Origin of the sequence: Nocardioides zeae, from assembly GCF_030818655.1 — a bacterium.
GTDB classification, from domain to species: domain Bacteria; phylum Actinomycetota; class Actinomycetes; order Propionibacteriales; family Nocardioidaceae; genus Nocardioides; species Nocardioides zeae_A.
The window spans coordinates 737782-795165 of sequence record NZ_JAUTAN010000001.1 but is presented as its reverse complement, the minus strand read 5'-3'; the positions used below and the strand labels follow the sequence as shown (position 1 = coordinate 795165).

At 72.8% G+C, this 57384-nt stretch carries 53 protein-coding genes and 1 pseudogene (1 of these 54 only partly in view); 22 read left to right on the top strand and 32 right to left on the bottom strand.

Annotation, left to right across the window (positions count from 1 at the left end; translation table 11 throughout):
* Positions 1 to 39: 39 nt before the first annotated feature.
* The 6 genes from QE405_RS03770 to QE405_RS03745 all read left to right on the top strand — a co-directional run bounded on the left by QE405_RS03770 (position 40) and on the right by QE405_RS03745 (position 5007).
* Entirely contained in the window at positions 40 to 504 is a 465-nt protein-coding gene (locus QE405_RS03770) for a hypothetical protein (RefSeq protein WP_307198879.1), read from the top strand.
* Complete coding sequence (locus QE405_RS03765) at positions 501 to 962, top strand: hypothetical protein (protein WP_307198878.1); 462 nt, start codon at positions 501 to 503, stop codon at positions 960 to 962. Before QE405_RS03770 ends, QE405_RS03765 begins: the two co-directional genes overlap by 4 nt.
* A gap of 248 nt (positions 963 to 1210) precedes the next feature.
* Complete coding sequence (locus QE405_RS03760; RefSeq protein ID WP_307198877.1) at positions 1211 to 2740, top strand: HNH endonuclease signature motif containing protein; 1530 nt, start codon at positions 1211 to 1213, stop codon at positions 2738 to 2740.
* A 13-nt stretch (positions 2741 to 2753) separates the two neighbouring features.
* On the top strand, positions 2754 to 3257 hold the full coding sequence (locus QE405_RS03755; protein ID WP_307198876.1) for a flavodoxin family protein: 504 nt from the start codon (positions 2754 to 2756) through the stop codon (positions 3255 to 3257).
* An 86-nt stretch (positions 3258 to 3343) separates the two neighbouring features.
* A complete protein-coding gene (locus QE405_RS03750; protein WP_307198875.1) occupies positions 3344 to 4159 on the top strand; it encodes a septum formation family protein in 816 nt (271 codons plus the stop codon).
* The gene (locus QE405_RS03745; protein ID WP_307198874.1) at positions 4156 to 5007 is read left to right on the top strand and encodes a septum formation family protein; all 852 of its coding nucleotides are present in this window, start codon (positions 4156 to 4158) and stop codon (positions 5005 to 5007) included. The genes QE405_RS03750 and QE405_RS03745 overlap by 4 nt, the downstream gene beginning before the upstream one ends.
* Before the next feature lie 33 nt (positions 5008 to 5040).
* On the opposite strand, the gene era is transcribed toward QE405_RS03745, so the two are convergent.
* From era to QE405_RS03700, 9 genes are all read right to left on the bottom strand, one after another.
* The gene (era, locus tag QE405_RS03740; protein ID WP_307198873.1) at positions 5041 to 5976 is read right to left on the bottom strand and encodes a GTPase Era; all 936 of its coding nucleotides are present in this window, start codon (positions 5974 to 5976) and stop codon (positions 5041 to 5043) included.
* The gene (locus tag QE405_RS03735) at positions 5973 to 6800 is read right to left on the bottom strand and encodes a siderophore-interacting protein (RefSeq protein WP_307198872.1); all 828 of its coding nucleotides are present in this window, start codon (positions 6798 to 6800) and stop codon (positions 5973 to 5975) included. Before QE405_RS03735 ends, era begins: the two co-directional genes overlap by 4 nt.
* Before the next feature lie 14 nt (positions 6801 to 6814).
* Positions 6815 to 8104, bottom strand: a complete 1290-nt coding sequence (locus tag QE405_RS03730) for an SAM-dependent methyltransferase (protein WP_307198871.1) — start codon at positions 8102 to 8104, stop codon at positions 6815 to 6817.
* The gene (locus QE405_RS03725; protein WP_307198870.1) at positions 8101 to 9504 is read right to left on the bottom strand and encodes an FAD-binding oxidoreductase; all 1404 of its coding nucleotides are present in this window, start codon (positions 9502 to 9504) and stop codon (positions 8101 to 8103) included. Before QE405_RS03725 ends, QE405_RS03730 begins: the two co-directional genes overlap by 4 nt.
* 116 nt (positions 9505 to 9620) lie before the next feature.
* A complete protein-coding gene (locus QE405_RS03720) occupies positions 9621 to 9977 on the bottom strand; it encodes a cytidine deaminase (protein ID WP_307198869.1) in 357 nt (118 codons plus the stop codon).
* Positions 9974 to 11269, bottom strand: a complete 1296-nt coding sequence (locus tag QE405_RS03715; protein ID WP_307198868.1) for a hemolysin family protein — start codon at positions 11267 to 11269, stop codon at positions 9974 to 9976. The genes QE405_RS03720 and QE405_RS03715 overlap by 4 nt, the downstream gene beginning before the upstream one ends.
* A gap of 14 nt (positions 11270 to 11283) precedes the next feature.
* Positions 11284 to 11739, bottom strand: coding sequence for an rRNA maturation RNase YbeY (gene ybeY / locus QE405_RS03710; protein ID WP_307198867.1), 456 nt, complete (start codon positions 11737 to 11739; stop codon positions 11284 to 11286).
* Positions 11736 to 12803, bottom strand: a complete 1068-nt coding sequence (locus QE405_RS03705) for a PhoH family protein (protein WP_307198866.1) — start codon at positions 12801 to 12803, stop codon at positions 11736 to 11738. The genes ybeY and QE405_RS03705 overlap by 4 nt, the downstream gene beginning before the upstream one ends.
* A gap of 101 nt (positions 12804 to 12904) precedes the next feature.
* A complete protein-coding gene (locus QE405_RS03700) occupies positions 12905 to 13243 on the bottom strand; it encodes a histidine triad nucleotide-binding protein (RefSeq protein ID WP_307198865.1) in 339 nt (112 codons plus the stop codon).
* A gap of 140 nt (positions 13244 to 13383) precedes the next feature.
* Between QE405_RS03700 and QE405_RS03695 the strand changes: the two genes are divergently transcribed.
* Complete coding sequence (locus QE405_RS03695; RefSeq protein ID WP_307198864.1) at positions 13384 to 14286, top strand: Gmad2 immunoglobulin-like domain-containing protein; 903 nt, start codon at positions 13384 to 13386, stop codon at positions 14284 to 14286.
* A 113-nt stretch (positions 14287 to 14399) separates the two neighbouring features.
* Here QE405_RS03695 and QE405_RS03690 read toward each other — a convergent pair whose 3' ends face one another.
* The 3 genes from QE405_RS03690 to hrcA form a co-directional block, all read right to left on the bottom strand.
* The gene (locus tag QE405_RS03690; protein ID WP_307198863.1) at positions 14400 to 15146 is read right to left on the bottom strand and encodes a 16S rRNA (uracil(1498)-N(3))-methyltransferase; all 747 of its coding nucleotides are present in this window, start codon (positions 15144 to 15146) and stop codon (positions 14400 to 14402) included.
* Between the two features lie 10 nt (positions 15147 to 15156).
* The gene (gene dnaJ, locus QE405_RS03685; protein WP_307198862.1) at positions 15157 to 16338 is read right to left on the bottom strand and encodes a molecular chaperone DnaJ; all 1182 of its coding nucleotides are present in this window, start codon (positions 16336 to 16338) and stop codon (positions 15157 to 15159) included.
* Positions 16339 to 16414: 76 nt separating this feature from the next.
* On the bottom strand, positions 16415 to 17461 hold the full coding sequence (hrcA, locus tag QE405_RS03680) for a heat-inducible transcriptional repressor HrcA (RefSeq protein ID WP_307198861.1): 1047 nt from the start codon (positions 17459 to 17461) through the stop codon (positions 16415 to 16417).
* Between the two features lie 147 nt (positions 17462 to 17608).
* On the opposite strand from hrcA, the gene QE405_RS03675 reads away from it, so the two are divergent.
* The 3 genes from QE405_RS03675 to QE405_RS03665 all read left to right on the top strand — a co-directional run bounded on the left by QE405_RS03675 (position 17609) and on the right by QE405_RS03665 (position 20124).
* Complete coding sequence (locus tag QE405_RS03675) at positions 17609 to 18310, top strand: hypothetical protein (protein ID WP_307198860.1); 702 nt, start codon at positions 17609 to 17611, stop codon at positions 18308 to 18310.
* Between the two features lie 36 nt (positions 18311 to 18346).
* Positions 18347 to 19207 carry an MBL fold metallo-hydrolase gene (locus QE405_RS03670; protein ID WP_307198859.1) on the top strand — a complete coding sequence of 287 codons (861 nt, stop codon included), beginning with the start codon at positions 18347 to 18349 and terminating at the stop codon, positions 19205 to 19207.
* 62 nt (positions 19208 to 19269) lie between these two features.
* Complete coding sequence (locus QE405_RS03665; RefSeq protein ID WP_307198858.1) at positions 19270 to 20124, top strand: DUF3097 domain-containing protein; 855 nt, start codon at positions 19270 to 19272, stop codon at positions 20122 to 20124.
* Between the two features lie 21 nt (positions 20125 to 20145).
* Here QE405_RS03665 and hemW read toward each other — a convergent pair whose 3' ends face one another.
* Together hemW and QE405_RS03655 are read right to left on the bottom strand one after the other, a co-directional pair.
* A complete protein-coding gene (hemW, locus tag QE405_RS03660; protein ID WP_307198857.1) occupies positions 20146 to 21381 on the bottom strand; it encodes a radical SAM family heme chaperone HemW in 1236 nt (411 codons plus the stop codon).
* Positions 21382 to 21460: 79 nt separating this feature from the next.
* Positions 21461 to 23281, bottom strand: a complete 1821-nt coding sequence (locus QE405_RS03655; protein WP_307198856.1) for an AMP-dependent synthetase/ligase — start codon at positions 23279 to 23281, stop codon at positions 21461 to 21463.
* A 192-nt stretch (positions 23282 to 23473) separates the two neighbouring features.
* Here QE405_RS03655 and QE405_RS03650 point away from each other — a divergent pair, with 192 nt between their 5' ends.
* Positions 23474 to 23956, top strand: a complete 483-nt coding sequence (locus QE405_RS03650) for a hypothetical protein (protein WP_307198855.1) — start codon at positions 23474 to 23476, stop codon at positions 23954 to 23956.
* Positions 23953 to 24270, top strand: a complete 318-nt coding sequence (locus QE405_RS03645) for a transcriptional regulator (RefSeq protein ID WP_307198854.1) — start codon at positions 23953 to 23955, stop codon at positions 24268 to 24270. Before QE405_RS03650 ends, QE405_RS03645 begins: the two co-directional genes overlap by 4 nt.
* A gap of 18 nt (positions 24271 to 24288) precedes the next feature.
* Here QE405_RS03645 and QE405_RS03640 read toward each other — a convergent pair whose 3' ends face one another.
* Entirely contained in the window at positions 24289 to 25194 is a 906-nt protein-coding gene (locus QE405_RS03640) for an aminoglycoside phosphotransferase family protein (RefSeq protein WP_307198853.1), read from the bottom strand.
* Positions 25191 to 25562, bottom strand: coding sequence for a helix-turn-helix domain-containing protein (locus tag QE405_RS03635; protein ID WP_307198852.1), 372 nt, complete (start codon positions 25560 to 25562; stop codon positions 25191 to 25193). Before QE405_RS03635 ends, QE405_RS03640 begins: the two co-directional genes overlap by 4 nt.
* 233 nt (positions 25563 to 25795) lie before the next feature.
* Between QE405_RS03635 and QE405_RS03630 the strand changes: the two genes are divergently transcribed.
* Complete coding sequence (locus tag QE405_RS03630; protein ID WP_307198851.1) at positions 25796 to 26140, top strand: hypothetical protein; 345 nt, start codon at positions 25796 to 25798, stop codon at positions 26138 to 26140.
* Positions 26141 to 26156: 16 nt separating this feature from the next.
* Here the strand turns inward: QE405_RS03630 and lepA are convergent, their stop codons facing one another.
* Positions 26157 to 28046: a translation elongation factor 4 gene (gene lepA, locus QE405_RS03625; protein ID WP_307198850.1), complete on the bottom strand. Its 1890-nt coding sequence runs from the start codon at positions 28044 to 28046 to the stop codon at positions 26157 to 26159.
* Positions 28047 to 28106: 60 nt separating this feature from the next.
* Here lepA and QE405_RS03620 point away from each other — a divergent pair, with 60 nt between their 5' ends.
* Both QE405_RS03620 and rpsT read left to right on the top strand, forming a co-directional pair.
* A complete protein-coding gene (locus QE405_RS03620; protein WP_307198849.1) occupies positions 28107 to 28547 on the top strand; it encodes a hypothetical protein in 441 nt (146 codons plus the stop codon).
* A 106-nt stretch (positions 28548 to 28653) separates the two neighbouring features.
* Positions 28654 to 28914, top strand: a complete 261-nt coding sequence (rpsT, locus tag QE405_RS03615; RefSeq protein ID WP_307198848.1) for a 30S ribosomal protein S20 — start codon at positions 28654 to 28656, stop codon at positions 28912 to 28914.
* 100 nt (positions 28915 to 29014) lie between these two features.
* On the opposite strand, the gene holA is transcribed toward rpsT, so the two are convergent.
* The 10 genes from holA to leuS all read right to left on the bottom strand — a co-directional run bounded on the left by holA (position 29015) and on the right by leuS (position 44274).
* A complete protein-coding gene (gene holA, locus QE405_RS03610) occupies positions 29015 to 30031 on the bottom strand; it encodes a DNA polymerase III subunit delta (protein ID WP_307198847.1) in 1017 nt (338 codons plus the stop codon).
* A 43-nt stretch (positions 30032 to 30074) separates the two neighbouring features.
* Positions 30075 to 32570: a ComEC/Rec2 family competence protein gene (locus QE405_RS03605; RefSeq protein WP_307198846.1), complete on the bottom strand. Its 2496-nt coding sequence runs from the start codon at positions 32568 to 32570 to the stop codon at positions 30075 to 30077.
* A 1-nt stretch (position 32571) separates the two neighbouring features.
* Entirely contained in the window at positions 32572 to 33672 is a 1101-nt protein-coding gene (locus QE405_RS03600; RefSeq protein ID WP_307198845.1) for a ComEA family DNA-binding protein, read from the bottom strand.
* Positions 33673 to 33949: 277 nt separating this feature from the next.
* On the bottom strand, positions 33950 to 37024 hold the full coding sequence (locus QE405_RS03595; protein ID WP_307198844.1) for a type I restriction endonuclease subunit R: 3075 nt from the start codon (positions 37022 to 37024) through the stop codon (positions 33950 to 33952).
* Between the two features lies 1 nt (position 37025).
* Positions 37026 to 38231 (bottom strand): hypothetical protein, encoded by a 1206-nt coding sequence (locus tag QE405_RS03590; RefSeq protein WP_307198843.1) that lies wholly within the window; start codon positions 38229 to 38231, stop codon positions 37026 to 37028.
* On the bottom strand, positions 38224 to 39159 hold the full coding sequence (locus tag QE405_RS03585; RefSeq protein ID WP_307198842.1) for an N-6 DNA methylase: 936 nt from the start codon (positions 39157 to 39159) through the stop codon (positions 38224 to 38226). Before QE405_RS03585 ends, QE405_RS03590 begins: the two co-directional genes overlap by 8 nt.
* On the bottom strand, positions 39152 to 39739 hold the full coding sequence (locus QE405_RS03580; protein ID WP_307198841.1) for a type I restriction-modification system subunit M N-terminal domain-containing protein: 588 nt from the start codon (positions 39737 to 39739) through the stop codon (positions 39152 to 39154). Before QE405_RS03580 ends, QE405_RS03585 begins: the two co-directional genes overlap by 8 nt.
* 146 nt (positions 39740 to 39885) lie before the next feature.
* Complete coding sequence (locus QE405_RS03575; protein ID WP_307198840.1) at positions 39886 to 40593, bottom strand: AbiV family abortive infection protein; 708 nt, start codon at positions 40591 to 40593, stop codon at positions 39886 to 39888.
* Positions 40594 to 40907: 314 nt separating this feature from the next.
* A complete protein-coding gene (locus QE405_RS03570; RefSeq protein WP_307198839.1) occupies positions 40908 to 41774 on the bottom strand; it encodes a DegV family protein in 867 nt (288 codons plus the stop codon).
* A 1-nt stretch (position 41775) separates the two neighbouring features.
* Positions 41776 to 44274, bottom strand: a complete 2499-nt coding sequence (gene leuS / locus QE405_RS03565; RefSeq protein WP_307198838.1) for a leucine--tRNA ligase — start codon at positions 44272 to 44274, stop codon at positions 41776 to 41778.
* Positions 44275 to 44616: 342 nt separating this feature from the next.
* On the opposite strand from leuS, the gene QE405_RS03560 reads away from it, so the two are divergent.
* The 3 genes and pseudogenes from QE405_RS03560 to QE405_RS03550 form a co-directional block, all read left to right on the top strand.
* Positions 44617 to 45966: an MFS transporter gene (locus tag QE405_RS03560; protein ID WP_307198837.1), complete on the top strand. Its 1350-nt coding sequence runs from the start codon at positions 44617 to 44619 to the stop codon at positions 45964 to 45966.
* Positions 45967 to 46076: 110 nt separating this feature from the next.
* Entirely contained in the window at positions 46077 to 46790 is a 714-nt protein-coding gene (locus QE405_RS03555; RefSeq protein ID WP_307198836.1) for a response regulator transcription factor, read from the top strand.
* Between the two features lie 383 nt (positions 46791 to 47173).
* Positions 47174 to 48073: pseudogene (locus tag QE405_RS03550) on the top strand (HAMP domain-containing sensor histidine kinase); the annotation flags it as partial.
* Here the strand turns inward: QE405_RS03550 and QE405_RS03545 are convergent.
* The 3 genes from QE405_RS03545 to QE405_RS03535 all read right to left on the bottom strand — a co-directional run bounded on the left by QE405_RS03545 (position 48061) and on the right by QE405_RS03535 (position 51148).
* Positions 48061 to 49035 carry a TAXI family TRAP transporter solute-binding subunit gene (locus tag QE405_RS03545; RefSeq protein WP_307205530.1) on the bottom strand — a complete coding sequence of 325 codons (975 nt, stop codon included), beginning with the start codon at positions 49033 to 49035 and terminating at the stop codon, positions 48061 to 48063. The pseudogene QE405_RS03550 and the gene QE405_RS03545 sit on opposite strands and share 13 nt — an antisense overlap.
* A gap of 104 nt (positions 49036 to 49139) precedes the next feature.
* Positions 49140 to 50156: an aldo/keto reductase family protein gene (locus QE405_RS03540; protein ID WP_307198835.1), complete on the bottom strand. Its 1017-nt coding sequence runs from the start codon at positions 50154 to 50156 to the stop codon at positions 49140 to 49142.
* Positions 50157 to 50161: 5 nt separating this feature from the next.
* A complete protein-coding gene (locus QE405_RS03535) occupies positions 50162 to 51148 on the bottom strand; it encodes an AraC family transcriptional regulator (protein WP_307198834.1) in 987 nt (328 codons plus the stop codon).
* Between the two features lie 70 nt (positions 51149 to 51218).
* Between QE405_RS03535 and QE405_RS03530 the strand changes: the two genes are divergently transcribed.
* The 4 genes from QE405_RS03530 (at position 51219) to fdhD (ending at position 56396) form a co-directional block, all read left to right on the top strand.
* A complete protein-coding gene (locus QE405_RS03530; RefSeq protein ID WP_307198833.1) occupies positions 51219 to 52733 on the top strand; it encodes a flavin-containing monooxygenase in 1515 nt (504 codons plus the stop codon).
* Positions 52730 to 54481, top strand: coding sequence for an FAD-dependent oxidoreductase (locus tag QE405_RS03525; RefSeq protein ID WP_307198832.1), 1752 nt, complete (start codon positions 52730 to 52732; stop codon positions 54479 to 54481). Before QE405_RS03530 ends, QE405_RS03525 begins: the two co-directional genes overlap by 4 nt.
* Positions 54478 to 55119: an acetoacetate decarboxylase family protein gene (locus tag QE405_RS03520; RefSeq protein WP_307198831.1), complete on the top strand. Its 642-nt coding sequence runs from the start codon at positions 54478 to 54480 to the stop codon at positions 55117 to 55119. The genes QE405_RS03525 and QE405_RS03520 overlap by 4 nt, the downstream gene beginning before the upstream one ends.
* 440 nt (positions 55120 to 55559) lie before the next feature.
* Entirely contained in the window at positions 55560 to 56396 is an 837-nt protein-coding gene (gene fdhD, locus QE405_RS03515; RefSeq protein ID WP_307198830.1) for a formate dehydrogenase accessory sulfurtransferase FdhD, read from the top strand.
* A 15-nt stretch (positions 56397 to 56411) separates the two neighbouring features.
* Here the strand turns inward: fdhD and QE405_RS03510 are convergent, their stop codons facing one another.
* Both QE405_RS03510 and QE405_RS03505 read right to left on the bottom strand, forming a co-directional pair.
* A complete protein-coding gene (locus tag QE405_RS03510; protein WP_307198829.1) occupies positions 56412 to 57107 on the bottom strand; it encodes a response regulator in 696 nt (231 codons plus the stop codon).
* Positions 57104 to 57384, bottom strand: partial view of a sensor histidine kinase gene (locus QE405_RS03505; RefSeq protein WP_307198828.1) — the end only. Its footprint extends 2248 nt past the window's final position; the window shows 281 of its 2529 coding nt (coding positions 2249-2529); its start codon lies off the right edge, out of view; it ends in the stop codon at positions 57104 to 57106. The genes QE405_RS03510 and QE405_RS03505 overlap by 4 nt, the downstream gene beginning before the upstream one ends.

Below are 57384 nucleotides of genomic sequence, written 5' to 3'. Positions count from 1 at the left end.
CGGCCGTTTGCGCGGGGGTGGTCGGGGTAGGGCGGGTCCATGTCCGACGCCCAGGTCGAGCCGCTGATCAGGATCATCCGGTGGCCTTTCGCGGTCCTCTTCCCGTTCGTCGTCCTAGGGCTCTGGTTCAACAACTGGCTGACGCGGGCGGACCAGGTGGTCGCCAGCGTGGGCTTCCTGCTGCTCTGGATCTTCTCGGTCGTCGTCTACTTCACCGCGCGCGGGCAGGCATGGCTCGCGGGTCCCCACCGCAAGCGCTGGGCAGATCGCCGGACGGGCTGGCTGCTGGCCGGCTGGGCGGTCGGGCTGGCGGTCGTCATCGTCGGCGTCCTGCTGTGGGTCGGGGCGCCGCTGTCGTCGTACCTCTTCATCGGCGGGTTGTCGTGGACCCTCCCGATGATGATCGGTGAGCGGCTGATCCCCCTGACCGACTCGACGCGCGGCCGCGGTGTGCCGTTCCCGTGGGAGGACCCCGCGCAGCTGCCCGAGAGCTGGCGTTCGTGAGCAAGCCGCGGTGGAAGCAGCGGCGGGACCGGTGGCGGCTCCTGTTCGTGGCGGTCTGGCCGGCGCTCATGGCGCTGGGGTTCGTGCTGGACGTTCCGACCGCGGAGCTCGTCGTCGGCCTGGTCGTGTCGGGCCTCGCGGGGTGCTGCTCCGCGTTCCTGGTGTTCAGCGAGTGGGGGCGCCGGCGGCTCGGGAGGGAGCGCTACGTCCCCGAGATCATGACGGTGCGCAACTGGTTGGTGCCCACCTGCGTGCTGGCGTTCGGCATCGCCGCTCTGCAGGCCGCGCCCGACGTGCTGGGCATCTCGCGGTGGACGACGTTGGCGGCCGGCGGGCCGATCGTGGCGCTCTGCTACGGCCTCATCGCGGCTCGCCTCGCCCGCGGCGAGCGCGAGCGGCAGGAGGCCATCGTCTCCAACAGCGAGTTCCGCACGCCGCCCCGCGACGAGCGCACCTGAAGCGCGTCGAGCTGGGTCGTACGGCGCGGCGTGGGCGTCGAGTTGGGTCGTACGGCGCGGCAGGCGCGTCGAGTTGGGTCGGACGGCGCGGCAGGCGCGTCGAGTTGGGTCGTACGCCGCGGCAGGAGCGCCGAGTTGGGTCGTACGGCGCGGCGAGTTGTCATGTACGCCGCGGTTGTCCACAGCCGGCACGGCGCTGTGGGCCGCGCTGGTCAGAACTGTCGGTGGTCACGGGTTGAGTGGACGCCATGACGGGGGTCAGCTCTTCTGGGGACGCCGGCGGCTTCGGGCCACCGGTGCCGGAACCCCCTGCCGACTTCCTGGTCGACCCGCCGGAGCCGGACTGGTTGGAACACGCGTTCACCACAGGTGAGTGGCCGGTCGAGGCGACGCTGGGGTGCCGGGTCGTCGCCCGCGGCGAGGGCCGGTACGACGCGGCTGAGCCCACCGCGGACATCGAGCCGACCTGGGCGGTGCCCGGCGTAGGTCCCGGCGTGGGTCCCGGTGCGGGCTCGGATCCGGTCGACCGGGGGCACCCGGTCCTCGAAGCAATCCGGATCGCCACGGACGTGCTCGCGACCGACGGCCGCACCGGGCTCGGCTGGTTGAGCGACCAGCAGACCGGCATCGCGCTGATCGAGGCGCATCGGCTGGTCGCGCGGGCCTCCGCGCTGGTCGCGGTACTGGTACAGCACGCCGACGAGGTCGAGCTCCACCGGAGCAACGGCGCCTCGACCTCAGCGGTGTGGCTGGCCAACGCTGCGGCGATACCCCGGCGTGACGCCTACCGGCTCGAGCGCATCGGTGACGCGATCACCGGCGACACGAGCCGCTACCGGACCCACCTCGCACCCGCGTGTGAGACCGGCACGGTGGACACCGAGCAGGCCGACGTCATCGTCAAGGCCCTCGACGCGCTACCCGACGACCTCGACCCCGACCTGCGACTCCAGGCCGAACAGGCGATGGTGGGCCTTGCGGCCGATCACGACGCCCGCGCCCTGCGCGCGATCGGGAAGAAGATCCTCACCGTCATCGCCCCCGAGGTCGGCGAGGCCCACGACGCCGCGATCCTGGAACGCGAGGAACGTGAGGCACGGGCCGCGTCACGCCTGAGCATGGTCTCCGACGGACTCGGCCGCGTCTGGGGACGATTCGTGATCCCCGAGCTCCACGGCGCCATGCTCCGCAAAGCCCTCGACGCCTACGCCGCACCGCAGCACCTCAACACCGCCGACGACCCCGACCAACGCTTCCAACGGGACCGGACGACCCCCGAACGCTACGGACAGGCCTTCCAACAGCTCCTCGAGATGCTCGACCACAAAGACCTCCCCAACACGGGCGGCACCGGAGCGACCGTCGTGGTCACGATGACCCTCGAGTCACTCCTCGGCGGCCTCACCTCGGCCTCCCTCGACACCGGCGGCCAGATCAGCGCCAGCGAAGCGAGACGCTTGGCCTGCGAGGCCGGCCTCATCCCCGCCGTCCTCGGCACCAAGTCAGAGGTCCTCGACCTCGGCCGCACCGCGCGCTTCCACACCAGAGCCATGCGACTGGCCATGGCGACGAGAGACCGGGGCTGCGTCGCGGAGGGCTGCGACCGTCCGCCCCACCAGTGCCACGCCCACCACCTCCACGCGTGGTCAGCAGGCGGCCACACCAACACGAGAGACGGCTGCCTCCTCTGCGACCAACACCACCACCAGATCCACGACCCGCTCTACCTCGTCGAACGCCTCGGCACCGGCAAGCTCCGCTTCACCCGACGCGAGTGACTACGTTCGACGCATGTCCACGCTGCTCGTCGTCCACCACTCGCCCACACGCTCCGTGCGTGCGCTCACCGACGCGGTCCTCGCGGGCGCGGGTGACGACGCGCTCGAGGGCGTCGCAGTGCGGGAGGTCCTTGCGCTGGAGGCCTCCGCCACCGACGTGCTGGCGGCGGACGGCATCGTCCTCGGCACGAGTGCGAACTTCGGGTACATGAGCGGAGCGCTCAAGCACTTCTTCGACAGCACCTTCCTCGAGATCGGAGGTTCCCTCGACGCGGGCGGCGCCGCCGGCACCAGCACGAGCACCGGCGGCGAGAGCGCGCGACGCATCCCCTTCGGCCTCTACGTCCACGGCCGCTACGACACCGAGGGCGCCGTGCGCTCGGTGCTCGCGATCGCCGGCGCGCTCCCGTGGCGGCAGTCCGCGGACGTGCTCAGCGTGCTCGGCGACGTGGGCGAGCGTGACGAGGCGGCGGCCTACGAGCTGGGCGGTACGATCGCGGCGCTGACCACCGCCTGACCTGTTCCACCTGCGTCCGCCGAGCACCCGCAGGCGATCCGACCGACGTTCCGACCGACGTTCCGACACACCGAGGAGTCCCGCACGTGCCCCTGACCCACCGCCGGGCAGCGAGCGTCGTCGGGATCGCCCTGGGCCTCGTGCTGACGGCCTGCTCGGGCAACGGCGACCAGGGCTCCGACGCGGACCCCGACCAGGTCGACGCGGTCGAGACGCCCGAGCTGGGGGCCTGCCGCGACCTCACCCCCGACGATGTCGCCCTGCCCAGCAACGCGACCCGCACGGTCGACTGCAGCGAGCCGCACACCGCCCAGACCTACAAGATCGGGAACCTCCCCGACGAGTTCGACGATGCCGCCTGGGACAGTCGCGACCTCGGCGCCTGGGCCTACCGCACCTGCAGCGACGCGTTCGCGCAGTTCCTCGGTGCCGACGAGAGCACGGTCATGCGTGCTCGCGTCACCTGGGCCTGGTTCCGCCCCTCGGAGCAGGCGTGGGAGGAGGGCGCGCGGTGGTACCGCTGCGACATCGTCGGCGGCGGCGAGGCCTCGGAGTCGTACGACGACCTTCCCGAGACCGCGGAGGGTCTGCTGACCGGCCTGCCCGCCAACGACGACTGGATGACCTGCGCGAACGGCGCGGACGTCGACACCGCGCCGCGGGTCGCCTGCTCCGAGGAGCACACCTGGCGGGCGGTCACGACCGTCCAGGTCGGCACCGCGGAGGACGAGTACCCCGGCGACGAGGTCGTCGCCGCCCGCAGCCGCGACTACTGCTCGGAGTCGGTGAGCGCGTGGCTGGGCTACCCGCTCGACTACGACTACGGCTACACGTGGTTCGGCGAGGGCCAGTGGGACGCCGGCAACCGCCGCACCATCTGCTGGGCCAGGACCGACCGGTGACGCGCTCCCGCCTGCGCCACCCCGCCGCGACCACCGCGGCCACGGCGGTGGTCCTCGCGCTCACGACCGCGCTCGCCGGCTGCTCCGGCGGGAGCGACGACGACGCCACCGCGACACCGTCCACCAGTGCCACCCCGACCGCGACGCCGACCACGGCAGCGCCTGCGGAGCGCCCCGCGGCGGGCGCCTGCTACGACCTCGGCTTCGAGGAGGCGCTCGCCCCCACGACCACGAGCGAGGCCGTGGACTGCGCCGCCGACCACACGGCACAGACGTACGCCGTGGGTCAGCTCGCGACGTACGCCGACGGCCACCTCCTCGCCGTCGACGACCCGGCCGTCCAGGCGGGCCTGGGGGCCACCTGTCGGTCGTCGCTGGCGGAGTACGTCGGCGGTGACACCGACGCCTTGCGTCTCTCGGTGCTGCGCGCCGTGTGGTTCTCGCCGTCGATCGAGGCGTCGGACGCGGGCGAGGACTGGTACCGCTGCGACGTCATCGCCGTGGTCGACGACGCCACCCTCGGCACGCTGCCGCCGACGATGGAGGGTGCGCTGGGCGGGGACGGCCTCGACAGCCTCGGCCTGTGCGGCACGGCCGCGCCCGGCGCCGACGGCTTCCGCCGCATCGCCTGCGGCCTGGAGCACACGTGGCGCGCGATCGACGTGGTGGACCTGGGCTCGTCGTACCCCGGCGAGGACGCCGCGGCGGCCGCGGGCTCGGCGCAGTGCCAGTCCGCCGCGGGCGAGCTGGCGGCGGACGTGCTCGACTACGAGTGGGGCTACGAGTGGCCCACGCAGGAGCAGTGGGACGCGGGCCAGACCTACGGCCTCTGCTGGGCACCCGCCTGACGCCCGCCCAAGCCCCCCGGCGCGACGACCGGCTCAGAACCCCAGGCGGCGCAGCTGGCGTGGGTCGCGCTGCCAGTCCTTGGCGACCTTGACGCGCAGGTCGAGGTAGACCGGCGTGCCCAGCATCGCCTCGATCTGGCCGCGGGCGGCGCTGCCGATCTCCCGGAGCCGCGAGCCCTTGTGGCCGATGATGATGCCCTTCTGGGACTCACGCTCGACGAAGACGTTCGCGTGCACGTCGAGGAGCGGCTTGTCCTCCGGACGGTCGGGGCGCAGCCGCATCTCCTCCACGACGACCGCGATCGAGTGCGGCAGCTCGTCGCGCACGCCCTCGAGCGCGGCCTCGCGCACCAGGTCGGCGACGATCGCCTCCTCGGGGGTGTCGGTCAGCTCGCCGTCCGGGTAGAGCGCCGGGCCCTCGGGCAGCAGGGCGAGCAGGAGGTCCGCGAGCAGGCCGACCTGCTCGCCGCCCGTGGCCGACACCGGCACGATCTCGGCCCACTCCGTGTCCGTCGCCCGGCCGAGCTCGGCGATGGCGAGGAGGTGCTCGGCGAGCCGCTCGGGCGTCACGAGGTCGGTCTTCGTCGCGACGGCGACCTTGACGGTGCGGCGCACCTTCGTCAGCTCGTTGACGATGAACCGGTCACCGGGACCGATCTTCTCGTCGGCCGGGAAGCAGACGGCGACGACGTCGACCTCGGACCAGGTGGACAGCACGAGGTCGTTGAGGCGCTCGCCGAGGAGCGTGCGCGGCCGGTGGAGCCCCGGCGTGTCGACGAGCACGAGCTGGCCGTCGGGCCGGTGGACGATCCCGCGCACGACGGTCCGCGTGGTCTGCGGGCGCGAGCTGGTGATCGCGACCTTGGTGCCGACGAGCGCGTTCGTCAGCGTCGACTTGCCCGCGTTGGGTCGGCCGACGAAGCAGGCGAAGCCCGAACGGAAGCTCCCGTCGCCATCCGGTGCGCTCATCGGCTCTCCTCCTGCTCCCGGGCGGCGTCGTAGTCCGCCCAGATCTGGTCGTCGGTCTTGCCCGCGGCCTTGCCGGCCCGGTAGATCGGGCCGGGATCGACCGCACGGGGCTGCCGCTTCTGGCCGCCGCCCCGCCAGTAGCCCATCACGTCGTACGCCGTGCTCGGCAGTTTCACGACGCGCATCAGGTGCTTGCGGATGGCGCGCATCTGCGCCGACTCGCCCGCCATCCAGAAGTACCCGTCGCCCGCGGGCCAGGTGATGCCCTCCACGATGTCCGCGAGGGCGCTCTCTCCCTCACCGGGCGGGGCGGACCAGGTGACGTCCGTGCCGGCGGGCAGGTAGGACGCGAGCAGCGCCGGGTCGTCCGGCACCTCCGCCCAGACGCGCACGGGCAGACCGGGCCGCGTGCGGCGTACCTCCTCGACGGAGCGCGCCATGGCGGGCAACGCCGTGAGGTCGCCGACCAGCAGCAACCACGCCGCGTCGGGGGCCGGCAGGAACGACGCCTTCGGGTCGGTGACGGTCACCGTCTCGCCGACGCAGTCGCGCCGCGCCCACTCGGTGACGAGGCCGACCTCGTGGACGACGATGTCGAGCACCAGCTCACCGCGACCCTCGCGCGCGGCGGGGTCCCACGAGCGCACCGTGTAGTAGCGGCTCTGGAACTGGCCCGGGACGACCAGCCCGACCCACTCGTCGGGCATGCCGGTCGAGCGGAAACGCTCCAGACCGGGGCCGGTGAGCACGAGGCGCACCAGGTGCGGGGTGAGCTGCTCCCGCGACGCGACGACGGCGGTGTGCTGCTCGGCCCGGGTGCTCACCGGCCAACGGTAGGTCAGACGCCGAAGGTGTGGCGCAGCGGGTAGCCGCTGTTCCCCCGCTCGTCGGTGCGCGTCGCGAGCACCTGGTGGAGCTGGATCTCGTTGCGCTCGAACGCGATCCGCGAGCCCGTCATGTAGATGCCCCACACCTTGGCGGTGCCCTCGCCGACCTCGGCAACGGCCTCGTCCCAGTTGCGCTCCAGGTTCTCCGACCAGCCCCGCAGCGTCCGCGCGTAGTGGGTGCGGAAGTTCTCCGTGTGCTGGACCTCGAGGCCGGCGTCCTGCGCGTCCATGACCATGCGCCCCGACCCGGTCAGCTCGCCGTCGGGGAAGACGTAGCGGTCGATGAACGCCCCCGTGCGCGTCGGGAGGTTGTTCGCCCGCGTGATCGAGTGGTTGAGCAGGCGTCCCTCCGGCTTGAGCCGGTCGCGCAGCGTGGCGAAGTACGCCGGGTAGTTGCGCACGCCGATGTGCTCGCTCAGGCCGATCGAGCTGACCGCGTCGAAGTCGCTCTCCACGACCTCGCGGTAGTCGAGGTGGCGCACCTCGGCGAGGTTGGACAGGCCGGCGGCGTCGATGGCCTCCTTCGCCCACTGCGCCTGCTGGAGGCTCAGGGTCACGCCGAGCGCCTTGACGCCGTACTCCTTCGCGGCGTGCATGACCATGCCGCCCCAGCCGCAGCCCACGTCGAGCAGGCGCTGGCCGGGCTTCAGGTCCAGCTTGCGGGCGACGAGGTCGAACTTCGCGGTCTGCGCCTCCTCGAGCGTCGCGTCCTCGGTCTCGAACACGGCACAGGTGTAGGCCATCGACGGGCCGAGGACGAGCTCGTAGAACCGGTTCGACACGTCGTAGTGGTGGTGGATGACCTCGGCGTCGCGGGTCAGCGAGTGCCGCAGGCCCTCGACGGCACGACGCCAGCGCGGCAGGTGCTCCTGCGGCGGCACCGGCGGCGGCTTCAGGTGCTGCAGGCCCAGCCCGCGGAGCAGCCGGATGGCCTCGGTCGCGCTCGGCCGGCGGAACGACAGGTTGCTGAGGAGGAGGGTGAGCCCGTCGTACGGGTTGCCGGGGTGGATGCCCGAGATCTGCAGGTCACCCATCACGTAGGCCCGCGCCATGCCGAGGTCGCCGGGGGCCGTCAGCAGGTAGGACAACCCGCGCTCGTTCGCCAGGTGGAGGTGGACGTCGGAGTCCTCGGGACCGGCCGCGGACCCGTCGTACGCCGTGAAGCGCACCGGCATCCCGTGCTTCATCAGCGTGCTGATCGCCTCACCGATGGTGATCGAGCCGTTGCTGGTCGTGCTCACTTCCTGCGCACCGCCTTCTCGTAGAGCGTCGACAACCGGTCGTCGGGGTCGTAGGTCTTCTTCACGCGGGCGAGGTTCGCGCCCTCGTAGAGCGCGTCGAAGGTGGCCTCGTCGTAGAACGCCTCGGAGTAGAGGGACTTGTGGCCCTCCAGCTCGTGCACCCGCTGCTCGATGGCCCGGTTCACCGGCGCGTCGGGCGCCTCCGGCCCGACCGCCACGGTGCCCCAGAAGCCGACGTTGACGTAGGTGCGGCCGGGCTCCAGCGGGTAGGTGGCCCACGTGCGGGCCGACCCCGGCCCGTCGGGCTCGCGGAGCCGCAGCGGGCACAGCCACACCGGCCGCATCCCGACCTCGCGGTCGAACCACTCCAGGAACGCGGGCAGCCGCTCGACGGGCACCTCGATGTCCTGCACGACGCGCTCGCGCTCGGGGAGCTTCTTCAGGCGGTCGAGCCTCGCGATGATGCCGAGCCGCGTGTCCAGGCCCACGAGTCGGTGGTAGACGTCCGAGCGGCGCTTCGACCGCGGCCAGAGCCGGCGGATCCGCGGGTTCTGCAGCCCGAAGGCACCCGAGCACCAGAACCAGTCGGTGTCCCACCGCCACAGGTAGTCCTCGACCGTGAGCAGGTCGGTCGTACGCTGCTGGATCGAGCGGTAGTAGATCTCGTCGACGTACGTCGAGGGGCGGTCCCCGGCGCGGGCCGTCTCCGGCGCGTCGGTCCAGCGGGCGAGCGTCAGGTAGAGCTCGTCGGGCGAGAAGGCCGTGCCGTCGAGGCCGTCGACGCGCTCGCCGTCCCACTCCCCCGACACGCTGATCGCGGCCGCCGCCTCCGTCAGCGCGGCGGCGTCGGAGAATCGGACGTGGCGGAGCGCGGCGTACGCCGGCACCGGCTCGAGCTCGATCCGCAGCCGCGTCGCGTAGCCGAGCGACCCGTAGGAGTTGGGGAAGGCGTCGAAGAGGTCGCGGTGCTCGTTGGTGGCCGTGGCGGTGACGATCTCGCCGGCGCCCGTGAGCACGTCCATCTCGAGCACGCTCTCGTGCGGGAGGCCGTTGCGGAAGGACGTCGACTCGATGCCGAGACCCGTGACGGCGCCGCCCAGGGTGATGGTGCGCAGCTGGGGCACGACGAACGGGATCAGCCCGTGCCGCAGCGTGACCGTCACCAGGTCCTCGTAGGTGCACATCCCCTGCACGTCGGCCGTGCGCGCCTCGGGGTCGATCGAGATCACACCACCGAGCCCGCTGACGTCGAGGCCCGGCGTCGTCGTCGCGGTGCGCGGCCGGAACAGGTTCGACGTGCGCTTGGCCAGCCGGACGGGCTCCCCGGACGGGATGGCCGCGTACGACGCGAGCAACACCCTCGTCGCGGCCTCGTGCGCTGCGGCTCCGACGGTCTCCACCTGGTCGAGGCTAGTGCGAACAGGGGCCGCCGGGTAGCGACTTTGGTCTCATCAAGTTGCGGGGTGCAAACAAGTGGCGCGCCCCCTCCGGCGGGAGCGCCCTCGGGAGACCGCCCTCAGGAGAGCGCTGTGCCGCGGAGCGTGCCGCGCGGGTCCGCGAGGTGCACGGGCACACCGGCGCCCGAGAAGTCCCGCACCACCGCGAGGTCGCGGTCATCGACGACCTCCGCGTCGCCCAGCACGACCGCCGCCTCGAGCGACCGGGCACCGGACGCGATGGCCATCGCGACGCAGACGCCGAGCGCGCTGACCTCCAGGGAGGGCAGCGCGACCGTCGCCGCGGCGTACGTGCGGCCGTCCTGGTCGCGCACCGCGGCACCCTCCGCCGCCCGCGCCCGCGCCCGCGTCGCGCGGGCCAGCGTCACCAGCTTGCGGTCCTCGGGGCCTGCCACCTGCTCCTGCTCCGTCGTCACACCCGCTCCTCGTCCTCGTCGTCCTCGTCGGCCAGCCGCGTCACGAGGACGGTGCTGACCTGGTTGCGCCGGCCCTTCGTGCCCTCGGCGCGGAAGCCGAGACCGTGGGCCTCGACCGTGGAGCCGGGGATGGGCACGAGGCCCAGGTGCTTGGCCATGAGGCCGCCGACGGAGTCGACGTCCTCCTCCTCGATGTCGTAGCCCGCGAACAGGTCGTCGAGGTGGTCGATGGGGAAGCGGGAGGAGACCCGGTACGACGCCTCGTCGACCCGCTCGACGTCGACCTCGTCGTCGTACTCGTCCGTGATCTCGCCGACCAGCTCCTCCAGCACGTCCTCGATGGTGACGATGCCGGCGGTCCCGCCGTACTCGTCGACGACGACCGCGATGTGCTGGCGCATCGCCTGCATCTCCGCGAGCAACGCCGCGACGGGCTTGGAGTCGGGCACGAAGTGGGCGGGGCGCATGTGGTCCTCGATGCGCTCGGTGATGTCGGCGCCGCCCTCGCGGTCCTCGAAGTCGAGGCGGGCCAGGTCCTTGAGGTAGGCGAAGCCGAGCACCTCGTCGAGGTTCTCGCCCACGACCGGCACGCGGGAGTAGCCCGAGCGCAGAAACAGCGACATGGCCTGCCGCAGGTTGCGGTGGCGCTCGAGGAACACCACGTCCGGTCGCGGGACCATGACCTCGCGGGTGATCGTGTCGCCGAACTCGAAGACGGAGTGGAGCATCTTGCGCTCCCCCGACTCGATGACCGCGCTGGCCTCGGCCAGGTCCACGAGCTCCCGCAGCTCGGTCTCCGTCGAGAAGGGACCCTCGCGGAAGCCCTTGCCGGGCGTGATCGCGTTGCCGACCAGGATCAGCAGCCGCGGAAGCGGGCCCAGGAGCCGCGTCAGGAGCCACACCGGGAGCGCCGAGCTGAGCGCGACGACCTCCGGGTGCTGGCGGCCCAGCGTGCGGGGCGCGACGCCGATGACGACGAACGACACGACGAGCATGCCGGCGACGGTGAGGAGGATGCTGCCCCAGAAGCTCTGCACCGCCTCGTCGACCCGCAGCGTGACGAGCACGATCGCGAACACCTCGGCGAAGAGCCGCAGCAGGATCAGCGAGTTGAGGTAGCGCGGCGGGTCGTCGAGCACGCGCACGAGGTACCGCGCCCCTCCGCGTCCCTCCGCCCGCAGCTCCTCGGCGCGGGCAGGGGAGAAGACCGAGAGGGCCGTGTCGGCCGCGGCGAGCAGACCGGCCACGACGACCAGGCCCGCGGCGGCCACGACCACCCAGACGTCATCCATGGACGACGATGCTCTCAGGTGGTCGCACGCCACCGGGCCAGCAGGTCGTCCTGCAGCCCGAACATCTCCTTGTGCTCCTCCGGCTCCGCGTGGTCGTAGCCCAGCAGGTGGAGGATGCCGTGCACCGTGAGCAGCTCGAATTCGGCAAGCGTGCCGTGCCCGGCCGTCTCGCCCTGGCGGGCCGCGACGGTGGGGCTGAGCACGAGGTCGCCGAGCACGCCCTCCTCCGGCTCCTCGTCGATCAGGCCGGGACGCAGCTCGTCCATGGGGAACGAGAGGACGTCGGTCGGCCCCTCCTTGCCCATCCACTGCTCGTTGAGCTCGGCGATGGTCGGCTCGTCGACGAGCTTGATGCACAGCTCGGCCTCGGGGTGCACGCGCATCGCGTCCATCACGAACCGGGCCAGCCGCACCGTGCGCTCGCCGTCGACGAGGTCGGTGTCGGACTCGTCGATGATCTCGATGGTCACGAGGGTCGTCCTCCCTGCGCCTGCGGCCGACCGGTACGCCGCGGGGCCGCGCCCCGCGGTCCGTCGACCCGCTCGGGGCGGTCCGCGCCGCTCGACCGGTCGGAGTCGTAGGTGTCGTAGGCCGCCACGATCTTGGCGACCAGCCGGTGGCGCACCACGTCGCCGCTGGTCAGGCGGTTGAAGGAGACGTCGTCGACGTCCTGGAGGATGCTCTCCACGACGCGCAGGCCCGACGCCTGCCCGTTGGGCAGGTCGGTCTGGCTCGTGTCGCCGGTGACGACGATCTTGGAGCCGAACCCGAGGCGGGTCAGGAACATCTTCATCTGCTCGGGCGTCGTGTTCTGCGCCTCGTCGAGCACGATGAAGGCGTCGTTGAGCGTGCGGCCGCGCATGAAGGCGAGCGGAGCGACCTCGATCGTGCCCGAGGCCATCAGCTTCGGGATCGTCTCGGGGTCCATCATGTCGTGCAGCGCGTCGTAGAGCGGCCGCAGGTAGGGGTCGATCTTCTCGCTCAATGTGCCGGGCAGGTAGCCCAGGCGCTCGCCCGCCTCGACCGCCGGTCGCGTGAGGATGATCCGCGTGACGTCCTTGCTCTGCAGGGCCTGCACCGCCTTGGCCATCGCCAGGTAGGTCTTGCCCGTGCCGGCCGGGCCGATGCCGAACGTGATCGTGTTCTGGTCGATCGCCTCGACGTACTTCTTCTGGTTGACCGTCTTCGGGCGGATCGTGCGGCCGCGGTTGGAGAGGATGTTGAGGCTCAGCACGTCGGCCGGGCGCTCGGTGGTCTCCGCCCGCAGCATCGCCACGACGCGCTCCACGGTCTCGCCCGAGACGCCCTGGCCCGTGCGGATCAGCGTCACCAGCTCGCCCAGCAGGCGCTCGGCGAGCGCGATCTCCGGGGGCTCGCCCTCGAGCGTGATGCGGTTGCCGCGCACGTGGACCTGGAGCCCGAAGGCCTCCTCCAACGCCGCGAGGTGCTCGTCACCCGGTCCGAGGAGGCTGACCATGTCGATGCTGGTGGACACCGTCACGGTGTGCCGGGCGGCAGTCTGCGATTCAGTCATGGAGGCCCGTGGGGGCGGCCTTTCGGTGCGGGAGACGAACTCCTCCATCGTACGCCGCGGCCCCACCCCCGGACCCACCGCTTTTCAGGCGGGCCAGCTTCTCAGGCGGGCCAGCCCATCGTCGTGCCGCCGATCACGTGGAGGTGCGCGTGGAAGACGGTCTGACCGGCGTCGGCCCCGGTGTTGAAGACGAGCCGGTAGCCGTCGAGGCCCTCCGCCTCGGCGATCGCGCTCGCGCTCGTCAGCAGGCCCGCCGCCGTCGCGGGCTCGCCGGCGGCGAGCGCGGCGGCGTTCTCGTAGTGGCTGCGCGGCACCACGAGCACGTGGGTCGGCGCGACCGGGTTGATGTCGCGGAAGGCCAGGGTCGTCGCGGTCTCGTGGACGACCGTGGCGGGGATGTCGCCCGCGACGATGCGGCAGAAGAGGCAGTCGGTGGTCACGTGGTCAACCTAGTGGCCGACCGCGTGGCCGATCGAGCGGCCGACCCACGCAACCGCGGGCGCGGTTCGCGCGTCGTACCCACCAGGCAGCCCGGCCGGCGACTACCGTCGAGCCGACCCCACCCGAGGAGGCACCTGACATGTCCATCCGTCGCACCGTCGCCCCGCTCGCGACCAGCGCCGTGCTCGCCCTGACGCTCGCCGCCTGCGGCGGGACCGACGACTCCGACCGCGCCGGCGCCTCCGGTGACGGCGCGAGCAGCGACTCCTCGCCCTCCGCGCCGGTGAGCACGTCGTCGGACGCGGGGTCCGGGGACGGCGGGGGCACCGACGCCGGCGAGGGCGACGGCGGCGGGGACGCCGCGACCGCGGTCTACTTCGTGACGCCCGGCCCGCTCGGGGACCGCCTCGTCCGCGAGTTCCAGCCCGGCGGGGCCGACCTGGCCTCGGCGGTCGACCTGCTGTCGGGCACGCCGCAGGACCCGGACTACACGAACCCCGCGAGCGGATGGGTGCAGGAGGCGACCCAGGACGGCGACGAGATCGTCGCGACGGTCGCGGGCGCGGCGCCGGGCGGCGAGGGCGCGGCCCTCGTGGTGCAGCAGGTCGTCTACACCCTGCAGGCCGCCGTCGGCGACACCCTGCCCGTGCGCTTCGTCGACGCCGACGGCGGTGACGTGACGGTGGCCTCCGGCGCCGCGAACCCGGTGGAGGCCGCGCCGCAGCTCGACACGCTGCTGCTGGTCAACGTCACCGACCCCGCGGAGGGCACGACGGTCTCGGGCAGCTTCACGGCGACGGGCCGGGCCAGCTCCTTCGAGGCGAACGTGCCGTGGGAGCTCCGCCGGGGCGACGAGGTCGTGGACTCCGGCTTCGTGACCCACGAGGGCGACTGGGCCACCGGGCTCGGCCCCTGGGAGGTCACCGTCGACGTGAGCGCGCTCGACCCGGGCACCTACACGTTCGTCGCCCGCACCGACGACCCCTCGGGCGGCGAGGGCCCCGGCCCGGCCGAGGACACGAAGGACGTCGTCGTCCGATGAGGCGCTGACCCCCTGACCCCCTGACCCCCTGACCCCGGGTCGTGGTGCGAGGCCACCGGAATACGCAGGTCTCACACCACGACCGGGGTGGGAAGGGGGGGGTACGCCGCGGCTCAGCCCCAGCGGGACGTGCGGGCCAGCAGGGCCGCGACCGCGGCGAGCCCGGCGGTCGAGGTGCGCAGCACCTCGGCACCGAGCCGCACGGTCGTGGCGCCGGCCGCCTCGAAGGCGGCCACCTCCTCGGGGGCCAGGCCGCCCTCGGGACCGACCACGACGCCGATGCTCGCGCCGGGCGCGTCGGGCACCACGAGCCCGCCCAGCGCCGCACGGGCCTCCTCGTGGAGCACGACGACGAGGTCGATGGCCGCCACCAGCTCCGCGACCGCAGCCGTGGAGGCCAGGGGGGTCACCTCGGGGAACCACGCGCGCCGCGCCTGCTTGGCCGCCTCCCGCGCCGTGGCGGCCCACTTCGCGTGGGACTTCACCGCCCGCTCGCCGCGCCACACGGCGACGCTGCGCGACGCCGCCCACGGCACGATCCGCTCGACGCCGACCTCGGTCAGCACCTCGACGGCCAGCTCTCCGCGGTCACCCTTCGGCAGCGCCTGCACGACCGTGATCGCGGGGCCGGGCCGGGGCTCGTCGACGACGTCGCGGACCTCGACGTCGAGCACCCGCTTGCCCGTCGCGACGACGACCCCCGTCGCGGAGCGACCGCGGCCGTCCACGAGCCGCAGCTCCTCGCCCACCACCGTGCGCCGCACGGCGACGGCGTGGTGCGCCTCGTCGCCCCCGAGCCGCACGACGACGCCGGGGCGGGCGTCCGCGAGCGCCGGGCAGAGCTGGACCGGGAGGCTCACCGGCGCCCGCTCAGTGGTTGAACTTGTCGCGCAGCCGGTCGAAGAACGACCCGCGGCGCATCTGCACGGACCCGTCGTCGGCCTGCTGCTCGCCCCGCAGCTCGGCGAGCTCGCGCAGCAGGGCCTCCTGCCGCGAGTCGAGCTTCTGCGGGGTCTCCACGGCCACCGTCACGACCAGGTCGCCCCGGGCCGCGCCGCGGAGACCGGGCACGCCGCGCCCGCGCAGCACCTGCTCGGTCCCCGACTGCGTGCCGGGCTTCACCTCGATCCGCGTCTGGGTCTCGAGGTCGCTGTCCGCGCCGTCCGTGACGAGGTCGGCCTCGAGGAGGGGCAGCGTGATCGAGGCGCCGAGCGCCGCGGCGGTCATCGGCACGGTGACGACGCAGTGCAGGTCGCCGCCGTCGCGCACGAAGAACTCGTGCTCGGCGACCCGGATCTCGACGTACAGGTCGCCGGCGGGACCACCGCCCGGGCCCACCTCGCCCTGACCGGTCAGCTGCACGCGGGTGCCGGTGTCGACGCCCGCCGGGATCTTGATCGTCAGGTTGCGGCGCGAGCGCACGCGTCCCTCCCCCGAGCAGGTGCGGCAGGGGTCGGGGATGATCGTGCCGAAGCCGCGGCAGGCGGCGCACGGCCGCAGCGTGCGGATCTCGCCCAGGAACGAGCGCTGCACGTGGGCGACCTCGCCCGCGCCGCGGCAGGTGCTGCAGGTCTGCGGGCTCGAGCCCGGGGCGGCACCGTCGCCCGCGCAGGTCTCGCACACGACCGCGGTGTCGACCTTCAGCTCGCGGGTGACCCCGAACGCGGCCTCGGCGAGCTCGACGTCGAGGCGGATGAGGGCGTCCTGGCCGCGGCGCTGCCGCGGTCGCGGACCGCGGCCACCCTGTCCCTGACCGCCGGCACCGCCCCCGAAGAAGGCGTCCATGATGTCGGTGAACGAGAAGCCCTGGCCCTGCCCGGCGCCGCCGAAGCCACCGCCGAACGGGTCGCCGCCGCGGTCGTAGGCCGCCCGCTTCTGGGGGTCCGACAGCACCTCGTAGGCGCGGCTGACCTCCTTGAACTTCTCCTGCGTCTCCGGGTCGGGGTTGACGTCCGGGTGCAGCTGACGGGCCAGTCGCCGGTACGCCTTCTTGATGGCGTCGGCGTCGGCGTCACGGCTGACGCCGAGCAGCTCGTAGAGGTCCTGGCTCACGTGTGTCCTGTCCATCGCTTCCGTCGTTCTCGTGTCGGTCGGTGTCCGGGACCGGCCCGGAGGAGTACGTCGCGGCTCAGCTGCCGCTCTCGTCGAGGATCCGCGACATGTAGCGGGCCACGGCGCGCACGGCGGCCATGCTCCCCGCGTAGTCCATGCGGGTGGGCCCCACGATGCCGAGCGACGAGAGGGCCTCGGGGCCCGCGCCGTACCCCGCGGTGACGACGCTCGTGCCCGCCAGCTCCTCGACGGGGCCCTCGGCCCCGATGCGCACGGTCACCCCGCCGCCGGTGGTGGCCTCGCCGAGCAGCTTGAGCAGCACCACCTGCTCCTCGAGCGCCTCGAGCATGGGCCGCAGCATCGTGTCGAAGCCCTCGCCCGCGCGCGCCAGGTTCGCCGCGCCGCCGACGACGACCCGCTGGTCGGAGGAGTGGTGGGCCAGCGCCTCGACGAGCACCGTCACGACGTCGTCGAGCACGGCGTCGCGGATCTCGCCCGGCCCCGTGGCGTCCGGTCCGTCCGCGCGCAGCGACCGCAGCGCCGTGCTGGCGGCGACCAGCCGCTCCCCCACGACGGCCTGGTTGACCTGCGCACGGAGCGTGGCCACCTGGTCGTCGGCGAGGTCGTGCTGGAGCTCGACGAGCCGCTGCTCGACGCGCCCGCTGGAGAGGATGAGCACGACGAGGAGCCGGCGCGGCGCGAGCGCCACCACCTCGACGTGGCGGACGGTGCTGGCGGACAGCGTGGGGTACTGCACCACGGCCACCTGGTGGGTGAGCTGCGCAAGCATGCGCACGCTGCGGCGCACCACGTCGTCGACGTCGATCGCGCCCTCGAGGAACGTGGCGATGGCGCGCTTCTCGGCGGTCGACATGGGACGCACCGTGGTGAGCCGGTCGACGAACAGCCGGTAGCCCTTGTCGGTGGGGATCCGACCGGCGCTCGTGTGGGGCTGGTGGATCAGTCCCTCCTCCTCGAGCACCGCCATGTCGTTGCGCACCGTGGCGGGCGAGACGCCCAGCCCGTGCCGCTCGACCAGCGCCTTGGAGCCCACCGGCTCCTCGGTCGCGACGTAGTCCTCGACGATGGCCCGCAGCACGGCGAGCCGACGCTCCTCGACCACCCTCGCTCCTTCCGCCGATGTCCGCGCCGAGCCTGGCACTCCTCGCGCGCGAGTGCCAATGCTACGACCACCGACGAATTTCGGGAGCCTGGGTGACAGACCGACGACGCTAGGTTAGCCTTGCCTAAGTCGCTCAGGAGGTAGCTCGTGTTCCCCATGCTCACGTCGGCCGATCCCGACCAGCTCGCCGCTCGTGCACGCAGCGCGCTGTCCTGCCCCGCCGCCGCCAGCATGGTCATCAAGGGCACCGAGCACCTCTTCGGCGGCGACGACCTCGGGCTGCAGGACCGCTCCGGCGTGCCGACGCTCGTCTGCCGCGCGGGCTCCGTCGTCGAGCAGGCCGGCCAGTCCCGCCAGAAGGCCCTGCTCCGCATCATCTCGGGCGTCGTGGAGGAGGACGGCACGACGGAGTCGGTCGTCATCGCCGGCAAGCTCGCCGCGCCGCGTCCGTGCTGCGACCCCGCCATGAGCGCCGTGGCGATCGAGCCGACGATCATCATGCTGATCCGCACGCAGGCCGACGGCTCGACGCGGCAGTACCGGGTGCCCGCCGCCCTCTTCACGAGCCCCGCCCACGCGCTCAACCGGGGCTACCTGCGGCGCTGCACCGAGCACCTCAACGAGTGCCACGACGCCGAGCTGCGCCAGGCCGTCTCGCTCTGCACCGGCACCCCCGCGCCCCGCCTCATCGGCGCCGCGCTCCACGACCTGTCCCCCGCCGGGGTCGAGGTGCGGTGGGTCGACGGGGACGGCGCCCACCTGCGCCGCGTCGACTTCGACGGCGACGCCACGACCCCCGACGAGCTCGCCGCCGCGCTCCGCGAGCACCTGCACGCCGGTCTCTGCTGACGCACCCGGCCGACCCACCCACCTAGGGTGGGCCCCGTGCAGGACGGGACGTTCACCGAGGTCGCGGACCGCGTCTGGGTCGCCCGTCACGCCTGGTACGACGTCAACGTCACCCTCGTCGCAGGCACGGCGGGCGCCGTGCTGGTCGACACCCTCGCCTCCGAGCGCGCCGCCGCCGGGCTCGTGGAGCGGGTACGCCGCGTGCTCGCCCCCGGCACCCCCCTGCTGGCCGTCGTCGCCACCCACGAGCACCACGACCACGTGCTCGGCAACGGCACCGTCCTCGACGCCTGGCCCGCCGCAGCGCTCGTCGGCCACGAGACCGCTGCCGCACGCATGGCCGCCAGCGTGCCGGCGCAGCTCGACGCCGAGGCGCTCGCCGCTCCCGACGACCCGCGGCTCGAGGAGATGCGTGCGAGCCGCGTCGTCCCGCCGACCACCACGTTCTCCGGGGTCCACGTGGTCGACCTCGGCGACCGCCACCTCGAGCTCCTGCACCCCGGACGGGGCCACACGGCCGGCGACCTGGTGGTGCGTGTGCCGGACGCCGACGTCCTCGTCGCCGGCGACCTCGTGGAGGCGCTGCCCGCCTACGGCCCCGACAGCCACCCGCTGGAGTGGCCCGGCTCCCTCGAGCTCCTGCTCGGCCTGCTCTCCCCCGCCTCGGTCGTCGTCCCCGGGCACGGTGCCGTGACCGGTCGGGACACCGTCGCGGCGCAGCACGACGACGTCGCCCGGGTGGCGGCGACGATCGCGGAGCTGGCGGGCCGCGGCGTACCGGCGTCCGCGGCACTCGCCACCGGCGACTGGCCCTACCCCCGGGAGGCGCTGGAGCACGCCGTACGGCGCGGGTACGCCCACCTGCCGCCGGGGGCGGTGCGCCTCCCCCTGCTGTGAGGTCGGCCCGGCGCGGCGTGGCTCGCCAGGACCGTCGGTGGCGCCCCCTAGCGTCTACCGACGTGAACGACCGCTACGGAACCGACGTCCTCTCCGGCGACTGGCGTGCCCCCAAGCGCGGCCGCGCGGTGGAGCACCCGGCCGACCTCGGGCTCGTCGTCGAGGAGGTCACGACCGACTGGTGCGGCGAGATCGTCACCGTCGACCGCGACCTCGACGTGCTGACCCTCGAGGACCGGCGTGGCAAGCGCCGCACGTTCCCGCTCGGGCCCGGGTTCCTGCTCGAGGGCAAGCCGGTGATCCTGACCGCGCCCGTGCGGGCCGCGGCGGCGCCGGCGCGACCCGCGCGCACGGCCTCCGGCTCCATCGCGGTCCACGACGCGAAGGCACGGGTCGCGCGCGAGTCGCGGATCTTCGTGGAGGGCCGGCACGACGCCGAGCTCGTCGAGAAGGTGTGGGGCGACGACCTGCGCATCGAGGGCGTGGTCGTGGAGTTCCTCGGCGGGGTCGACGACCTGGCCGACCACCTCGTGGACTTCAGGCCGGGCCCGGGGCGCCGCGTCGGCGTGCTCGTCGACCACCTCGTGCGGGGCTCGAAGGAGAGCCGCATCGCCGACTCGATCGCGCGCTCGGCCGTCGGCGGGCACGTGCTCATCGTCGGCCACCCGTTCGTCGACATCTGGCAGGCCGTGAAGCCCGACCGCATCGGGCTGCGCGCGTGGCCCACGATCCCGCGCTCCGTCGAGTGGAAGCACGGCGTGTGCCAGCACCTGGGGTGGCCCCACCGCAACCAGGCCGACATCGCCCGCGCCTGGCAGCAGATCCTCGGCCGGGTGTCCTCGTTCGCCGATCTCGAGCCGGCGCTGCTGGGCCGGGTCGAGGAGCTCATCGACTTCGTGACGGACCCCGCCGGCTGATCGCGGGCGGCCCCTCCCGGCTCAGGCCAGGAGGTCCCGCACGACGCCGTCGGCGAGGAGGCGACCCGCACGGGTGAGCACGACCCGGGCGGGCCCGTGGGAGCCCGGCGGCTCCACGAGCCCCCGCGCCACCAGGTCGGACAGCGCGGCGCGTCCGTCGTCGTCGAGCACGTCCGTCGGCAGACCGTCGCGCAGCCGGGTCTCGAGCAGCACCCGCTCGACGCGCCGCACCTCGGCGTCGAGCAGCTCGCGCTCGTGGCCCGGTGACACTCCGGCGCCGAGGCGGTCGGCGTAGGCCACGGGGTGGCGCACGTTCCACCAGCGCACGCCGCCGACGTGGGAGTGGGCGCCGGGCCCGACGCCCCACCAGTCGTCGCTGCGCCAGTAGGCCAGGTTGTGGCGGCACTCGCTGCCGGGGCGCGACCAGTTGGAGACCTCGTACCAGGTGAGGCCCGCAGCGGTGAGCACCTCGTCGGCGAGGTGGTACTTGTCGGCCAGGTCGTCCTCGTCGGGCGCCGCGACCTCGCCGCGCCGCACCCGGCGGGCCAGGGCGGTGCCGTCCTCGACGATGAGCGAGTAGGCCGAGACGTGGTCGGGCGCGCAGGCCAGGGCCGCCTCGAGGCTGGCGCGCCAGTCGGCGACCGACTCCCCCGCGGTGCCGTAGATGAGGTCGAGGCTGACCTCGTCGAAGCCGGCCGCGCGGGCGTCGGCGACGGCGCCCGGGACCCGCTCGGGGTCGTGGGTGCGGTCGAGGACCCGCAGCACGTGGGAGACCGACGACTGCATCCCGAACGACAGGCGCGTGAAGCCCCCGGCCCGCAGCACGTCGAGGTCGGCGCGGGTGACCGAGTCGGGGTTGGCCTCGGTCGTGACCTCGGCGTCGGGCGCCAGCCCGAACTCCTCGGTGATCGCGCCCAGCACTGCGGTGAGGTGCTCGGGCGGCAGGAGCGTCGGCGTGCCGCCGCCGAAGAAGACGGTGTCGACGGGACGGCCCACGTCGCCGAGCACCCGGCGGGCCATCCGCACCTCGGCGACCGCGGCGTCGACGTACGACGCCCGTGACGCCCCCCGCGGGGCGTCGGCGCCGCCGAGCTCGGCCGCGGTGTAGGTGTTGAAGTCGCAGTAGCCGCAGCGCACGCGACAGAAGGGCACGTGCACGTAGAACGCGAACGGCCGGTCCCCCAGCGCCGCGAGCGCGTCGGTCGGGAGCGACCCGTCCGCAGGGACGGGATCGCCGGGCGGCGGGGTGGACGGCACCGGCCGAGTGTTCCAGAGCAGGTCCCGGCACGCACGTCACGGGGGCCGCCGGCGATCGCCGACGGCCCCCGTGACCGGCTCAGGCGTACAGGTTCTCGATCGTCTCCTGGTTGTTGCGCTCCACGACGGGGCGCTTCACCTTGAGCGACGGGGTCAGCTCGCCCGACTCGATGGTGAGGTCGTGGTCGAGGATCGTGTGCTTCTTGACCGTCTCCCAGCGGTTGAGCCGGCCGTTGAGCTGCTCCACGTAGCCGTCGATCAGCTTCTGCATCGCCGGCGAGCTGACGACCTCCGTGTAGGACTTGCCCTCCATCCCGTTGTGGCTCGCCCAGTCGGCGACCTGGTCGGGGTCGAGGGTGATGAGCGCGACGCAGTAGTTGCGGTTGTTGCCGATGACGAGGAACTGGCTCGCGTAGGGGCACAGCGCCTTGAACTGCGACTCGATCGCGGACGGCGCGATGTACTTGCCGCCCGAGGTCTTGAACAGGTCCTTCTTGCGGTCGGTGATCCGCAGGAAGCCGTCGGCGTCGAGCTCGCCGATGTCACCGGTGTGCAGCCAGCCGTCGGCGTCGAGCGTCTCGGCGGTCTTGTCGGGCAGGTTGTGGTAGCCCTGCATGACGTTGGGGCCCTTGATGAGCACCTCGCCGTCCTCGGCGATCTTGACCTCGCCGCCGGGGAACACGTGACCGACGGAGCCGAACTTGTACTGCTCCGGGTGGTTCACGAACGCGCCGGCGGCCGTCTCGGTGAGGCCGTAGCCCTCGAGCACGAGGATGCCCGCCGCGTGGAACCACTCCGCCACCTCGCGGTTGAGCGCCGCGGAGCCCGAGATGAAGAAGCGGACGCGTCCACCGAAGCGGTCGCGCACCTTCGAGAACACGAGCTTGTCGAAGATCCCGTGCTGCACCTTCAGCAGCGGCGGGATCGACTGCCCCTCGCGCTTGCGCCGGTCGACCTCGAGACCGACGGCGAAGGCCTTCTTGAACAGCTTCTCCTTCGCGCCGCCCTCGTTGGCCTGCATCGTCACGATCTTGCCGTGGGCCTTCTCGAAGATGCGCGGCGCGGCGCCCATGAAGGTCGGCTTGACGACCCCCAGGTTGTCCACGATCCGCTCGACGCGGCCGTCGATGGCGGTCGCGAAGCCGCACGCCATCTGGACGCTGAGGAGCACCTTGCCGAACGAGTGCGCCATCGGGAGCCACAGGAACTGCAGGTCCGTCTCGTCGAGGATGCCCTGGCTCTTGATCGCCTCGCCCTCGTACACCCACGCGCGGTGGAGGAGGCGGACGCCCTTCGGCCTGCCCGTCGTGCCGGAGGTGTAGATGAGCGTGGCCAGGGCGTCGGGCTCGATCGACTCGGCGACCTTGCGCACCGCGTCCGGGGTCTGTGCGAGCAGCCCGTCGCCCAGCACCGCGAGGTCCTCGAGGCCGATCACCCAGTCGCCGTCGGCGGTGCCGTCGAAGGTGACGACCTTGGCCACGCTCGGCAGCTCGTCGCGGTGGGCGCGCAGCTTGGCGATCTGCTCGTCGTCCTCGGCGAACACGACCTGGCACTCGGCGTCCCCGACGATGTACGCCGTGTCGTCGGCGTTCGTCGACGGGTAGACCGTGGTGGTCGCGGCACCGGCCGCCATCACCGCCAGGTCGGCGAGGATCCACTCGTAGCGCGTCGCCGAGGCGATGCCGACGCGCTGCTCGGCCTCGATGCCCAGCGCGAGCAGGCCGGCGGCGAGGCGGTTGACCCGCTCCCCCGCCTCGCGCCACGTGACCGACGCCCACGTGTCGCCCACCGGGTAGCGGTAGGCCTCGCGGTCGGCGGACTTCTCGACGCGGTCGAGGAACTGGACGGCCACGTTGCGCGGCATGCTCTCGAGGAACGAGGCGTCGTGGTTGATCGGCATTGCGGTCTACCTGCTTTCTCGGGGTCCGTGCCCACGTCGCGGGCCCTCGGGGGTTGCCTCCGTAACCTAGATCACTTTGCCTACTCGGCGGTAGCGCTCGGCGGGGAATGTCCAGGACTGCGGCCGGATCCGGCCACCCGACCGCCACTTTCTAGCTTGCACAAGCGGAAAGCGATAGCTACGGTTTCCGACATGGAAAGCGATGACGTCCGGGCCCGGCTCCACGACCTCGAGCGCGCCGAGGCCGCGCCGTACGTGGACCAGCGGCCCTCACCCCGGTGGTTCGCCCCGGCGTTCGGGCTGTGGTTCGGCGTGATGGCGGCCGTCCAGGACCTCCACTGGTCCGACGAGATCGACAGCACGTGGCGGGCTCTGGTCACCGTCGCGATCGTCATCCCCATGGCCGCCCTCGTCGGGGCGTACTCGGCGTGGCACCAGCGCTACCACGGCGCCCTGCCCCGGCTCGTCGGGCCGAAGCCGCCGGAGATCCGTCGGGTCTACCGGCTCTACTTCCTGGCGTTCGTCGTCGTGGCCGCCGCCCTCGTCGGCCTGGCCCTCCTCGTGCCGTGGTGGGTCACCGGCGCGGTGACGGCCGTCGTGGCCTGGGGGTTCCTCGCGGCCTACGAGCGCATCTACGAGCGCGCGGCCGCGGCGGTGCGGGAGCGGCTCGCGTGAGCGAGGCGGAGCGCACCAGCGGCTCCGGTTTCGGCGACCTCGACCCTGTCATCCACGCCCCGAAGCGGCTCGTCGCGATGGCGGTGCTGTCGTCGGCCGACCAGGTGACCTTCCAGTTCCTCAAGGAACGGCTCGGCATCGCCGACTCCGACCTGTCGAAGCAGATGTCCGCGCTCGAGGCGGCGGGGTACGTCGCGGTGCACAAGTCCGGCCGCGGACGTGGGGCGAGCACGTCGTTCAAGCTGACCCGCGCCGGGCGCACGGCCTACCGGGCGCACCGGGCGGCCCTGCAGGCCCTGCTCGGGGAGGACTGACCTGCCGGGTCCCGTCCGTCAGTCCTGCACGGCCTTGGCGATGGTGAGGCAGCGCGTCACGTGGTCGCGGTCGTCGGCTCCCCGGTGCGCGGCGAGCACGCTCCGCACGACGACCCAGTCGCGCGCCCGGTGCTCGTCGAGGCCGGCCGTGTCGACGAGCGTGTGGAAGCGGCGGCGGATGCCGTCACGCACCGAGTCGCCGGGCACCGCGCCGTACTCGTCGAAGCGGTGGCGGAGCATCGGCTCCGGCTCGTAGTGCGGGTCACCCGACACCGGTTCCGGGGCGATCGCGACCCACCCCCGGTCGGCGGCGTGCAGCACGTGGGCGAAGTGCAGGTCGGTGTGCACCATCCGTCCCGTGCTCGCGGGGTCGCTCACGAGGTCGCGTGCGAGGCCGAGGGCCTGGTCGACGAGCCGGCGCGGGAGCGGGACCCGGCGGGCGTCGCGCTCCAGGTCGGCGACCCGCCGACCCACCAGGTCGGTCAGGAGACGCAGCTGCGGGGTCGCGGGGCGGTGGAGCGCGCCGTACAGCCCACCCACCACCTCGCAGGCCTCCACGTCCCAGGCGTCCGTGAGGTCGACGCTCTCCAGCCGCTCGAGCAGCAGTGCCGAGCGCCCGGGGTCCGCCCGCAGGAGGCGTACGGCGCCCCGACCACCCCACCGCTGGAGGGCGAGGTGCTCGTGGGCCGACTCCTCGTCGGGGAGCCCGACCTTGAGCATGGCGGTCTCCGCTCCGCGCGCGCGTCCCGCGACCGGCACGACGAGCGAGGCGGCCCCGTGGAGCGCGGGCCCCGTGACCACGAGCTCCCACGCGTCGAGGAGGTCCGCGACGCGGCGCGGGAGCAGCGCGAGCCAGTCCGCCCAGTCCTCGCCGAGCGCAGCCTGGGCGAGGAGCCCCGGAGGTACGACGACGGAGCCGGTCACGCGCCACCTCGCGGTTGGTCCGCCAGGGAGGCGCCCGGGGTCGTGCCCGTGACGGTGCGGAAGTCGCGGGTGAAGTGCGCCTGGTCGGTGTAGCCCAGCTCCGCGGCGAGACCGGCGAGCGACCGCGTCCCCGCCTTGAGCGCGAGCACCGCGTCGTGGAGCCGGCGCCGCTGCACGAGCCACTTCGGGGAGAGCCCGAGCCGGTCGGTGGTGAGGCGGTGGAGCGCACGCTCCCCCAGCCCGACGGCGTCCGCCACGTCGCCGACGCGGGTGACCTCCGGGTGCTCGCGGAGCCAGGCGACGAGGTGGTTGACCAGCAGGCCCGGCTCGAGCTCCTGGACCGGCTGTGCGTCCCCGTCTCCCGCCACGTGTCCGATTGTCACAAGCGGGCGGCTGCGGCCCGGCCTAGCGTGCGGCCCATGACCGAGACCACCGCACCCACCACGCCCGCACCCACCACGCCGGGACCCACCACGCCCGCCGCGATCCGGGCCGACTACCTGGCGCGGGCCGCGCGGTTCGCCGGCGTGCTCGACGGCGGCGACGGGCGCTGGGACTCCCCCGACCTGGGCGAGGGACCGCAGGGCGACGTCGCCGCCGCGTGGCGCGCGCACGTCGCCGCGACGGCCGACGTGCTCACGGACGACGTGCTGGACCGCACCTACGACGGGTTCTTCGGGCCCACGACGATCGGCGCCACCCTGCGCGACTTTCCTCCACGTGGGACCTGCTCGTCCACGGCTGGGACGTCGCCCGGGCCACGGGCCAGGCCTACGACATCTCCGACGCGGACGCGGTCGCGCACGACGCGACGGCGGACGGGTGGGGCGACGCGTTGTACGCCGAGGGCATCTGCGGCGCGGCGGTGGCCGTGCCGGACGGCGCGAGCCCCGGCGAGCGGCTGCTCGGCCGCCTCGGCCGCGACCCGGGGTGGACCGCGGCCTGAGGCGTGCCGGAGGGGGCTACTTCTTCTTCTCGGCGGGCTGCGTGGTGGAGAGCGCGGCCACGAAGGCCTCCTGGGGGACCTCGACGCGGCCGACCATCTTCATCCGCTTCTTGCCCTCCTTCTGCTTCTCCAGCAGCTTGCGCTTGCGGCTGATGTCGCCGCCGTAGCACTTGGCGAGCACGTCCTTGCGGATGGCGCGGATGTTCTCGCGGGCGATGACGCGGGCGCCGATGGCTGCCTGGATCGGCACCTCGAACTGCTGGCGCGGGATGAGCTCCTTGAGCTTGCCGGCCATCATCACGCCGTAGCCGTACGCCGCGTCCTTGTGCACGATCGCGCTGAAGGCGTCGACGGGCTCGCCCTGCAGGAGGATGTCGACCTTCACGAGGTCGGCGGCCTGCTCGCCGGAGCGCTCGTAGTTGAGCGAGGCGTAGCCCTTGGTCTTCGACTTCAGCTGGTCGAAGAAGTCGAAGGCGATCTCGCCCATCGGCAGCGTGTAGCGCATCTCCACGCGGTCCTCGGACAGGTAGTCCATGCCGAGCAGGGTGCCGCGCTTGGCCTGGCAGAGCTCCATGATCGTGCCGATGTAGTCGGCCGGGGCGAGGATCGTGGCGGAGACGACCGGCTCGCGGACCTCGTGGATCTTCCCGTCGGGGTACTCGCTGGGGTTGGTGACCGTCAGCTGGGAGCCGTCCTCCATGACCACCTCGTAGACCACGTTGGGCGCGGTCGAGATCAGGTCGAGGTTGAACTCCCGCTCGAGCCGCTCGCGGGTGATCTCCATGTGCAGCAGCCCGAGGAAGCCGCAGCGGAAGCCGAAGCCGAGCGCCCCGGAGGTCTCCGGCTCGTAGGTGAGCGACGCGTCGTTGAGCTGCAGCTTCTCCAACGCGTCGCGCAGCTCGGGGTACTGGTCGCCGTCGATCGGGTAGAGCCCGGCGTAGACCATCGGAGTGGGGTGCGCGTAGCCCCCGAGCGGGTCGGTGGCTCCGTGGTGCTGGCTGGTGACGGTGTCGCCGACGCGGGACTGGCGGACGTCCTTCACGCCGGTGATGAGGTAGCCGGTCTCGCCGACCCCGAGCTCTCCGGCCTTGAGCGGCTCGGGGCTGATCACGCCGACCTCGAGCATCTCGTGCACGGCGCCGCTCGACATCATCTTGATCCGGTCGCGGTGCTTCAACGAGCCGTCGACCACCCGCACGTAGGTCACGACGCCGCGGTAGGTGTCGTAGACGGAGTCGAAGATCAGCGCCCGGGCCGGAGCGTCCGCGTCGCCGACGGGGGCCGGGACCTGCTTGACGATCTCGTTGAGCAGCGCCTCTACCCCGACGCCGGTCTTGGCGGAGGTGAGCAGCACGTCCTCCGGCTCGCAGCCGACGAGGTTCGCCAGCTCGAGGGCGTACTTCTCGACGTTGGCCGACGGCAGGTCGATCTTGTTCAGCACCGGGATGATGTGGAGGTCGGCACCCATCGCCAGGTAGAGGTTCGCGAGCGTCTGCGCCTCGATCCCCTGCGCCGCGTCGACCAGCAGGATCGCCGCCTCGCAGGCCTCCAGCGACCGGGACACCTCGTAGGTGAAGTCGACGTGCCCGGGCGTGTCGATCATGTTGAGCACGTAGGTGCCCGGGCCGGCCTCGACGCCGTGCTGGTCGGCCGCCTCCGCGGTGATGGTCCAGGGCATCCGCACGGCCTGCGACTTGATGGTGATGCCGCGCTCGCGCTCGATGTCCATCCGGTCGAGGTACTGGGCCTTGGCCTCGCGCTCGCCCACGACGCCGGTCAGCTGCAGCATGCGGTCGGCAAGGGTCGACTTGCCGTGGTCGATGTGCGCGATGATGCAGAAGTTGCGGATGATCGCGGGGTCGGTGCGCCCCGGCTGGGGCACGGCGGACGCAGGCGTAGCAGGCACCGGCAGATTCTCCCACGAGGTCGGGACGCGCACCGAACCCGCGGGTGGCATGCTCGCGCCGTGATCACGCGGCTCGGTCTCCACCTCGAGGACGGAACGCTGCGGGTCACCGTCGACGGACGGCCGCTGGTGCAGGACGTGGCCGGGGTGGAGCGGCGGATCATCGACCACCCCGACCGCTCCCTTGCGGGCGACTACGCGGACCTGGGCCTCCACGAGGTCCCGGATCGCGACGTGACGGCGTACCTCGCGACCGACGGGGCCGAGCGCGAGGTGCTGGGCTGCACGTGCGGCAGCGCCGGCTGCTGGCCGCTCCTCGTGCGCATCACGGTCGGACCACGCGAGGTGCGCTGGTCCGACGTCCGCCACGGGTTCCGTGATTGGGACTACGGCGGGTTCGGCTACACCTTCGCCGCCGACGAGTACCTCGCCGAGCTGGACGCCGTCGACCGGCTGCTGCGGGCCGATCCCAATTCGACGGGCACACGCGGCCCTTGGTAGCGTGACTCCTCGCGTGTCTGGATGCTGCCTGCCCTCGTGGTGGCGTGCATCGAACGCCACCGTACGACGACCCGACTGACGAGCGACGAAGGCAGAGAACCACCAGATGGCAAACATCAAGTCCCAGATCAAGCGCAACCGCCAGAACGAGCTGCGTCACGAGCGCAACAAGTCGGTCAAGACCGGCCTGAAGACCGCCGTGCGCAAGTTCCGCGAGGCCGCCGAGGCCGGCGAGAAGGAGAAGGCGGTCGAGCTCGGCCGCGACGCCGCCAAGAAGCTGGACAAGGCCGCCTCCAAGGGCGTCATCCACAAGAACCAGGCCGCGAACCGCAAGTCCGCGATCGCCAAGCGCGCCGCGTCGCTCTGACGCCAGGCACACCCCCCGTCGTACGCGCAGGGCGCCGACTCCCCCGGGAGTCGGCGCCCTTCGGCGTGTCCGGGGACGTTCCCGGCCCGGGTGAGGGCGCTCAGCGCCCGCGCAGGCCGGCGATCGTGAGCACGAGGCGCTCGAGGGAGTAGGCCACGTCGCCGCCCGCGCCCTTCACCTCGGAGTCGGCGCGTGCGACGGCGCGGATGGCCTCGCGCAAGGCCTGGTCGTCCCAGCCCCGGGACTGGTCGCGCAGCGTGCGCAGCTTCCACGGGGGCACGCCGACCTCGCGCGCCAGGTCGGCCTCCCGCATGCCGCGCGGAGCCGACACGAAGCGGGCCAGGCCGCGGGCGCTGCTCGCGAACGCCGAGGTGACGAGCACCGCGGCCGTGCCGGTGTCGAGCGCCCACCGCAGCTCCTCGAGCGCGCGGGCCCGCCGACCGAAGAACGCGTGGTCGGCCACCGCGAAGGAGGTCGCCTCGGCGCGGCCCCCGAAGTACCGCCCCACCTCCGCCGTGCCGATCCGACGGCCGGTGAAGTCGCTGACGAGCTGGTCGGCGGCGGCAGCCAGCGAGCGCAGGTCGTTGCCGACCGCCTGCACGAGCACCTCGGCCGCCTCCTCGTCGATGGAGCCGCCCGCCGCCCGCACCTCGGAGGCGACGAAGCGGGGCAGCTCGTGGGCCTTCAGCTCCGCGGACTTCACCTCGGTCACGGTGCCGACCTTGCGCAGCTTCGCCAGCGTGCCGGTGCCCTTCTGCCCGCCGCCGTGGACGAGGACGAGCGCGACGTCCTCCGCCGGGGCCGTGGCGTAGTCCAGCAGCCCCGCGACCGAATCCTCCGGCAGGTTCTCCAGCGCGCGGACGACGACGCACCGCGTCGTCGAGAACAACGACGGCGCCGCCATCTCCCCCAGCGTGGCCATCGTCAGCTCGCCCGCCGCGGCCTCCGAGAACTCGGCCTCCGCGTCGTGCTGCCGCACCGCGGCCCGCACGCCGACGACGGTGCGCTCGTTGAGGTATTCCTCCTTGCCCGTCACCAGCGTCACCCGGCCGAGCACGTCCGCCGGCGACGGCGGACGCGGAGCGGCGGGCGCGGAGGAGCGGGAGCGCGGCGGCATGGGAGGCAGCCTGTCACAGGCGACCGACACCCCTGGAGCGACCTCACCCCCGTCCGGTGACGACGCCGATCGGACCGTCGGTGCGGACCGGCCGGGTCACGACGAGGTCGCCCGCGAGGTCGGTGCGGAGCACCCGGGTGCCCCCCGCCTCGAGGGCGTGGAGCAGGTCGGGATCAGGGTGGCCGTAGGTGTTGTCGGCGCCGACAGAGACCAGCGCGACCTCGGCCGTGACGGCGGCCAGCAGCTCGTGCACTTGGTGGCGGCTGCCGTGGTGGGGCACCTTGAGCACGTCGACGTCGAGGCCGCCGGGCCGCGCCGCGACCGTGCGCAGCAGCGTGCGCTGCGCCGGCGGCTCGACGTCCCCGGTGAGGAGGACGCTCACCCCGGCGACCTCGGCCAGCAGCACCAGGCTGGCGTCGTTGGCTCCGCTGCCCTCCCCGTCGCGCTGACGGGCGCCGCCGGCGCCGGACGGGGCGGGGCGGACGGCGCCCGGCACGGGGCCGAGCACCTCGAGGCGCACGTCGCCCACCTGCCGCACGCTGCCGTGGGCGGGGACCGTCACCGGGATGCCCCGCGCGGCGGCCAGGTCCCGGACCGCCGCGGCCGTCGTCGCCGGCTCGTCGAGCGGGCTCACGTCGATGGCGTCGACAGCGCGGCCGTCGAGCACGCCCTCGACCGCGCCGGCGTGGTCGTCGTGGAAGTGGGTCAGCACGAGGAGCGCCACCTGGTCGACGCCCAGCCGGTCGAGGCAGCGGTCGACGGGCCCCGGTTCGGGGCCGGTGTCGACGACCACGGCGGATGCCGGGCCGGCCCGCAGCACGAGCGCGTCGCCCTGGCCGACGTCGCAGGCCACCACCGCCCAGCGCTCCGGCGGCCACCCCGGGGTCGGGGGCCGCACCAGCACGACCACCGCGGTGAGGGCGCAGCCCAGGAGCACCAGCCGCGGCCGGGCGAGGAACCGCGGCGCGAGCGGCACCGCCGCGAGGCACAGGACCGTGAGCGCCCCCAGGGCGACCGCGGACCGGCCCCACCCGACGGAGGCGAGCGGCAGCGCCGCGCCCCACCGTGCGACCGCGATGATCCAGCCGACGCACCAGGCGGCGACCGTGCCGGGGATCCGCGACGGCGGAGTCCACACGAGGCCCACGAGCCCGCCCGCGAGGCCCAGCACCGTGGCCGGCCCGACGACCGGCGCGACGAGCATGTTGGCGAGGACCGCGACGATGCTGACCTCCCCGGAGATCCCGGCCACGACGGGGGTGCAGGCGAGCTGCGCCGCGGCCGGTACGGCGATGGCCTCGGCCAGCCACCGGGGCATCCAGCGCGCGAGGGCGTCGCGCCAGGCCGGGGCCAGCAGCAGGATGCCGGCCGTCGCGAGCACGGACAGGGCGAAGCCGACGGTGGTGGCCAGCCAGGGCTGGAGGAGCAGGAGGACCGTGACCGCGACGCCCAGGCTGCGGGTGCCGCGCCGCAGGCCGTTGCGTCCCATCCCGAGGAGGGCGACCGTGCCCATCGCGGCCGCCCGCACGACGCTCGGCTCCGTGCGGGCGAGCAGGACGAACCCGACGATGCCGACGACGGCGACCACCACGCGGCCCCGCCCGCGCACCCCGGCCTGCTGCGCCAGCACCAGCAGGAACGCCGTGATGAGGGTGAGGTTGGTCCCCGACACCGCGAGCAGGTGGGTGAGGCCGGTCGTGGCGAAGTCCTCCGCCAGCCGCGGGTCGAGACCGGCGTCGTCCCCGACCACGAGGGAGGGCACGAGCACGGCCTGGTCGGGCGGGCGGTGGTCGACGCTCTCGCGCAACGCGGCCCGGACCGCGGCGGCGCCGCGCCACCACACGTCCGGGGCTTTGAGCACTTCGGGGTCGGCGCGCGCCCGGAGCACCGCCGCCAGGTCGCTGCCCTCGGCGGGCACGAGGCGGCCGGAGACCGCGAGCCGCGACCCGAGGGGCACGTCGACCCAGTCGGTGGGCGCCACGACCAGCACGGGAGACCGCACCTCCCAGGCCCGCCCCCTCCCCTCCACCACGGCGAGGCGGCCGCGCACCACGACGTAGTCCGAGAACGGACCGCTGCGCTCCCGCGGATCCCCCGTCACGACCAGCTCGCCCCGCACGGACGCCCGCTCCTCGGCCAGCGCCGACACCGGCCCGGTCGTCGTGCCGACGCGGTGCACGGTCGCGACACCGGCGGCGGCCGCCAGCAGGAGGCCGGCGGCGAGGGCCGTCCGGACCACCTGGCCGGTGCCGGGGCCAGCACCGGGGCCAGCACCGGGGCCAGCACCGGGGCCAGCACCGGGGAGACCGGCGGCGCGGAGCCGGCGTCCGACCCCGCGGTCGAGGAGCCGCGCCGCGACGCCCAGGACGGCGAGCAGCGCGAGCACCGCGACCGGGATCGCCCGCAGCGGGACCAGCACCCCGACCAGGGCGCCCACCCAGGTCGCCGCCCCGAGCACGGGCATGCGGAGGTCCGCGGACGGCGTCTCCTCCGGGGCGTCCGCCTCGCAGGGGCGCGTGCCGTGACCGGGCCCGACCACCTCAGACCGTCACGAGCGGGGCCAGCTCGGCCAACGTGGCCTCGCCGATGCCCTTCACCTCGAGCAGCTCGTCGACGTGGCTGAAGCCGCCGTTCTCCTCACGCCAGTTGATGATCGCCTGCGCGGTGACGGGTCCGACGCCGGGCAGCAGGTCGAGCGCCGCCAGGTCGGCGGTGTTGAGGTCGACGAGACCCCCGGCCGACGTCCCAGCGCCGGTCCCGCCGGGGGCAGCGGCGCCGGGCGCAGCGGGAGCGCCCTCCGACGGGTCGAGACCGACGAGCACCTGCTCGCCGTCGACGAGCACCCGCGCGAGGTTCAGCCCGGTGAGGTCGGTGTCGGGGACCAACCCACCCGCCGCCTCGACCGCGTCGGCCACCCGCGAGCCGCCCGGCAGCACCACGATGCCGGGGCGCACGACCCGCCCCGCCACGTGCACGACGACCTCGCCCGTGGAGGCGGCCGTTGCGTCCGCACCGCTCTCCGGCTCCCCCGCGGTCCCCGCCGCGGGATCGGACGGTGGCGTCGCCAGCGGCGTCCCGGCCGCCGACGTGGCCACCGCCAGCGGCTCCACGACCTGCTCCTCCGCCCGACCGGCCAGCACCCACCAGCACGTCACGGCCAGCGCCAGCGCCACGAGCACCGCGAGGACGGCGACCTGGGGCGGCCCGACCGCGACCCGCCGGCCCCGCCCCGGTCCGTCACCGCCTCCCGTCGCGGTGAGGGTCGGCCCCGCGGCGTACGGCTGCTCGGACGGTTGGGCGGAGGAGGGGCCGACCGGTGCTCGGTCGAGCAGGGCGAGGGCGGGGGCCGGCAGCTGCCCCCGCACGCGGCCGAGGACGCCCGGGCGAGCAGCCCGGGCGGCGTGGCGGCCCGGCACGGGGAGCACGTCGCCCGGATCCTCCGGCGCAGCGGTGTCTCCCGCGCGGGCGAGCACCTCCGCGCGCCACCGCTCCGCCCGCACGCGGGTGTGGTCGTCGGCCGGGGAGACGCCCGTCAGCCCCGGGAGCCCGGAGAGCCCGGACTCCTCCGCGATGCGGGCGAGACGGGCACGGACGAGGTCGATAGGGGGCGCGTCGTCGGCGGGCAGCGGTCGAGCAGGCATGACCGCCACGCTAGGAAGGAACGGCGCTGTCCCTCCGGCCGACGAGCCGGCCTGGGGACAACCCGGCCGGACCGGCGCGGTGGGGACTGCAAACGGGCCGAGCGCATGGTGTGCGCAGCATTAGTCACGTCCGATCGGCGCAACCGAAAGCAGCTTACATCCACGCCAATCTAATTTACCTCCGCTCGGCGAGACCGGTAGTTTCCGGCAAAGAAAATGCAGCCGACGACCTCCCGAATCGACAGCGCCGCACAATCCAACGCGCACCGACCACGCCTCAGTAGTTCTCCCTCACGTACTCGTAGGTCTGGTCAAATAGGGCGCCTTTTATCGGCAGACCGTATTCTTTCAGAGTTGCGCGAAGCTCCCGTCGAACACGCTTATCGCCAGCGTCACTCTGTGTCCAGCCTGTGTACGCTACCGCAATGACGATGACGTCAATGCGCTCGACGATGTCAGGCACGATCTTGTGCAGGCCCGGTGGCGTGTTCTCTTCGACGATCTGCGAAAGTGCCCCACGCTTTGAGTTCGACAGCCGCTCCAGGGTTGATTCGTCGCGAGCCTCGGCCGCACGGTCGGCGGCGACGACGTCCTGGGCGATCTTCAGGGCTTCTTCCAGGAAGGCGAGCGAGTCTTCGACGTTCTCGATCGCCTTGTTGCGGAGCTTCTCGATTCGCTCCGCCAGGGACTGGTACACCGGGCTCTCGGTCTCGGCGAGCCGTCGTCTGAGGCGGGTCTCGATCGAGTCGAGCACTTCCTGGTAGACATCGCCCGGCTTCGTCTCGGGTGTCTCTCTGTCCGGGAGCCTGAGCTGCTCGGCGATCCGCTTGACCAGCTCGAGGCCTGCCGCGTCGAGGGTGACGGTCTTCGAGGCGATGGAGCGCACGCGGACCGCGGCCATGTGCCCGTGGATCAGCTCGGTGGTCTTCGCGCCGAGGCGCTCCCACAGGAACGCCTTCGACACGTCCTTGGGACGGATCGACTCGTAGACCTTCGCCAGCCAGAAGTACTGCTGCTTGAACGGCGAGAGCATCGGATGCGGGTCGAGGAACTCCCAGACCGTCTGCAGAGCGACATAGGTCTCGATGAACGCGGTTCGCTGCTGGCTGCCCTCGACGACCCGCTCGTGCGCCTCGGCCAGTGCCTCGAACGAGGAGTCGGCCGTGTCGACGCCGTCGAAGAGCGCCATGAGCCGGGTGAGGTCGGCGACGAACTTCCCTGCCAGCTGGGAGGCATCGGTGATGTTGAGCTCTGATTCCTCGTCATTCCGGGTCTTCGGCCCGGCGATCGCTTCGCCGATGGCCTTCGCCAGGCCGATGTAGTCGACGACTCGGCCGTAGTCCTTGCGCTGGCCGGTGATGGGGTTCTTCCATGGGCGGTTCGGCCGGGTGATCGTCTGGAACAGGTTCGCGCCCTTGGCCGGCTTGTCGAGGTACAGAACGCCCTCGATCGGCGCGTTGAAGCCGGTCATCCACTTCGCCGTGACGACGACGAAGGACATCGGGTCGTCGACTTTCTTGAATCGCCGCTTCAGGGCTTCCTCCTGCTCGGGTGTGAGCAGGTGCTGCAGGAGCTCCTTCGGAGTGTCCTTGGAGTCGGCCACGTGCATGACGACACCGACCTCGCGAGCAGTGCCGTCCGGCATCATCGCGCCTCGGCGCTCCAGCTCCGCCCGGATCGCGTCGGCGTAGGCGACCACGAGGCGCTGGTTGTACGCGACCACTTGTGCCTTCTGGCCCAGCGGCGCGACGTAGGCGAGGAAGTGGTCGACGATGTCCGCGCAGACGGCGGCGACGCGCTCGGGGTTGGAGAGGATGGTCTCGATGTGAGAGGCCTTCCCCGAGAGGAAGACCTTCTCCTCCTCCTCGAGCTTCTCGTCCTCGGCGAGCTGGTCGAACGCCTCGTCGAGCTCCTCCTTGTCGAGATCGAACCCGACGGACCGTCCCTCGACAATGACCGGCTTGGTGAAGCCGTCTGCGATCGACTGCTCGGGCGTGTAGCGCGACATGACGAAGTCGGGATCGGCGGGATCGCCGAAGAGCTTGAAGGTCGAGCGGTCCTTGTCCTCGATCGCGGTGCCGGTCGCGCCGAAGAACTTGGCGTTGGGCACCGCCTTCCGCCACGCCTTGCCGAAGCTGCCCTCCTGGGAGCGGTGGGCCTCGTCGACGAGGACGATGATGTTCGACCGGTCGTTGAGGTGCCCGGCCTCGGCGAACTTGTGCACGGTCGTGATGACGACGCCGGGGTCGTCGCGGCGCAGCGTCCGGTGCAGGTCACGCTTGTTGGCCGGCACCGACATGCGAGGCATGCCGGCGGTCTCGAACATCTCGGCGGTCTGCCGCACGAGGTCCTTGCGGTCGGCGACCACGATCACCGTCGGCGCTCCGCCGTACAAGTCGATCACCGCGTCGTCGCGCAGCAGGCGCGCGGCGGCGAAGGCCATGAGCTCCGTCTTGCCGGAGCCCTGGTGGTGCCAGATCAGGCCGCCCGGGCCGTCGGCGAGGACCTTCGCGTGGATCGCGAGCGCCGCCTCGAACTGCGGATACCGGGGCAGGAACTTCACGTCGGTCTCGGAGGCGTCCCGTGCGTGCCGATACATCGCCAGGTCTTTGAGGATCGCCAGCACGGTCTGCGGCCGAAGGAGCAGGCGGGCAGCCCGCTCGACACGGGCCGGACCGGTGACCTTCCGCGGGTTGTCCTCGGTGGAGCCCCACGGGGCCCAGATCTCAGAGTCGGGGTCGGGGTACGCCCTGATCGGGGCCATCCGGAACTCCAGCCCCTCCGTGGCGACGTTGAAGACGTTGGTGGCGAAGAAGTTCGGATACTCCTCCTCGTACGTTCCATAGATGTCTCGGGCAGCGTTGACCCACGACACCTGGTGTTTCACCGGCGTCTTCGTCTCGGCGACGACGACGGGGAATCCGTTGACGTAGTAGACGAGGTCGAACCTGCGCGGCTTCACTGCACCGGCAATCGTGACCTCGTCGGCCACTATGAATCGGTTGTTGCCCGGATTGTCGAAGTCGATGAGCCGGCGCGGCACGTGCTTGCCGGCGATCGTCGGGAACGAGTGATCACCGCGCAGCATCACTGTCAGCAACTCGTTGGCAACTACGAGTCCGTTGTGCGCGTCGAGGATCGCCTGGTTGATCTCGTGGAGGACGAGATCCACCGACTCCGGATCATCGATGAGGTCCGGGTTCAGCGCGAGCAGCGCGTCGCGTGCCCAGCGTTCGATCTCCACGTCGTGCTCATCCCGTGGCAGGTCGATGCCCTGGACGTGCTCCCAGCCCGCTTCCTCCGCCCACTCGATCAGCGACTTCTGGATCGTGCTCGCCTCGTTCCAGCCCATGTCACGACACCTCCTCGAGGAGCCGGTCGTAGGACTGGGGAATCTCAAGTTCCTGCTGGAGCAGCGACGTCAAGAGGGCAGATCTGCAGGCGCGCAGACTGGCGAGTTCTGACTCGACCGCCAGGGCTTCAGCGACCAGGCCGTCCAAGGCTTTGCCAATAACCGCCTGTTGGCCGATGCTGGGCGCAGGAATAGTCAGTTGCCGAAGCGCCGCCTGCCCAATGTTCCGCATGTCGGAGCCAGCGGTGCGCTTGGCGATCTGCTCGCGGACACTTGGGGCGGCCATCGCATGCACCAAGTAATTGGGAAGTAGAACTTGCTCGTCCGGCACGAGTCGCAGAGTCTTGTCACACAAGTACAGGTTTCCGGGCACGTCATTCACCAAGCAGACCGTGCCGACGCGGTCGAGCACTGCGTTGCATCGGACAAGCAGAACATCCCCAGAGTTGACCTTCGTGGCTTCGGGAAGCGCAACGGTCGGGTCGACGGTTTTCACCTCGGTCGGGATGAACCGCGCACGGCCCACTGCACTGATCTTGAGCACCGCTCGCTCGTCGGACCGTGGAACTCGCTCTTGTCCCTTGGGACTCTTGCCGGCTTCAATAGCTCGGAGACCTTCCGACAGGAGAAGCTGATCGTCTGACTCGTCGAGGACTGCAACAGCCCCCTGCCATGTTCTCCAGGCCCGCCTCACCTCCTGCCCGAGCGCCTCGATCTGAGCATCGACGCTGGCCATGAGGTCGATCACGCGGCGTTGCTCTGGAATTGAGGGGAGGACGATCTCGAGTGTCAGAAAATCTGCCGGTTTGACCCGCTCTCGTCTTCCGCCCATACCGGTTGACAAGTGCTGCAGCGCGTCCCACAACTCCCTCGTGGTCGTGATGAGAGCGAAATAGGCGGGGAGTAGCTGTTCAGCACAGGTGAACGTCGGGAACTCCTGCGACGCGTAGACGTTCCCAAGATCGCGAGGCGCGACCGTGACAGCGCCCTCGAATGCCTTGAGACGGCTATAGACGATCTGATCTGGGCGGATCCGATTGAGTGTCTTGTACGACGTCTCGTATCCGCGGATAGGCTGCCGCCCAAATAGACCGCGGCCACGGTTCAGCACGCCAACGAGGTCGTACGAGGCGCTCGCCTCTACCGGAACAGCTTCGACGTCGAGTGCGACTACCTCCCCCAGCGAAAGGCGTTTCCAATCACTCATCGGACGCCTCGAACAGACTCACATCGATGCCGGCTGCAGCGAGTCGCCTGAACATGGCGGCCTCCGTTTCCTTGCGGTGCTCTCGGGCGTCCGCATACGCCACCAGCGCTGCGCCCAAGTCGGCGGTTTCCTCGGCTGCCACTTTGATGTAGCGCCCGACATTGAGATCGAAACCGTTGCTCTTGATCTCATCGAACGGCACCAGGCGGACGTTCGCGCTTCCGTGGTCATCGGTGTCCGCGCCGGATCGGTACGCCTCGACCAGAACTGTGATGTCCTTGTCCGTCATCTGGTTCTGGTTCGTGGCTTTCATGAACCTCGCGGAGCCGTCGATGAAGAGGACGTGGTCTTTGCGCTCGGCCGATTTTTGATCGCGGAAGATCAGCAGGCAGGCCGGGATCGAGGTCGAGTAGAAGAGATTAGGCGGCAACCCGATGACGGCCTCAAGGCTGTCCTGCTCGACGAGGCACTGCCGGATCCGTGCCTCGGCACCCCCGCGGAACAGGACGCCGTGGGGCATGACCACGCCGACGCGGCCCGTGCCCGGGTTCATCGACGAGATCATGTGCTGGATGAAGGCGAAGTCGCCGTTCTTCGCCGGCGGCACACCGCAGAACGCGCGCGGATCGGCGGGCCAGCGGTCCGCGCCCCAGTTCGAGAGCGAGAACGGCGGATTGGCGATCACCACGTCGAAGGTGCGGACCGCTCCCCTCGTGTCCTTGAAGGCCGGAGCGCGCAGAGTGTCTCCGCGCTTGATGTCAAAATCCTCGATCTCGTGCAGGAAGAGGTTCATCCGAGCGATCGACGCGGTCGTCAGGTTGATCTCCTGTCCGTACAGCCGCAGGGACCGGTGGTTCTTGCCGGCTTCCCGCAACTGGTTGATCGTCGCGACCAGCATCCCGCCCGAGCCGCAGGTCGGGTCATACACGGCCTCGCCCCGGCTCGGGCTGGAGGATCCCGACGAGCAGGTTGACGACCGACCGGGGTGTGAAGAACTCCCCTGCCTTCTTGCCGGACTCGTCGGCGAAGTCCTTCAGCAGATACTCGTACCCGGCACCGAGCAGGTCGTGGGACACGGTGCTCGGGTCGAGCGACAGCTCGTTGAAGGCGTCGATCAGCCCGAGTAGCGCCGACTCCGGCAGACGCTCCTTGTTGCCCCAAGATGCGTCGCCGAAGACGCCGGCGAGCGAGCGAGGGTTGGCCTTCTCGATGCGTTGGAACGCCTTTGCGATCTCGGCCCCGAGGTTCTTGACCTTCCCAGTGACCTCGGACCACGAGGTGCCCTCCGGCATCTCGAACCGGTGGTAGTCAGCCTCGACCTCGTCGTCCAGGTCGTCGCCCAGCTCGTCGAGTGCCTCGTCGTGCTCGTAGACCCAGGTGTCGGAGATCCACTTCCAGAAGAGCACGGGGAAGACGTAGGTCTTGAAGTCGGCCGGGTCCACAGGGCCGCGCAGCGCGTTTGCGGCAGCCTTGAGCCGGGACTCGAGCTCTGGCTGGGTGATCGTCACAGGTTGGGCACTTCCTTGGTCGTTGTGGTCACCACATGAAGGAGACCTCGACAGTTTCTCAGAGGCCATGGGCTTCCACCGGAGGGCCGCGGGATACGACCAGAATCGCGCTGACGGAGCCTGGCTGTCCGACGCGGCGCGTCGGCCTACTCGTCTCCGCTCTGAGGGTGCCTGGCGACGAAGTCTGCGAACAGCTCGGGGTCCGAGTACGGCATGACCGCCCAGTGCAGGTCTTCGGCGGAGTCGATCATCGAGACGTCCGGGGCGTCCTGCTGGCGGGTGTGATCCTCGATCAGGTGCATCTGCACCACCTTCGCGGTGCGCCGGATGGCGTTCGCGATGTCGTCGGCGGTGATGGCGAGGGGGCTGGTGATGCTCTCGCCGTCCCGGTCCACGTAGAAGCCCGCCTGCTTGTCGAGGTTGCGCTGTTTCGCGGTCGCGGTGAACGTCTCCAGGTCGGGACGCTCGTAGTACTCCATCCGCCGGTCGAGGCTCCAGAAGCCGGCGAGCCCCGAGGCGAACTGCTCGGCCACCTGCAGCTTCTCCGCGTGGGGCCGCCTGGCCGAACTCAAGCCCTCCGGCACGACCACGTCGCCCGCCGACCGCGGCTCGAGACCGTAGAGGCCCAGCGGTGCCGTCCACTCGTATTCAGCGGCCTCGTACAGCCAACGCGCCTTGGCGAGCTCCTCCATGGCGAGCACGATCAGCGCCTGCGCCCGACCAGGGCTGTCGTGGGAAGCGAGGAGAGCCGCGTCCTCGACCAGCGCGACCGTGTTCGCCATCAGCGACTTCCACCACCGCCGCGCGAAATCGGCGGTGATGGTCTCCGGCTCCTTCTCGCTCGTCTTCGCCATGATCCAAGTATCGGCCGGCCGCGCCTTGGCTCGTGCCACGATGTCGTGTCGGCGTTGAACCAGCCCGCCTATTGGCAGTCGGAGGTGGCCGACCGGCATCCGTCCCTTGACGCGATGCGGGCGAGGCGGGCACGGACGAGGTCGATCGGAGGGCCGTCGTCGGCGGGCAGCGGTCGAGCAGGCATGGCGGCCACGCTAGGAACGAACGGCGCCACCCGCTGGGCCGTCGAGCCGACCTGGGGACAACCCGGCCGGACGGAGGCCCTGGGACGACGAGCGGGCTCAGCCGCGCGTCTCCTCCACCTCGACGCGGGTCAGGCCGGGAGCGGCGCCACGCAGACGGCGACGGTGCCGGGGCCGGCGTGGACGCCGAGCACGGCGCTGAGCTCGCTGCACCGCACCTCGCGGCCGCCGAGCTGGTGCGCGAGCCGCGCGGTGAGCGCCTCGGTCAGCGTGCCGGCCGCGTCGGGGTTGGCCAAGTGGGCGACCCCGATCTCGACCTGCTGCTCCCCCGTCGCCTCGACGGCCAACGCCTCGAGCCGGGCCAGCGCCTTGGAGGCCGTGCGCACCTTCTCCTTGCTCGCGACCGTGCCGTTGGCGATCGTGAGGATCGGCTTCACGGCGAGCACGCCGCCGACGAGCGCGGCGGCGGCGCCGACGCGGCCCCCGCGGCGCAGGTACTCGAGCGAGTCGACGTAGAACAGCGACTCCGCGGCGGCCGCCCGGTCACGGGCGGCCTTGGCGGCGGCGTCCAGCGTCGCGCCCTCGCGCAGGCGGGCGACGGCGGACTCGACGGCGTACCCGGTCGCCGGGCCCACCTGCCGGGTGTCGACGGTGCGGATCGGGATGTCGACGGTGCGGGCGGCGAGCAGTGCGGACTCGTAGGTGCCGCTGACCGCGCCGGAGAGGTGGACGGAGAGGATCTCGTCGTAGCCCTCGGCCGTGAGCCGGGCGTAGAGCTCCTCCAGCACCGCCGGGCCGGGACGCGACGTGCTCACCGCGGTGCGGCCGCGCAGCGCCTCGGTGATGCGCTCGGCGCTGCCGGCGTCGGTGTCCTCGTCGTAGACCTCGTCGCCGATGACGACCTGCAGCGGCACGACGACGACGCCGAGCCGCTCCACGGTCGCAGCGTCGAGCTGCGCCGTGGAGTCGGTGACGACCGCCGTGCGCCGGGCCGCCACGTCAGCCGACCACCACGTTGACCAGCTTCGGCGCGCGCACGATCACCTTGCGCACCGTCTTGTCGCCGATCGCCGCCACCACGGCGGCGTCGGCCAGGGCCGCGGCCTCGAGGTCCGCCTCGGACACGTCCGGGGCCACCTCCAGGCGCGCCTTGACCTTGCCCTGCACCTGCACCACGGCGGTCACCGACTCCTCGACGAGCAGCGCGGGGTCCACGGCCGGCCAGCCGGCACGGGCGACCGTCGGCGTGTGGCCGAGGCGCTCCCACATCTCCTCGGCCGTGTACGGCGCGACGAGGCTCAGCAGGATCGCGACGGCCTCGACGGCCTCGCGCACGGCCGGGTCGGCCGGTCCCGCACCGGAGTCGATGACCTTGCGGGTGGCGTTGACCAGCTCCATCGTGCGCGCCACGACGACGTTGAACCGCATGCCGTCCAGCAGGGTCGCGACCTCGTCGAGCGTGCGGTGGGTGACGCGGCGCAGCGCGACGTCGCCGGTCGTCGGGTCGACCCCCGGCTCCGAGGTCACGTCGCCCGACAGGCGCCAGGCCCGTGCCAGGAAGCGCAGCGAGCCGGCCGGCGACACGTCGGCCCAGTCGATGTTGTCCTCGGGCGGTCCGGCGAAGACCAGCGTCAGGCGCACCGCGTCGACGCCGAACTCCTCCAGCTGCTCGCCCAGGTTGACGCCGTTGCCCAGGGACTTGCTCATCTTCTTGCCCTGGTTGATGACGACACCCTGGTTGAGCAGGGCCGTGAACGGCTCGGTGAAGTCGAGCAGCCCCATGTCGTGGAGCACCTTGGTGAAGAACCGGCTGTAGAGCAGGTGCAGCACCGCGTGCTCGACCCCGCCGACGTACTGGTCGACAGGACCCCAGCGCTTGAGGTCCGCGGGGTCGAACGGCGCCGTCTCCAGGTGGGCGGAGGGGTAGCGCAGGAAGTACCAGGACGAGTCGACGAACGTGTCCATCGTGTCGGTGTCGCGCTCGCCGGGGCCGCCGCACGCCGGGCACGGCACCTCGACCCAGTCGCGGGCCGCGCCCAGGGGCGAGGAGCCCTTGGGCTTGAGGTCGGCGCCCTTGAGGTCGGGCAGCGTGACGGGCAGCTGGTCCTCCGGCACCGGCACCTCGCCGCAGTCGGGGCAGTGCACGATCGGGATCGGCGCGCCCCAGAAGCGCTGGCGGCTCAGCAGCCAGTCACGCAGGCGGAAGTTGACCGCGCGACGGCCCCGGCCGTCCTCCTCCAGGTGGGCGACGACCGCGGCGATGCCGGCCGCCTTGTCCCCCAGCCCGTCCAGGTCGCCCGAGTTCACGTAGGTGCCGTCGCCCGTGGTCGCGACGAACGTCTCCTCGGGGTTCTCCTCGCCGGTGTCGACCACGCGGCGTACGGGCAGGTCCATCGCCTTCGCGAAGTCGAGGTCGCGCTGGTCGTGCGCGGGCACGGCCATGACCGCGCCGGTGCCGTAGTCGGCCAGCACGTAGTCGGAGGCCCACACCGGGATCTGCTCGCCGTTGACCGGGTTGGTCGCCGTCACGCCCAGCGGCACGCCCGTCTTCGGGCGGTCGGTGGCGAGGCGGTCGATGTCGGAGGCCTTCCGGGTCTCCTCCAGGTAGGCCGCCAGCGCGTCCGCCTGCTCCGGCGCGACGATCTCCGCAGCCAGCGCCGCGTCGGCCGCGACGACCATGAAGGTCGCCCCGTGCAGCGTGTCGGGCCGCGTCGTGTAGACCGTGACCCGCCGGGTCGCGCCGTCCGCCAGGTGCAGGTCGAAGTCGACGTGCGCACCCTCGGAGCGGCCGATCCAGTTGCGCTGCAGCGTCAGCACGCGGTCGGGCCAGCGGCCCTCCAGCTGGGCCATGTCGTCGAGCAGTCTCTGCGCGTAGTCGGTGACCTTGAAGTACCACTGGTTCAGCTCGCGCTTGGTGACGATCGCGCCGCAGCGCTCGCAGGCGCCGTCGACGACCTGCTCGTTGGCCAGCACGGTCTGGTCGTTGGGGCACCAGTTGACGGCCGAGTTCTTGCGGTAGGCCAGGCCCCGCTCGCGGAACTTCAGGAACAGCCACTGCGTCCAGCGGTAGTACTCCGGGTCGGACGTGTGCAGGCGCCGCGACCAGTCGAAGCTCAGCCCGTACTTGCGGAACGAGCCGGCCTGCGTCTCGATGTTGGCGTAGGTGTAGGTCGCCGGGTGCTCGTCGCGCTTGATGGCCGCGTTCTCCGCGGGCAGGCCGAAGGAGTCCCAGCCGATCGGGTTGAGCACCTCGTAGCCGCGCTGCCACCAGTAGCGCGCCAGCACGTCGTGCAGGGCGGTGACCTCGGCGTGGCCCATGTGCAGGTCGCCCGACGGGTAGGGGAACATCGTCAGCGCGTAGCGCTTCTCCCGCTCACCGGAGTCGACGAGCGCGTCGTCGGCACGGAAGGGGTCGAGCGACTCCCACACGGGCAGCCACTTGGCCTGCAGCGCCTCCGGGTCGTAGGTCTCCCGCTCGTCCGCGTGCGTCTCGCTCATCTCTCGCTCTCCCTGGTTCCCTGCTCGTCCGACTCCCGACATGAAAAAACCCCCCGCTCAGGGAGGGTTGCCGCGCGACCGGGTCGGTCAGCGCGGCGGGAGAAGAAGCAGGGGGTACGTCGCCACGGGAGCGATGCTACCGCCTCCGGAGGCCCGGGACGGGCCAGGGCGTCCGCACAGCCCGCGCGGGTGCACGGCGCAAGCACCCCCGTGCAAAGAGTTTGTAAAGACCGCGCCCCGGCGTGGGGGGCATGACCGGCGTCACACCTACGGTCCACCACTGTGCGGCGGACCCACCGGCCGTCCCCGCACGCTCGTCGACCGGCCGGAGAGGTGAGCGTCATGACCACATCCACCGTCCGCCCGCCCCACGGCGCGCCGCAGGGCCCGCCGAGCGTGCAGCGGGCCGTGCTCAACACCGTGAAGGGCTCCCTGGGCAACCTGGTCGAGTGGTACGACGTCTACGTCTACACGGTGTTCGCGAGCTACCTCTCCACCAGCTTCTTCGCCGAGGGCGAGCCCAACGCCGGCATCTACACGATGGCGATCTTCGCGGTCACGTTCCTCATGCGGCCGATCGGCTCGTGGTTCTTCGGGCGCTACGCCGACCGCCACGGCCGCCGCCCGGCGCTCGTCTTCTCCATCACGCTCATGGCGAGCGCCTCGCTCGTCATCGCGCTCACCCCGACGGCCGACACGATCGGCTCGGCGGCGATCGTGGTCCTCATCCTGTGCCGTCTCCTGCAGGGCTTCGCCACGGGCGGCGAGTACGGCACCTCCGCGACGTACATGTCCGAGGCCGCGGCGCCCGGCCTGCGCGGCTTCTTCTCGTCGTTCCAGTACGTCACGCTCGTCGGCGGGCACGTGCTCGCCCAGGTGACGCTCCTCGTGCAGCAGGTGTTCCTCACCGACGCGCAGATCTCCGCCTACGGCTGGCGCATCGCGTTCGGCATCGGCGCCGTCGGTGCCGTCGTGGTGCTGTTCCTGCGCCGCACCATGGACGAGTCGCTCCACGACGACGGCACCGAGCGTCGCTCGGGCTCGATGGCCGAGCTGCTCACCGCCTACCCGCGCCAGCTGCTCGTGTGCTTCCTGGTCACGCTCGGCGGCACCGTCGCCTTCTACACCTACAGCGTCAACGGCCCGCTCATCGTCAAGAGCACCTACGCCGACGACCCCATGACGGCGACGTGGATCAACCTGGCCGCCCTCGTGCTGCTCATGGTCATCCAGCCCCTCGGCGGGCTGCTCAGCGACCGGATCGGTCGCAAGCCGCTGCTCGTGGGCTTCGGCGTCGCGGGCGTGCTCTGGACGTGGACGTTCCTCCACCTGCTGCCCCAGGTCACGACGCCGATGGCGTCGTTCCTGCTGCTGGCGGGCACCTACGTCATCCTCACGGGCTACACCTCCATCAACGCCGTCGTGAAGGCCGAGCTCTTCCCCGCCCACGTCCGCGCCCTGGGCGTCGGCGTCGGGTACGCCGTGGCGAACTCCCTCTTCGGCGGTACGGCGCCGCTCATCTACGAGGCCGCCAAGGCCCGCGAGATGCTCGACGCCTTCGGCATCTACGTGACGGTCGCGATCGGCGTGTCGCTCGTCGTCTACGTGGTCGTGCTGAAGAACCGCGCCCCGACGTTCCTCGACCGGGAGCAGGCCGGTCGCACGGACGTCCCGCAGGCCGCGCGCCGCTGACGTCGCCCCACGGCGGGGTGCCCCGGCGCCCCGCCGTGTGCGACGCTGGGCCGCTGTCCGGGGCCGCAGCGGAGCGGCCGGAGGGGGTCCGGGGGGCGGAGGAGGTCGCGGTGCGCGCACTGCTCGTCGAGGACGACCGCGGCCTGGCCGACGCCCTCGTGCAGGGGCTGCGGGGCCACGGCTGGAGCGTCCGGCACACGACCACCGGTCGCGAGGCCGTCGCGATCCTCACGGAGCCCGGAGTGGACGTCGACCTCGTCCTCCTCGACATGGGGCTGCCCGACCACGACGGGCTCTGGGTGTGCCAGCAGGTCCGGGAGCGGTCCGCCGTGCCGATCGTCGCCGTGACGGCCCGCCGGAGCGAGAGCGCCGTCGTCGGCGCGCTGCGGGCGGGCGTCGACGACTACGTGACGAAGCCCTACAGCCTGGCCGTGCTCCTCGCCCGGATGGACGCCGTGCTGCGCCGCAGCCACGGACGCTCCACCGAGCCGCCGGCCGCCGACCCGGGCTTCGTCCACGACCGCACCGCCCGCGAGGTGCACCTGCCGGACGGCGCGGTCGTCCCCCTCACCGCGAAGGAGTCCGAGCTCCTCGCCGCGCTGGCCCGCACCCCCGGCGAGCCGGTCAGCCGCGCCGCACTCATGGAGGAGGTGTGGGACACCACCTGGGTCGGCGCCTCCCGCACCCTCGACGTCCACGTGGCGGCGCTCCGCGCCAAGCTCGCCGAGGGCGCGCGGATCGAGACGGTCCGCGGCGTGGGCTACCGGCTCGTCCGGCCCGCTCCGGGTGACGCTCCGGGTGACGCTCCCGGGACGGGTCCGTGAGACGTCGCCTGCTGGCCCTCAGCCTCAGCGTCACCCTGGCCGTGCTCGCGGCGCTCGTGGTGCCGCTCGTCGCGGCGTACGCCGAGGAGCGCGCCGTGCGCCTCCACGAGGAGCGCCTGGCGGCCGCCACCCGGTTCGCCACGCTCGCCGGGGCGCCCGGCCTCGACAGCGACCCCGCCCTGCTGGCCGCGGACCTGGCCCGGTTCGACGCCGTCACCACGACCACCCGCACCTTCCTCCTCGACACCGACGGCACGGTGGTGGCCCCGCCCGGGGCCGACCTCCCGACCGACGTGCCCGGCGTGGACGGTGCCGTCCGACGCGCGCTGGGCGGGGCGCCGACCTCCCCACCGGACCCCCTGTGGCCCTGGAACGACGAGCCGATGGTCGTCGCCACGCCGATCGGCCGCGACGCCCAGGTGCTCGGCGCGGTGCTGCTCGTCGAGGACACCGCCGCGCCGCGGTCGGAGGTGACCCGCCGCATGGTGGTGGCGGGCCTCGGCGGCGTGCTGTTCGTGGGTCTCGTGGCGTGGCTGGTGGCGGTGCCGCTCGTCGGCTGGGTCGTGCGGCCGGTCGAGGACCTGGAGGAGCGGGCCCGCGACCTCGCACGCGGGCGCACCGCGCCCGCCGGTCGGATCGAGGGCCCGCCCGAGCTGCGGCGGCTGGTGCAGTCGTTCAACGACATGGCCGCCAGCGTCGAGCACTCCCAGCGCCAGCAGCGCGAGCTCGTCGCCGACGTGTCCCACCAGCTCGCGAACCCGTTGACCGCCCTGCGCCTGCGCCTCGAGGCCATCAGCGCCCGCGACCCCGAGGTGGAGCCCGTGCTCGCCGAGACCGACCGCCTCGCACGGGCGCTGGAGTCGGTGATCGAGGTGAGCCGTGCCGGCGGGTTCGACCGGGTCGCGGTGCAGGTCGACCTCGCCGCCCAGGTGCGCGAGCGGATCGAGCTGTGGGCGCCGCTCTTCGAGGGTCATCTCCACGCCGACCTCCCCGGGGACGCCGGGGAGCCGCTGCCCGCCGTGCTCGAGGAGGATCTCGTCACGACCGTGCTCGACGTGCTGCTCGACAACGCGCTCAAGTACGCCCCCGGCGCCGCCGTCGACGTCGCGCTGACGAGGCGCGGCGACCGCGTCGAGCTGTCGGTGCGCGACCACGGCCCCGGCGTCGCCGCGGACGAGGCGGCGACGCTCGGCGCGCGGTTCCGGCGGCTCGAGCGGCACGCCGACGTCGAGGGCACGGGCCTCGGCCTCGCGATCGTGCTCCTGCGGGCTCAGGACGCCGGCGGCCACGCCCGGGTGGAGGCCGCCGACCCGGGGCTGCGCGTGCGGGTCACGTTGCCGACCGGTCCCGCTCCCGGAACCAGCGCAGCGACCCCGGGTGGCAGCGGGACCGGCTGCGTGAAGATGCCGGCCGCGGCCGTGGGCTGCCGGACGTCCGGTACGGCGCGGGCCAGCGCCTCCTGCCGGTCGAACACGACCGAGGTGAAGCCGTGGGCGAGGTCCTCCGCCAGCGCGTTCAGTGCCACCAGGTAGGTCTTGACGCTCACCGTCGCGACCGGTGCGGGCAGGCCGTAGGGACCGGCCGGGAGCGGACCCACGACGTACTGGGGTCCCCAGCGGTCCACGAGCTCGGGGACGGCGGCACCGACGTCGAGCGCGCGCAGCGGCACCCGGCGCCCCAGCGCCACGAGGGCCGGGATGGGGAACCCGCTGACGAAGGCGAGGGCGTCGACCCCGCCGTCCGCGAGGCGCGCGACGCCGTCCTGCAGCGACAGGTCGACGAGGTCGACGGCGGCGACGTCGACCCCGCTGGCCTCGAGGCTGCGGGTGGCGACGACCCGCGTGCCCGAGTCGGCCTCCCCCGCGGTGACCCGCCGGCCGGCGAGGTCCGCGAGACCGTCGATGGCGGAGTCGGCGCGCACGAGCACCTGCAGGAAGCTGTCGTAGAGCCGCGTCAGGGCCGTGAGGTCGACCGCCTCGATGCCCGGCGCGGCGCCCGCGATGGCCTGCTGGGCGCTGTCGCCCAGGCTGAAGGCGACCTCGGCGCGGCCGTCGACCACGGCGAGGAGGTTGCCGAACGAGCCGCCGGTGCCCACGATGGTCGACGCCACCCCCGGCATCACCCGGCCCACCTCCGCCGCGAGCGCCCGGCCGTAGCGGTCGAAGACGGCGCCGGGGTTGCCCGTGGCGATCCGGAGCCGACCGCGCACGTCGGCGAGGTCTCCCCCGGACCGCGCCCGGGCCACACCGACGCTCGCCGCGCCCACCGCCGCCACGCCCGCGCCGCCGGTGAGCAGCAGCCCGCGGCGGGTGGGGCGGGCCCCGGGGGTCGGGCGCGGCGGCACGGACCTCAGACCACCCGCTGCTTCGGGGTGGACTCGGCGACCAGCGCCGGGTCGCTCGTCACGACGCCGTCCAGCGCGGCGTCGATGCGCGCCAGCGCGTCCTCGGGCAGGCGGACGCCGGCGGCCTTGACGCTGTCGTCGAGCTGGTCGGGACGCGAGGCGCCGACGATCGCGGACGACACGTTGTCGTTCTGGAGCACCCACGCGATGGCGAGGGCGGGCATCGAGAGGCCGAGGTCCTCCGCGATCGGCTTGAGGTCCTGCACCGCGGCGAGCGTGTCGTCGGCCATGAACCGCTGGATCATCTTCGCGCCACCGGCCTGGTCCGTCGCGCGGGAGCCCTCGGGCAGGGGCTGGCCGGGCACGTACTTGCCGCTCAGCACGCCCTGCGCCATCGGCGACCAGACGATCTGGCCGATGCCCAGCTCGGCCGAGGTCGGCACGACCTCGCCCTCGATGATGCGCCAGAGCATCGAGTACTGCGGCTGGCTCGAGACGAGCGGGATGCGCAGCTCGGTGGCGAGGTCGTGCGCGGAGCGGATCTGCTCGGCGGTCCACTCGGAGACACCGATGTAGTGGGCCTTGCCGCTGTGCACGACGTCCGCGAAGGCCGACATGGTCTCCTCGAGCGGCGTGAAGGAGTCGTAGCGGTGGGCCTGGTAGAGGTCGACGTAGTCGGTGCCGAGGCGGCGCAGCGAGCCGTCGATGCTCTCGCGGATGTGCTTGCGCGAGAGGCCCGTGTCGTTCTTGCCCTTGGGGTCGGGACCGACGGGCCAGTAGACCTTCGTGAAGATCTCCAGTGACTCGCGCCGCTGGCCCTTGAGGGCCTCGCCGAGGACCGTCTCGGCCTTGCCGTTCGCGTAGACGTCGGCGGTGTCGAACGTGGTGATGCCGAGGTCGAGGGCACGGTGGACGCACGCGGTGGCGACGTCGTTCTCGACCTGCGAGCCGTGGGTGAGCCAGTTGCCGTAGGTGATCTCCGAGATCTGGAGACCCGAGCTGCCGAGGTGACGGAATTCCATGTCGTTCAGTCTGCCTGGGCCACCTGACGGGGCGTCCGTCCGGTCCAGCGCCGGTGGGCGTGGATGAAGCTCGAGGCCTCGGCGTACCCCAGCCGCAGCGCGACCTCGTCGAGGCTGAGGTCCGTCGCGAGCAGGCCGACGGCCAGGCCGCTGCGCACCTCGTCGAGGAGCTCGGAGTACGACGTGCCCTCCGCCGCCAGCCGCCGGCGCAGCGTGCGCTCACTCAGGCCCAGGCGACGGGCCACGACGCCGGCGGACGCCCCGCCGGCTACCTCCTGGGCGGCCAGGACCCGCACCTGCTGCGCGAGGCCGCGCCGCGAGCGGCGCCGCTCGACCAGCTCTGCGCACAGCTGCTCGCAGGCGGCGGCCGTCTGCGGGTTGCCCTGCGGCAGCGGCCGGGCGAGGTGGGCCGCCAGGAAGGAGACGACCGCGCGGCGGGGCGCGTCGGCGGGCTCCAGCCGCAGCTCGAGCGGCAGGTCGGGCAGGAGCTCGCGCAGCGCAGTGCCGATGGCGCGGGCGTCCCGGGCCACGAGCAGCGGCCGCACGTCGGGCGGGAGGGTGGCCCCGTCGACGTGCACCCGCACCGTCCCCGTCGCGGCGTCGCCCTCGAGCTCGGCCCGCGGGATCGCGAAGGTGAAGCTGAGGTCGATGTAGCGGGTCGCCAGCTCGACGGCGTGGAGGAGCGTGGGGCTCGCCAGCATCGCGAACCCGAACACGCCGAACGAGCCCAGGTGGTAGGACGACCCGATCGCCGCGCCCAGCCGCGCCGGCGGGTCGTCGGGGCGGCGGCGGAGGAGCGCGCGGACGACGGCCAGCTCCTGGTCGGCCGTCACCTCGCCCTCCGCGCCGTCGAGGTCGTCCGGCGCGAGACCGGTGCCCACCAGGAGCGGGGCGGGGTCGATGCCGTTCGTCCGCGCCCAGGCCAGCAGCACGCCGATGCCCGTCGCCGAGCGCGGGAAGTGCCAGTCGTGGGCGACCGTCGGCGAGAACATGGCCGGAATTCTGGATCACCTGGCCGCGAATGTCTCGCAGGTCACAGCGGCGCGTCCCTACGGTCGGTCCATGGACGATCCCTCCCCCGCCCGTCCCGGCAGCACCGGGGCGGTGACCCCGCTGCGCGCCGTGGTGATCGGCGCCGGCTTCGCGGGCCTGGCCGCCGCGCTCCGCCTGCGCGACGCCGGCCTCGACGTGGTGGTGCTCGAGCGCGCGGACGACGTCGGCGGGGTGTGGCGCGACAACACCTACCCGGGCGCTGCGTGCGACGTGCCCTCCGCGCTCTACTCCTTCTCGTTCGACTCCAACCCCGGGTGGCGCCGGTTCTACTCCGCGCAGCCGGACATCCTGGCCTACCTGCGGGACGTGGCGGACCGGCGCGGGATCCGCGAGCTGCTCCGGACCCGCACGACGGCGGTGGCCGCGGCGTACGACGACGGGACCGGGCGCTGGACCGTCGCGCTCGACTCGGGCGAGCACCTCGAGGCCGACCTCGTGGTGCCGGCCGTCGGGCAGCTGAGCGAGCCCGTCGTGCCCGACCTCCCCGGCCTCGCCGACTTCGCGGGCCCGGCCTTCCACTCGGCGACCTGGCGGCACGACGTCGACCTCACCGGCAAGCGCGTGGTCGTCGTGGGGACCGGGGCCAGCGCCATCCAGTTCGTCCCGCGCGTCGCCGACGTGGCCGCGAGCGTCACCGTGCTGCAGCGGTCCGCGCCGTACGTCGTGCCGAAGCCCGACGGCGCCTACCCCGCCCCGGTGCGCGCGCTGCTGGTGCGCTCCGCGCTGGCGCGGAGGGTCGAGCGCCGCACGGTGTGGCACCTCAGCGAGTGGCTCAACGGGGCGCTCACGGGCGAGATCCCCGGCTCGCGCCTGCCGGGGGCGCTGCGCCGGCTGTGGGGCTGGCAGCTGCGCCGCTCCGTGCGGGACCCCGGGCTGCGGTCGCGGCTCGAGCCGACCGACCCGCTGGGCTGCAAGCGGCTGCTGTTCTCCAACGACTGGTACGCCGCGCTCGACCGCCCCCACGTCGACGTCGTGACCGCGGGCGTGGCGCACGTCGTGCCCGACGGGGTCGTCGACGACGCCGGCACCCACCACCCGGCCGAGGTCGTCATCTGGGGCACGGGCTTCGCCGCGACCGACTTCCTCCGCGGCCTCGAGGTGACGGGGCGCGACGGTCGCCGGCTCGCGGACCACTGGGTCGACGGCGCCACGGCGCACCTCGGCGTGACTGTGCCGGGGTTCCCGGGGCTGGCGATCATGTACGGCCCCAACACCAACCTCGGCGGCTCCAGCATCCTCGGCATGCTCGAGCCCCAGGCCGACTACGTCGCCCAGCTCGCCGCGGGCATCGCCGAGGCACGCGACCGCGGCGCCCTCGGCCTCGACGTGCGGCCGGAGGCCGCGGCGACGTACGACGCGGAGATGCAGCAGCGGCTCGCGAGCAGCGTCTGGGCGGGCTGCGCCAGCTGGTACCGCGCCGACGGGGACGGCCGCATCACGACCAACTGGCCGGGCACGGTCGCCGAGTACCAGCGACGGCTCGCGACGCTCGTGCCGGCCGACTTCGAGGAGGTGAAGGCATGAGCGACGGTCACTACGACGTGCTCGTGATCGGGTCGGGCTTCGGGGGCAGCGTGACCGCGCTGCGCCTGACGGAGAAGGGCTACCGCGTGGGTGTGCTCGAGGCCGGGCGCCGGTTCGCCGACGACGAGCTGGCCGCCACGTCGTGGCGGGTGCGGGACTACGTGTTCGCCCCACGGCTCGGCCTGTCCGGCATCCAGCGGATGGACCTCCTGGGCGACGTGCTCGTGCTCTCCGGTGCGGGCGTCGGCGGCGGCTCGCTCGTCTACGCCAACACCCTCTACGAACCGCCCGCCGCGTTCTACGAGGACCCGTCCTGGGCCGGCATCACCGACTGGCGCGACGAGCTGCGGGCGTCCTACGACCAGGCACGGCGGATGCTCGGCGTGACGACCTACCCACGGCGCACGCCCTCGGACGAGGTGATGCGTGAGGCGGCCGCCGCGCTCGGGGTGGAGGACTCGTTCGTGCCGACGCCCGTCGGCGTCCTGCGCGGGGAGGACCACGGCGTGGGACCGGGCGAGGACCTGCCCGACCCGTTCTTCGGCGGGGCGGGCCCGGCGCGCACGACCTGCACCGACTGCGGCTCCTGCATGACCGGCTGCCGGGTGGGCGCCAAGAACACCCTGGTCAAGAACTACCTCCACCTGGCCGAGCAGGCCGGGGCGGAGGTGCACGCGCTGACGACGGTGACCGACGTGCGGCCGCTGCCGACGGGCGGGTACGTCGTCGCCACCCGGCCCTCGGGCGGCGTCCGCACGGGTCGCGTCTTCACGGCCGACCAGGTCGTGTTCTCGGCGGCCGCGCTCGGCACCCAGAAGCTGCTCCACCGGCTCCGCGCGTCGGGCTCGCTGCCCCACGTCTCGCCCCGGCTCGGGGAGCTGTCGCGCACCAACTCGGAGGCCATCCTGGGGGTGCGCGCGAAGCGGTCCGGGCGTGCGGGCACGACGGACTTCAGCGAGGGCGTGGCCATCACGTCCTCCATCCACCTCGACGAGTCGACGCACGTCGAGCCGGTGCGCTACGGACCCGGGTCGAACGCGATGGCGCTGCTCATGGCCACCCTCGCCGACCCCGAGGAGGGCGTGCTGCGCTGGCGGGTCGGGCTGCGCCAGATGTGGCGCAACCGCCGCTCGCTCCTCGCCTTCCACGACCCGCGCCACTGGTCGGAGCGCACCATCGTGCTGCTCGTCATGCAGTCGCTCGACAACTCGCTGACCACCGGCCTCCGGCGGCGACGCCTGGGCCGCGGTCCCGGCAGGCGCCTCACCGCGCGGCCCGGCACGGGCGAGCCGAACCCGATCTGGATCCCGCAGGGCCACGCGCTGGCCCGGCAGATTGCCGAGCAGGTCGACGGCGAGCCGGCGGGCGCGTGGAACGACCTCGTCGACGTGCCGACCACCGGCCACTTCATCGGCGGCTGCCGGATGGGCGCCGACGCGGAGGAGGGCGTGATCGACCCCTACCACCGCGTGCACGGCCACCCCGGCCTCCACGTCATCGACGGTGCCGCGGTCTGCGCCAACCTCGGCGTGAACCCGTCGCTGTCCATCACGGCCCTGGCCGAGCGGGCGGTCTCGCTGTGGCCGAACCGCGGGGAGGCCGACCCGCGCCCGGCGCTGGGCGCGCCGTACCGCCGCGTCGACCCCGTCGCCCCGCGTCGTCCGGTGGTGCCCGCCGGCGCACCCGCCGCGCTGCGGCTGGGCCCGACGCGGCGGGCGGAGCCGTCGCACGCCGCGGAGACGGTGTGAGCGCCGGTTACCCGCCGCAGCCCTGGGACCTGACCGGCCGCGGCTGGATCACGGCGTGGTCGCTGCGGGGACCGCTGCCCGGGCTGCCGGACGGCGTGCGCCCCGTGGGTCGGCTCGCGCTGACGATGTTCGTGGACTACCGACCGCCCGGGCAGCTGGCGTACGCCGAGCTCCTCGCCGGCGTCGTCGTGCGGCAGGGGCGACGGGTGGGTCTCGCGATCACCGACATCTGGGTCGACTCGCCTGCCTCGCGCGACGGCGGGCGTGAGCTGTGGGGGGTGCCGAAGGAGCTGGCGGTGTTCCGGATCGACGACGGCTCGTCGACCGAGCTCCGCGCCGACCTCGACGGCGTCACCCTCGCGGAAGCACGGTTCCGCGCGGGCCGGGCGCCCGGCGTACCGCTCCCCCTGCGCCTCCCCGCCGCGATCGCCCAGTCGCTGCCGCTGGCCGCCCGAGGCACGGTGGCCCTGCCCGACGCCCGCACGGTGTGGACACCGGTGGCGGCGACGGCCCGGTCGGTGCGCCCGGCGCGCGCCACCTGGTCGTCCCCCGCCGGCGGCCCGCTCGGCTGGCTGGCCGGAGCCCGACCGCGGGGCAGCGTCGTCGTGGACGGGTTTGCCATGCGGTTCGGACGCTGACGGTCGGGGCGGCGAGCAGGCCTACGGGCGCCAGCCGGGATCGCGGCCGAGGAACGCCATCAGCCGGTCCGACGACGGGGCGTCGTCGGCCACCGGCCGGCGGGGACCGTACTGCCCACTGGCCCGCAGCATCTCCTCGATCGGCTCCATCCCGGCCAGGACCTCCCGGTCGAGGCTCCGCCGACCTCCGGACGTCCGGGGTGCTCTTGTCGTGCTTGGACAGAACCGGCACCCGCGCCGCCTCCCCCGCACTGCCGCGGCCCCCGGGAACAGCGCCACAGCCCGCTGTCAGCCCGCCTCCGGCACCGTCGACCCGGCAACCATCCACCGTTCGTGCGGCCCATGCGCCGGTTCTGTCCAAGCTCTACAGGGGCACCCGAGACCTCCTCCCGCAATCACCGCGGCGGCTCTCGCCGGGTGCGCGGCGTACGCTCGCGTCCATGGCGGGGAAGCGGGTCAAGCGGGTGCGCGCACGGCGGGTCACCCCCGGCGAGGCCGCCCCGGCCCGGACCCGCGAGGAGCACCTCGCCGTCGAGGAGCCGTTGGAGATGCGGGTCGGGGGCAGCTCCTACGCCGTCACCATGCGCACCCCCGGTGACGACTTCGACCTGGTCGCCGGATTCCTGGTCGGCGACGGCGTCGTGCGCTCGGGCACCGACCTGACGGCGCTGCGCTACTGCGCGGGGATCGGCCCCGACGGCCTCCAGACCTACAACGTCGTCGACGCCGCGGTCTCCCCCGCCGCCCTGGAGGCGACGCGGCACCGCGAGCGGCACGTCGACGGCACCAGCGCCTGCGGCATCTGCGGGGTCGCCTCGATCGACGCCGTCGAGACCACGTCGTCCCACGACCTGACCGCCGACGACACGCGGATCTCCACGGACCTGCTGGCGAGCCTGCCGGAGAAGCTGCGCGCCGAGCAGCGCGACTTCGACCGCACCGGCGGCGTGCACGCCGCCGGTCTCTTCCGCGCCGACGGCACCTCCCTGGTGGTCCGCGAGGACGTCGGCCGCCACAACGCCGTCGACAAGGTGGTGGGCTGGAGCCTGCGCACCGGTCTCCTGCCGCTGCGGGGCACCGTGCTCCAGGTGAGCGGCCGTGCCTCGTTCGAGCTCGCGCAGAAGGCCGTCATGGCCGGGATCCCGGTGCTCGCCGCCGTCAGTGCCCCGTCGTCTCTCGCCGTCGACCTCGCGCGCCGCAGCGGGCTCACGCTCGTGGGCTTCTCCCGCGGGGACCGCCTCACCGTCTACGCCGGCGAGGAGCGTCTCGTCCCCTGACGGGCACGGCGCGGGTCAGGGCTCGAGCGTGTACCCCAGCCCCGCCGACGTCACCAGGTGGCGCGGGTGGGCCGGGTCGGCCTCCAGCTTCCCGCGCAGCTGGGCCGCGTAGACACGCAGGTAGTGGGTCTCGTGCTCGTACCCCGGCCCCCACACCTCCCGCAGCACCTGCTCGCGGGTGACGAGCCGGCCGACGTTGCGGGCGAGCACCTCGAGGAACCCCCACTCCGTGGGCGTCAGCCGCACGTCCACGCCGCCGCGCGCCACCTTCTTGCGGGCGAGGTCGATGGCGAGGTCGCCCACCTCGACGACCGGGTCGGGGGCCGCGGCGGGGCCGGCCCCGCGCCGGACGGCCGCACGCAGGCGCGCCAGCAGCTCGTTCATCGCGAACGGCTTCGTCACGTAGTCGTCGGCCCCCAGGTCGAGGGCCTCCACCTTGTCCTCGCCGTGCTGGCGCGCCGAGAGCACCACGATGGGCACGGAGGTCCATCCGCGGAGGCCGGCGATGACCTCGGTGCCGTCGAGGTCCGGCAGGCCGAGGTCGAGCAGCACCACGTCCGGGTGGGTGGAGGCGGCGGCCTCGAGCGCCCCGCGGCCGTCGGCGGCCGTCACGACCTCCCAGCCGTGCGCACGGAGGTTGATCGCGAGGGCGCGGGCCAGGGCCGGCTCGTCGTCGACCACGAGCACCCGCGGACTCGTCCCGTCGCTCATGCCTCGCTCCCCTCGCTCCCCTCGCTCGCGCGCGGCAGCGACAGCACGAGCGTCAGCCCGCCGCCGGGCGTGTCCTCCGCCTCCAGGGTGCCCCCCACCGCCTCGGTCAGCCCCCGCGCGACGGCCAGGCCGAGGCCGAGGCCGCCCCCACCGGTGTCGGACAGCCGCTGGAACGGCTCGAACATGCGGAGCCGCTGCGGGGGCGGTACGCCGGGGCCCCGGTCCACGACGAGCACGTCGACCCGCTCGGGACCGGCGTGGGCGAGCACCCGGACCG

Coding starts and splice junctions, on each gene's coding strand:
- QE405_RS03525 (WP_307198832.1), top strand. CDS start 52,730: ATGAGCGACGGTCACTACGACGTGCTCGTGATCGGGTCGGGCTTCGGG.
- QE405_RS03595 (WP_307198844.1), bottom strand. CDS start 37,024: ATGGGCTGGAACGAGGCGAGCACGATCCAGAAGTCGCTGATCGAGTGG.
- QE405_RS03705 (WP_307198866.1), bottom strand. CDS start 12,803: ATGACTGAATCGCAGACTGCCGCCCGGCACACCGTGACGGTGTCCACC.
- QE405_RS03695 (WP_307198864.1), top strand. CDS start 13,384: ATGTCCATCCGTCGCACCGTCGCCCCGCTCGCGACCAGCGCCGTGCTC.
- rpsT (WP_307198848.1), top strand. CDS start 28,654: ATGGCAAACATCAAGTCCCAGATCAAGCGCAACCGCCAGAACGAGCTG.
- QE405_RS03650 (WP_307198855.1), top strand. CDS start 23,474: ATGGAAAGCGATGACGTCCGGGCCCGGCTCCACGACCTCGAGCGCGCC.
- leuS (WP_307198838.1), bottom strand. CDS start 44,274: ATGAGCGAGACGCACGCGGACGAGCGGGAGACCTACGACCCGGAGGCG.
- QE405_RS03575 (WP_307198840.1), bottom strand. CDS start 40,593: ATGGCGAAGACGAGCGAGAAGGAGCCGGAGACCATCACCGCCGATTTC.
- QE405_RS03715 (WP_307198868.1), bottom strand. CDS start 11,269: ATGGATGACGTCTGGGTGGTCGTGGCCGCCGCGGGCCTGGTCGTCGTG.
- holA (WP_307198847.1), bottom strand. CDS start 30,031: ATGCCGCCGCGCTCCCGCTCCTCCGCGCCCGCCGCTCCGCGTCCGCCG.
- QE405_RS03540 (WP_307198835.1), bottom strand. CDS start 50,156: ATGGAATTCCGTCACCTCGGCAGCTCGGGTCTCCAGATCTCGGAGATC.
- fdhD (WP_307198830.1), top strand. CDS start 55,560: ATGGCGGGGAAGCGGGTCAAGCGGGTGCGCGCACGGCGGGTCACCCCC.
- QE405_RS03655 (WP_307198856.1), bottom strand. CDS start 23,281: ATGCCGATCAACCACGACGCCTCGTTCCTCGAGAGCATGCCGCGCAAC.
- QE405_RS03600 (WP_307198845.1), bottom strand. CDS start 33,672: ATGCCTGCTCGACCGCTGCCCGCCGACGACGCGCCCCCTATCGACCTC.
- QE405_RS03535 (WP_307198834.1), bottom strand. CDS start 51,148: ATGTTCTCGCCGACGGTCGCCCACGACTGGCACTTCCCGCGCTCGGCG.
- QE405_RS03590 (WP_307198843.1), bottom strand. CDS start 38,231: ATGAGTGATTGGAAACGCCTTTCGCTGGGGGAGGTAGTCGCACTCGAC.
- QE405_RS03760 (WP_307198877.1), top strand. CDS start 1,211: ATGACGGGGGTCAGCTCTTCTGGGGACGCCGGCGGCTTCGGGCCACCG.
- QE405_RS03530 (WP_307198833.1), top strand. CDS start 51,219: ATGGACGATCCCTCCCCCGCCCGTCCCGGCAGCACCGGGGCGGTGACC.
- QE405_RS03755 (WP_307198876.1), top strand. CDS start 2,754: ATGTCCACGCTGCTCGTCGTCCACCACTCGCCCACACGCTCCGTGCGT.
- QE405_RS03770 (WP_307198879.1), top strand. CDS start 40: ATGTCCGACGCCCAGGTCGAGCCGCTGATCAGGATCATCCGGTGGCCT.
- QE405_RS03560 (WP_307198837.1), top strand. CDS start 44,617: ATGACCACATCCACCGTCCGCCCGCCCCACGGCGCGCCGCAGGGCCCG.
- QE405_RS03510 (WP_307198829.1), bottom strand. CDS start 57,107: ATGAGCGACGGGACGAGTCCGCGGGTGCTCGTGGTCGACGACGAGCCG.
- era (WP_307198873.1), bottom strand. CDS start 5,976: ATGAGCGCACCGGATGGCGACGGGAGCTTCCGTTCGGGCTTCGCCTGC.